Origin of the sequence: Microcoleus sp. MON1_C5, assembly GCF_036701875.1 — a bacterium.
Taxonomy (GTDB): domain Bacteria; phylum Cyanobacteriota; class Cyanobacteriia; order Cyanobacteriales; family Microcoleaceae; genus Microcoleus.
Genome location: NZ_JAUBRN010000008.1, coordinates 57,672 through 115,030, shown reverse-complemented (window position 1 = coordinate 115,030; position 57,359 = coordinate 57,672). Strand labels below are relative to the sequence as shown.

At 46.0% G+C, this 57,359-nt stretch carries 54 protein-coding genes and 2 riboswitches (2 of these 56 cut by a window edge); of the genes, 32 read left to right on the top strand and 22 right to left on the bottom strand.

All coding sequences use genetic code 11. The annotated features are described in order from the left end of the window. From QUA71_RS06270 to QUA71_RS06260, 3 genes are all read right to left on the bottom strand, one after another. Positions 1–853, bottom strand: partial view of a dihydrolipoamide acetyltransferase family protein gene (locus tag QUA71_RS06270; RefSeq protein WP_333283362.1) — the 5' portion only. Its footprint begins 449 nt before the window's first position; only the first 853 of its 1,302 coding nucleotides appear in the window; the start codon lies at positions 851–853; the stop codon falls past the left edge of the window. Positions 854–1,026: 173 nt separating this feature from the next. After that, complete coding sequence (locus QUA71_RS06265; protein ID WP_006631983.1) at positions 1,027–1,467, bottom strand: YlqD family protein; 441 nt, start codon at positions 1,465–1,467, stop codon at positions 1,027–1,029. A gap of 144 nt (positions 1,468–1,611) precedes the next feature. Then, positions 1,612–3,561 carry a long-chain fatty acid--CoA ligase gene (locus tag QUA71_RS06260; protein WP_333283360.1) on the bottom strand — a complete coding sequence of 650 codons (1,950 nt, stop codon included), beginning with the start codon at positions 3,559–3,561 and terminating at the stop codon, positions 1,612–1,614. A gap of 135 nt (positions 3,562–3,696) precedes the next feature. Between QUA71_RS06260 and QUA71_RS06255 the strand changes: the two genes are divergently transcribed. After that, entirely contained in the window at positions 3,697–4,701 is a 1,005-nt protein-coding gene (locus tag QUA71_RS06255; protein WP_333283358.1) for a leucine-rich repeat protein, read from the top strand. A 44-nt stretch (positions 4,702–4,745) separates the two neighbouring features. Here the strand turns inward: QUA71_RS06255 and QUA71_RS06250 are convergent, their stop codons facing one another. The 3 genes from QUA71_RS06250 to recQ all read right to left on the bottom strand — a co-directional run bounded on the left by QUA71_RS06250 (position 4,746) and on the right by recQ (position 8,623). Next, positions 4,746–5,054 carry a UPF0175 family protein gene (locus QUA71_RS06250; RefSeq protein WP_333218729.1) on the bottom strand — a complete coding sequence of 103 codons (309 nt, stop codon included), beginning with the start codon at positions 5,052–5,054 and terminating at the stop codon, positions 4,746–4,748. A gap of 172 nt (positions 5,055–5,226) precedes the next feature. Further along, positions 5,227–6,384 carry a hypothetical protein gene (locus QUA71_RS06245; RefSeq protein WP_333283356.1) on the bottom strand — a complete coding sequence of 386 codons (1,158 nt, stop codon included), beginning with the start codon at positions 6,382–6,384 and terminating at the stop codon, positions 5,227–5,229. Positions 6,385–6,427: 43 nt separating this feature from the next. After that, the gene (recQ, locus tag QUA71_RS06240) at positions 6,428–8,623 is read right to left on the bottom strand and encodes a DNA helicase RecQ (RefSeq protein WP_333283354.1); all 2,196 of its coding nucleotides are present in this window, start codon (positions 8,621–8,623) and stop codon (positions 6,428–6,430) included. 97 nt (positions 8,624–8,720) lie between these two features. On the opposite strand from recQ, the gene QUA71_RS06235 reads away from it, so the two are divergent. Further along, entirely contained in the window at positions 8,721–9,005 is a 285-nt protein-coding gene (locus QUA71_RS06235) for a DUF427 domain-containing protein (protein WP_190738299.1), read from the top strand. Between the two features lie 69 nt (positions 9,006–9,074). Here QUA71_RS06235 and QUA71_RS06230 read toward each other — a convergent pair whose 3' ends face one another. Next, positions 9,075–9,740, bottom strand: a complete 666-nt coding sequence (locus QUA71_RS06230) for an L-threonylcarbamoyladenylate synthase (protein WP_333283352.1) — start codon at positions 9,738–9,740, stop codon at positions 9,075–9,077. Positions 9,741–9,815: 75 nt separating this feature from the next. On the opposite strand from QUA71_RS06230, the gene larC reads away from it, so the two are divergent. The 3 genes from larC (at position 9,816) to QUA71_RS06215 (ending at position 15,049) form a co-directional block, all read left to right on the top strand. Next, a complete protein-coding gene (gene larC / locus QUA71_RS06225) occupies positions 9,816–11,252 on the top strand; it encodes a nickel pincer cofactor biosynthesis protein LarC (protein ID WP_333283350.1) in 1,437 nt (478 codons plus the stop codon). A 925-nt stretch (positions 11,253–12,177) separates the two neighbouring features. Continuing rightward, positions 12,178–13,593, top strand: coding sequence for a serine/threonine-protein kinase (locus QUA71_RS06220; RefSeq protein WP_333283348.1), 1,416 nt, complete (start codon positions 12,178–12,180; stop codon positions 13,591–13,593). A 34-nt stretch (positions 13,594–13,627) separates the two neighbouring features. Next, positions 13,628–15,049, top strand: coding sequence for a serine/threonine-protein kinase (locus QUA71_RS06215; RefSeq protein ID WP_333283346.1), 1,422 nt, complete (start codon positions 13,628–13,630; stop codon positions 15,047–15,049). A gap of 21 nt (positions 15,050–15,070) precedes the next feature. On the opposite strand, the gene QUA71_RS06210 is transcribed toward QUA71_RS06215, so the two are convergent. After that, positions 15,071–15,217 (bottom strand): hypothetical protein, encoded by a 147-nt coding sequence (locus tag QUA71_RS06210; protein WP_333283345.1) that lies wholly within the window; start codon positions 15,215–15,217, stop codon positions 15,071–15,073. 13 nt (positions 15,218–15,230) lie between these two features. Here QUA71_RS06210 and QUA71_RS06205 point away from each other — a divergent pair, with 13 nt between their 5' ends. After that, a complete protein-coding gene (locus QUA71_RS06205) occupies positions 15,231–15,794 on the top strand; it encodes a Uma2 family endonuclease (RefSeq protein WP_333283343.1) in 564 nt (187 codons plus the stop codon). A gap of 336 nt (positions 15,795–16,130) precedes the next feature. Here the strand turns inward: QUA71_RS06205 and QUA71_RS06200 are convergent, their stop codons facing one another. Then, positions 16,131–18,479 (bottom strand): PhoX family protein, encoded by a 2,349-nt coding sequence (locus tag QUA71_RS06200; protein ID WP_190656104.1) that lies wholly within the window; start codon positions 18,477–18,479, stop codon positions 16,131–16,133. 410 nt (positions 18,480–18,889) lie between these two features. Continuing rightward, positions 18,890–19,357 (bottom strand): hypothetical protein, encoded by a 468-nt coding sequence (locus QUA71_RS06195; protein ID WP_333283341.1) that lies wholly within the window; start codon positions 19,355–19,357, stop codon positions 18,890–18,892. A 275-nt stretch (positions 19,358–19,632) separates the two neighbouring features. On the opposite strand from QUA71_RS06195, the gene folK reads away from it, so the two are divergent. From folK to QUA71_RS06180, 3 genes are all read left to right on the top strand, one after another. Then, positions 19,633–20,121, top strand: coding sequence for a 2-amino-4-hydroxy-6-hydroxymethyldihydropteridine diphosphokinase (gene folK, locus QUA71_RS06190; RefSeq protein WP_333283339.1), 489 nt, complete (start codon positions 19,633–19,635; stop codon positions 20,119–20,121). Between the two features lie 178 nt (positions 20,122–20,299). Continuing rightward, complete coding sequence (locus QUA71_RS06185; protein ID WP_006635393.1) at positions 20,300–20,848, top strand: NUDIX hydrolase; 549 nt, start codon at positions 20,300–20,302, stop codon at positions 20,846–20,848. A gap of 134 nt (positions 20,849–20,982) precedes the next feature. Continuing rightward, a complete protein-coding gene (locus QUA71_RS06180) occupies positions 20,983–22,497 on the top strand; it encodes an FAD-binding domain-containing protein (protein ID WP_333283337.1) in 1,515 nt (504 codons plus the stop codon). 408 nt (positions 22,498–22,905) lie between these two features. Here the strand turns inward: QUA71_RS06180 and QUA71_RS06175 are convergent, their stop codons facing one another. Then, complete coding sequence (locus tag QUA71_RS06175; RefSeq protein ID WP_333283335.1) at positions 22,906–23,355, bottom strand: hypothetical protein; 450 nt, start codon at positions 23,353–23,355, stop codon at positions 22,906–22,908. 97 nt (positions 23,356–23,452) lie between these two features. Here QUA71_RS06175 and QUA71_RS06170 point away from each other — a divergent pair, with 97 nt between their 5' ends. From QUA71_RS06170 to QUA71_RS06160, 3 genes are read left to right on the top strand one after another with little or no spacing between them, the layout of a single operon-like run. Next, positions 23,453–23,779 (top strand): hypothetical protein, encoded by a 327-nt coding sequence (locus QUA71_RS06170; protein ID WP_333283333.1) that lies wholly within the window; start codon positions 23,453–23,455, stop codon positions 23,777–23,779. Between the two features lie 15 nt (positions 23,780–23,794). Beyond that, positions 23,795–25,927: a pentapeptide repeat-containing protein gene (locus QUA71_RS06165; protein WP_333283331.1), complete on the top strand. Its 2,133-nt coding sequence runs from the start codon at positions 23,795–23,797 to the stop codon at positions 25,925–25,927. Positions 25,928–25,983: 56 nt separating this feature from the next. Next, positions 25,984–26,316, top strand: coding sequence for a DUF2834 domain-containing protein (locus QUA71_RS06160; protein ID WP_333283329.1), 333 nt, complete (start codon positions 25,984–25,986; stop codon positions 26,314–26,316). A gap of 426 nt (positions 26,317–26,742) precedes the next feature. Here the strand turns inward: QUA71_RS06160 and QUA71_RS06155 are convergent, their stop codons facing one another. The 3 genes from QUA71_RS06155 to QUA71_RS06145 are packed head-to-tail and all read right to left on the bottom strand — an operon-like array spanning position 26,743 to position 29,351. Further along, a complete protein-coding gene (locus tag QUA71_RS06155; protein ID WP_333283327.1) occupies positions 26,743–28,317 on the bottom strand; it encodes an FAD-dependent oxidoreductase in 1,575 nt (524 codons plus the stop codon). Between the two features lie 42 nt (positions 28,318–28,359). After that, on the bottom strand, positions 28,360–28,569 hold the full coding sequence (locus QUA71_RS06150) for a hypothetical protein (RefSeq protein ID WP_333283325.1): 210 nt from the start codon (positions 28,567–28,569) through the stop codon (positions 28,360–28,362). Then, the gene (locus QUA71_RS06145; RefSeq protein ID WP_333283324.1) at positions 28,569–29,351 is read right to left on the bottom strand and encodes a Uma2 family endonuclease; all 783 of its coding nucleotides are present in this window, start codon (positions 29,349–29,351) and stop codon (positions 28,569–28,571) included. Before QUA71_RS06145 ends, QUA71_RS06150 begins: the two co-directional genes overlap by 1 nt. 174 nt (positions 29,352–29,525) lie before the next feature. Further along, a riboswitch (cobalamin riboswitch) is annotated at positions 29,526–29,672 on the top strand. Between the two features lie 61 nt (positions 29,673–29,733). Here QUA71_RS06145 and QUA71_RS06140 point away from each other — a divergent pair. The 13 genes from QUA71_RS06140 (at position 29,734) to QUA71_RS06080 (ending at position 44,362) form a co-directional block, all read left to right on the top strand. After that, positions 29,734–30,453 (top strand): energy-coupling factor ABC transporter permease, encoded by a 720-nt coding sequence (locus QUA71_RS06140; protein ID WP_333283408.1) that lies wholly within the window; start codon positions 29,734–29,736, stop codon positions 30,451–30,453. Between the two features lie 3 nt (positions 30,454–30,456). Then, positions 30,457–30,789, top strand: coding sequence for an energy-coupling factor ABC transporter substrate-binding protein (locus QUA71_RS06135; protein WP_333283322.1), 333 nt, complete (start codon positions 30,457–30,459; stop codon positions 30,787–30,789). Beyond that, positions 30,786–31,586 carry a cobalt ECF transporter T component CbiQ gene (cbiQ, locus tag QUA71_RS06130; protein ID WP_333283320.1) on the top strand — a complete coding sequence of 267 codons (801 nt, stop codon included), beginning with the start codon at positions 30,786–30,788 and terminating at the stop codon, positions 31,584–31,586. Before QUA71_RS06135 ends, cbiQ begins: the two co-directional genes overlap by 4 nt. A gap of 374 nt (positions 31,587–31,960) precedes the next feature. After that, the gene (locus QUA71_RS06125; protein ID WP_333283318.1) at positions 31,961–33,355 is read left to right on the top strand and encodes an ABC transporter substrate-binding protein; all 1,395 of its coding nucleotides are present in this window, start codon (positions 31,961–31,963) and stop codon (positions 33,353–33,355) included. A 609-nt stretch (positions 33,356–33,964) separates the two neighbouring features. Then, positions 33,965–36,064, top strand: coding sequence for an SPFH domain-containing protein (locus QUA71_RS06120; protein WP_333283316.1), 2,100 nt, complete (start codon positions 33,965–33,967; stop codon positions 36,062–36,064). A 102-nt stretch (positions 36,065–36,166) separates the two neighbouring features. After that, a complete protein-coding gene (locus tag QUA71_RS06115) occupies positions 36,167–37,036 on the top strand; it encodes a leucine-rich repeat domain-containing protein (protein ID WP_333283314.1) in 870 nt (289 codons plus the stop codon). 371 nt (positions 37,037–37,407) lie between these two features. Then, a complete protein-coding gene (locus QUA71_RS06110) occupies positions 37,408–38,214 on the top strand; it encodes a PspA/IM30 family protein (RefSeq protein WP_333283312.1) in 807 nt (268 codons plus the stop codon). A 103-nt stretch (positions 38,215–38,317) separates the two neighbouring features. Then, positions 38,318–39,715 (top strand): ABC transporter substrate-binding protein, encoded by a 1,398-nt coding sequence (locus QUA71_RS06105; protein ID WP_333283310.1) that lies wholly within the window; start codon positions 38,318–38,320, stop codon positions 39,713–39,715. A gap of 108 nt (positions 39,716–39,823) precedes the next feature. Then, complete coding sequence (locus QUA71_RS06100; protein WP_333283307.1) at positions 39,824–41,239, top strand: ABC transporter substrate-binding protein; 1,416 nt, start codon at positions 39,824–39,826, stop codon at positions 41,237–41,239. Positions 41,240–41,510: 271 nt separating this feature from the next. Further along, the gene (locus tag QUA71_RS06095; protein ID WP_333283305.1) at positions 41,511–41,642 is read left to right on the top strand and encodes a hypothetical protein; all 132 of its coding nucleotides are present in this window, start codon (positions 41,511–41,513) and stop codon (positions 41,640–41,642) included. Positions 41,643–41,648: 6 nt separating this feature from the next. Continuing rightward, positions 41,649–41,793: riboswitch (cobalamin riboswitch) on the top strand. A gap of 156 nt (positions 41,794–41,949) precedes the next feature. Further along, positions 41,950–42,390 (top strand): hypothetical protein, encoded by a 441-nt coding sequence (locus QUA71_RS06090; protein WP_333283303.1) that lies wholly within the window; start codon positions 41,950–41,952, stop codon positions 42,388–42,390. Between the two features lie 19 nt (positions 42,391–42,409). Beyond that, positions 42,410–43,276, top strand: a complete 867-nt coding sequence (locus QUA71_RS06085) for a methyltransferase domain-containing protein (protein WP_333283301.1) — start codon at positions 42,410–42,412, stop codon at positions 43,274–43,276. A gap of 237 nt (positions 43,277–43,513) precedes the next feature. Then, positions 43,514–44,362, top strand: a complete 849-nt coding sequence (locus QUA71_RS06080; protein WP_333283299.1) for an ABC transporter ATP-binding protein — start codon at positions 43,514–43,516, stop codon at positions 44,360–44,362. Positions 44,363–44,570: 208 nt separating this feature from the next. Here the strand turns inward: QUA71_RS06080 and QUA71_RS06075 are convergent, their stop codons facing one another. Next, positions 44,571–45,272, bottom strand: a complete 702-nt coding sequence (locus QUA71_RS06075; RefSeq protein ID WP_445243755.1) for a diacylglycerol/polyprenol kinase family protein — start codon at positions 45,270–45,272, stop codon at positions 44,571–44,573. Between the two features lie 174 nt (positions 45,273–45,446). Between QUA71_RS06075 and QUA71_RS06070 the strand changes: the two genes are divergently transcribed. Genes QUA71_RS06070 through QUA71_RS06055 form a run of 4 tightly spaced genes read left to right on the top strand, consistent with a single transcriptional unit; the run spans position 45,447 to position 46,861 of the window. Next, positions 45,447–45,638, top strand: a complete 192-nt coding sequence (locus QUA71_RS06070) for a hypothetical protein (protein WP_333283297.1) — start codon at positions 45,447–45,449, stop codon at positions 45,636–45,638. After that, positions 45,631–45,975 carry a type II toxin-antitoxin system PemK/MazF family toxin gene (locus QUA71_RS06065; protein WP_333283296.1) on the top strand — a complete coding sequence of 115 codons (345 nt, stop codon included), beginning with the start codon at positions 45,631–45,633 and terminating at the stop codon, positions 45,973–45,975. The genes QUA71_RS06070 and QUA71_RS06065 overlap by 8 nt, the downstream gene beginning before the upstream one ends. A gap of 44 nt (positions 45,976–46,019) precedes the next feature. Further along, positions 46,020–46,301: an antibiotic biosynthesis monooxygenase gene (locus QUA71_RS06060; RefSeq protein WP_190733824.1), complete on the top strand. Its 282-nt coding sequence runs from the start codon at positions 46,020–46,022 to the stop codon at positions 46,299–46,301. 53 nt (positions 46,302–46,354) lie between these two features. Further along, entirely contained in the window at positions 46,355–46,861 is a 507-nt protein-coding gene (locus QUA71_RS06055; protein ID WP_333084019.1) for a DinB family protein, read from the top strand. 232 nt (positions 46,862–47,093) lie between these two features. Here the strand turns inward: QUA71_RS06055 and QUA71_RS06050 are convergent, their stop codons facing one another. Both QUA71_RS06050 and QUA71_RS06045 read right to left on the bottom strand, forming a co-directional pair. Further along, entirely contained in the window at positions 47,094–48,050 is a 957-nt protein-coding gene (locus QUA71_RS06050) for a glycosyltransferase (protein ID WP_333283404.1), read from the bottom strand. Positions 48,051–48,236: 186 nt separating this feature from the next. Further along, positions 48,237–48,707 (bottom strand): tetratricopeptide repeat protein, encoded by a 471-nt coding sequence (locus QUA71_RS06045; RefSeq protein ID WP_190656060.1) that lies wholly within the window; start codon positions 48,705–48,707, stop codon positions 48,237–48,239. Positions 48,708–48,784: 77 nt separating this feature from the next. On the opposite strand from QUA71_RS06045, the gene QUA71_RS06040 reads away from it, so the two are divergent. Together QUA71_RS06040 and QUA71_RS06035 are read left to right on the top strand one after the other, a co-directional pair. Further along, positions 48,785–50,128: a glycosyltransferase family 4 protein gene (locus QUA71_RS06040; protein ID WP_333283293.1), complete on the top strand. Its 1,344-nt coding sequence runs from the start codon at positions 48,785–48,787 to the stop codon at positions 50,126–50,128. Between the two features lie 34 nt (positions 50,129–50,162). Further along, positions 50,163–52,085 (top strand): hypothetical protein, encoded by a 1,923-nt coding sequence (locus QUA71_RS06035; RefSeq protein WP_333283291.1) that lies wholly within the window; start codon positions 50,163–50,165, stop codon positions 52,083–52,085. Positions 52,086–52,389: 304 nt separating this feature from the next. On the opposite strand, the gene QUA71_RS06030 is transcribed toward QUA71_RS06035, so the two are convergent. Continuing rightward, entirely contained in the window at positions 52,390–52,536 is a 147-nt protein-coding gene (locus tag QUA71_RS06030; protein WP_006635359.1) for a hypothetical protein, read from the bottom strand. Between the two features lie 320 nt (positions 52,537–52,856). After that, positions 52,857–53,492, bottom strand: coding sequence for a uracil phosphoribosyltransferase (gene upp / locus QUA71_RS06025; protein WP_333283289.1), 636 nt, complete (start codon positions 53,490–53,492; stop codon positions 52,857–52,859). 600 nt (positions 53,493–54,092) lie between these two features. On the opposite strand from upp, the gene QUA71_RS06020 reads away from it, so the two are divergent. Further along, positions 54,093–54,665, top strand: coding sequence for a DUF4360 domain-containing protein (locus QUA71_RS06020; protein ID WP_333283287.1), 573 nt, complete (start codon positions 54,093–54,095; stop codon positions 54,663–54,665). A gap of 220 nt (positions 54,666–54,885) precedes the next feature. Here QUA71_RS06020 and QUA71_RS06015 read toward each other — a convergent pair whose 3' ends face one another. The 3 genes from QUA71_RS06015 to QUA71_RS06005 form a co-directional block, all read right to left on the bottom strand. Then, positions 54,886–56,133 carry a URC4/urg3 family protein gene (locus QUA71_RS06015; protein ID WP_333283285.1) on the bottom strand — a complete coding sequence of 416 codons (1,248 nt, stop codon included), beginning with the start codon at positions 56,131–56,133 and terminating at the stop codon, positions 54,886–54,888. After that, the gene (locus QUA71_RS06010; RefSeq protein WP_006635355.1) at positions 56,130–57,212 is read right to left on the bottom strand and encodes an adenylate/guanylate cyclase domain-containing protein; all 1,083 of its coding nucleotides are present in this window, start codon (positions 57,210–57,212) and stop codon (positions 56,130–56,132) included. The genes QUA71_RS06015 and QUA71_RS06010 overlap by 4 nt, the downstream gene beginning before the upstream one ends. Positions 57,213–57,301: 89 nt before the next feature. Further along, a protein-coding gene (locus QUA71_RS06005) for a GTP cyclohydrolase II (RefSeq protein WP_333283284.1) crosses the window boundary here: on the bottom strand, positions 57,302–57,359 show its 3' end. 1,190 nt of this gene lie beyond the right edge of the window; the window shows 58 of its 1,248 coding nt (coding positions 1,191–1,248); the start codon falls outside the window, past its right edge; the stop codon is at positions 57,302–57,304.

Sequence of the window (57,359 nt, the reverse complement as noted above, 5' to 3'; positions counted from 1 at the left end):
CCACATAAGAAGCATTCAGCAGAGGATGTTTTTGTAAAGTTACTGCTACAGCCTTCGCCAGCATAGCCGTCATCGTGACGCCCTTCGACTTAATTTGTTTGTAGAGTTTGTCCAGATTATCAGTAGTAATTGTGTAACCAACGCGGAAAGACGGCACGCTCAAACTTGCTTCCATATTCCGCACCACTGCATTTTGCAGCGCGTTCATTGGTACTGTTTGACCAGAAAGTGCCACCGCTGGGACTGGTGCGGGGGCGGGTTTGGCTGCTGCGGGGGCTGGTGCTGCGGGGGCTGGTGCGGGTGCGGGTGCTGCGGGGACTGTTACGGGTTGCTGAACCGGAGCGGGTTGGGCTTTGCCGGCTGCTGCTTCCACATCCTCTGCGACAATTCGGCCGTTGGGCCCGCTGCCTTTGATAGAATTCAAATCTACTTTAAATTCTTTGGCTAACTTGCGAGCGCGGGGAGAAACGACGCTGCGGCCGTTTTGGCGGCTGACATTTTGCTGCAAACCTACTGATGCTGTAGGTGCGCTGGCAGGAGCGGGGCTGGGAGCGGGGGCTGCTGCTGCGCTTGGGGCCCCGGCTCCTTGCTGCTGAGCTGTGGCGATTTCGGCTTCCGTTTCTGCTACTAGGGCGATTGCTGCTCCCACCGGAGCAACTTCGCCCGCAGGTACGATAATTATTGCTAAATAGCCTTCGTAGAAAGACTCCACGTCCATGTCGGCTTTGTCGGATTCAACGACTACCACCGTTTCGCCTTTTTCTACTTTGTCTCCGGCGGATTTGACCCAGGAAACAATTTTGCCCTCTGTCATTGTCGAACTCAGGGCTGGCATGAAAACTTCGCGAATCATCTGTAAAAAGTCCTTGTGTGTTGGTAATAGGTAATCGGTATTTGGCAATTGATCATTGGCGATCGGCCACGGGCAATACTTATTATTATGCCAGTCTCTCGCATTCTTGATGTGTGACAGTTGACTCAAAATCAATTGCCAATTACCGATCGCCAATTACCACTTACCAATTTCTAAATATCACCTCGAATTTCTTCGACTATGCCGTCTCGGAGGAGAATTTCTACTTGCATTTTTTGAATCAAGTTTTCTCCCAGCCCGACAGTGAATGTGCCGTCAATTTGACCTTGACTCACTTCTTGTTCCAGGTCTAGCACCTGCACTTGCTGAAGCTGTTGCAGGTTTTGGTTTTTCTGTTCTAGCAGTTCGCTTTTTCTTTGATTCACCTGCACTTGAATGTTTTCTATTTGCTGCATTACTTGCGGGCCTGGGGGCTGCAGATTTTGCTTTTGGATTTCTGAAACCATCCGCTGCCCTTGCATTTCGAGCTGTTGTAGCTGAGAGTCTATTTGGTTGATTTGGGCTTGGAGTTGCTGTTGAGCTTCTTCTTTCCAGCGGGGAGTAACGACGACTTTAACGTTAATCGAGCGCTTCAAGAGTAATTGTGGTTCCATAAAGTTGTTGCTTGTCAATTAGGAATTAGGCATTAGTCATTAGTTGGTAAACATGAACTAATGGCCCAGGACTGAGGACTCGGACTCGGGACTTGGGTATTGGGATAATTTTTTCTTTTCCATTCCCCAAGTCCTGCGAATATTTCAAAACATCCCGTCAATCATATCGCGGTAGTGTTCCGTCACAACCGGGCGCTTAATTTTAAGGGTCTGGGTCAACATTCCATTTTCCATCGAAAATGGCTCCTGAATCAACCGAAACGGGCCGATGCGATCGTCCGCGCGGTATCCGGGGCGATTTTGCACCTCTCGGTTCAATTCTTTGCGGAATAAGTCTTGAATTGTCTTGCTATTCCAGTCAATTTCGTGTAAAGGGGGATTCTGAGTTTCTGCCCATTTCTGCACGGCTTCTGCATTGGGGACAATTAAGGCGCCGACGGATCTCTGGTCTTGACCTACTAGCATAATTTGGTCGATGTATGGGCTGCGGAGGCAGGCGTCTTCTATGGGTTGGGGTTCGATGTTTTCGCCGTTGCTGAGGACGATCGTATCTTTGGCCCGCCCGGTCAAGATTAAGTCGTTTCCCGGTGTCAGCCAGCCCAAATCGCCGGTGTCGAACCAGCCTTCGGGGTCGATCGCCTTGGCAGTCGCTTGGGGATTGAGATAGTAGCCCTGCATAATTTGCGGCCCCCGCGCCAATACTAAACCGCGCTGGCCTGTTGGCAGTTGCTGTCTGGTTTCTGGGTCTACTATTTTAATTTCCGTATGGGCTAGAGGCTGTCCTGCGGAACCTTTAAGATTGTGCCAAGGGCGGCGGACGGTTAAAACCGGGGACGTTTCGGTTAAACCATATCCCACTAATAAACCGATATTCGCTATTTCAAAGAAATTGTCTATATGCGCGGCCAAAGAACCGCCGCCGCTAATCGCCCATTTTAAGCGTCCCCCTGTAGCTTCCCTGACTTTTTGGTAAACCAGTTTTTCGGCGAGGGCGTGTACGGGCGACAACAGAATGCTTTTGGTGCGGGCGATTAGTTTTTCGGAAGCAGAAGCCGGTTTCAAACTGAGAGTTAATCCTTGAAAAATGCGGCGGGCCTCGATGTATTGCTGGCTGGCAGATAACAGGAAATCCACCAATTTTTGTTTGTTAGGTGGCTGTTCCCGAAATTGCTTTTGGACGGCCTCGTAAATCGATTCCCAGATGCGCGGAACGCTGACCATGTACTGGGGTTTGTAAGTTTTAAAGTCTTGTTTGAAATAGCGAATATTGGTGTAAATTTGCGTGCATCCTTGGGAAAGCAGGAAGTATTCGACGCTGCGTTCGTAGGCGTGCCAACTGGGCAGAATGCTGAGGGCAGATTCGCCGGCTTCGGGCTGGAGAACTGTACCCAAGGTGGTGAGTTGGTGCAGCAGGTTCCCGTGAGTCAGCATGACGCCTTTGGGTTTGCCGGTGGTGCCGCTGGTGTAGAGGAGGGTGGCGAGGGTTTGAGGCTTGTGGTTGGTGGGTTTGAGGGGGCGGTTTGCCCCTGTGGTCATGACTTGGGAAAATTTGACTGTGCTTAGGGTTTGGCTGGTTTCCGGTTCTTCGTCGGAGAGGAGGACGATGAGTTGGATGGGTAAATCCGGGAGGCGGTGTTGCAGTTTTTTGAGTAATGCCCGGTTTTCGACTACCAAGGCGATGCTGCCGCTGTCTTGGATGATGTACAAAAGTTCTTCGGGGTCGGCGGTGGCGCCTCGAACCGCGTTGGCTGCCCCGGCCATCATGATACCTTGGTCGGCTATCAGCCAGCGGGGGCTGTTGTCGGCGAAGAGGGCGACGCGGGGAGGGATGGGTTCTCCTGGATTTGGTTCGATGCCGAGGGCTTGGAGGCCTGCGGCGAATTGCTGGATTTGCTGGTAGAGGTCGGTGTAGGTGAGTTTGATTTCTGGCTGGCTGTGGGGGTCGTGGAGGGCGACGGTTTGACCGAATTGTTGTTTGACGATCGCCCAAAATTCGGGTATCGATTGAATGGAACTGTAATCGATCAGGCGGCTGAGGTTAGCGCGATCGCGATCGGTGATTTGAGATGATGTGTAAGATGCTGGGCCGTTCATAGGGTATTTTCCTGAGTTTTCGGAGATAAAATTATTCAGTATAAGTTTAATATCACAGGTATTTTACAACTTTGTGGCATTGTCGTGACAGTTTGTCAACCTGCCGTTGTCTATTTAGATAATTAGAGATACAAAATGATGACAGTTATAGTTGCACAGAAATACATGAATTTATCAAGGTTGATAGTAATTGCTTTAAGTGCGATCGTCCTAGCATCATGTGGAAATCTACTTGCCGCCGAAGTTGCACAGACGCAACCAGAAGATAGTAGACGAACATTTGCGGATTGGTGCCGCCAAAAAGCTGATTTGAGTCCTCAAACCAAACATACTGTTGACGTGTTGTTGGAGCAAGCAGAGACTAATGATTGCGATGCAGCCGATCGGAAACTTTCTAGTCTCACGGAACTCAGCCTCTACGACAATGCGATCAGCGATATCAAACCGCTAGCATCCTTGACTAACCTGACTAAGCTCGTCCTCAGCGCCAATAAGATCGGGGACATCAAACCGCTAGCATCCTTGACTAACCTGACTTGGCTCTCCGTCGACGGCAATGCGATCGGCGATATCAAACCGCTAGCATCCTTGACTAACCTGAGTGATCTCAACCTCGACGGCAATGCGATCGGCGACATCACACCGCTAGCATCCTTGACTAACCTAAGTTCGCTCTCCCTCAGCGGCAATGTGATCGGCGACATCACACCGCTAGCATCCTTGACTAACCTGCGTTGGCTCCACCTCAGCCGCAATAAAATCGGCGACATTAAACCGCTAGTATCCTTGACTAAACTAAGTTCGCTCGACCTCAGCGGTAATAAAATCGGCGACATCACACCGCTAGCATCCTTGACTAATCTGAAGGGGCTCGTCCTCAGCAGCAATAAAATCGGGGACCTCAAACCGCTAGCATCCTTGACTAACCTGAGTGAGCTCTCCCTCGACGGCAATGTGATCGCCGATATCAAACCGCTAGCATCCTTGACTAACCTGACTGAGCTCTACCTCGGTGGCAATGTGATCGGCGACATCAAACCGCTAGCATCCTTGACTAACCTGACTTTGCTGTGGCTCGGCGAAAATCCGATCGCGCTCAAAACCTGCCCGCTCAAGCCAGAGTCTATCTGTGAGTGGTAACTCTGAAATTAAATGCTCAAACTTTTAGGAATTTGGTTACTTTTTCAAACGCGATCGATAATCCCCTCCCACAGTGCGGCAATAGGATGTAATTTACCTTCTTTAACTTGCTGCATAGAGTTGCGGAGGCTCGCTAGTATGAGTTCTGTCGGTTCGTCATCGGGAGCGGCAGGCGGGGTGACGATATTGCGATCGATTAATATTTGGTAGAAATCGTCCGCTGAAATTTTAGCCAGTTGAGCGGCTTTATCTAAACTGAGGCTGTGTTGCTGATAAAGTCCGATCGCCAATTCTATCCGTACCTCGGCTTCTGTCAGGGGGAGATTGTCGGGAAGGTCGATCGTAATTTGCATGATTTATACTACCTTTTAATTTGGATAGTCTCTGAAGTGCGATCGTTTAATTTGGCAATTCGGGTTTGATTTTGTTAACAGGACTTACCCACAGACACTATCTGTAGGGCGAAGCACACCGCACCTTATCCCCACAAATAGTGTAAAAATTGCTCCCTTGCATAAGTCCTATTTAAGCGACCTTGCGCGGTGCATCCACCATCGGTGCTGTGCCAAACAAATGTCTGAGATAACTGCGACTGAGTTCGCGGTTCCAGCGCCGCAGCCGCACCATCACTCGCGTGAATGTAAAAGTCAATTCCAACACCAAAGAAATCTGTTTGAGACTGAGTGAAGTATTAAACACATCATTGCCGTGCGTGCGTTCAATCTGATGGTGTTTCAGCAAAGCAATCAGGTTTTTGGTAGAGCCTTTTAGTTGATTGAAATAACTCTGGGAGAATGCCCAACGGCTGAAACCCCAAAACTTAGCCAAATGATTGATTTCATCCTGTAAAGGCTGGGAAATTGCCTGTTGCAACGCTCCTGTTGAGTGTACCATCAACCATAAATAAACAGAAGTAGCTCCCCACTCGGTACTCAGGCGACTAATCACGTGTTTGTAGGTATCTTGCCAAGCGTCACCTGTGGATTGACAGCCATTCACAGAATTGGGTTTAACTTGCAGTTTTTCTGCTGTAAGTTGCTGGTAAATTTTCCTAAATGTCGGGCAATGTTGGCGTTCTTCTTTTTCCCAGACACCTATCTCTAGAATGTTGCCGTTATCATCAAACATTCCTCCCATAAAGCGCGCCATTTGCGGGTAAATATGCTGTAAGTAGCACCAACTTTCTCTACCGTAGCTGCGGATGGGAGCTTCAATTTCTGCCGCACTTGCCAAAATTTGTAAAAATATTTCTGGCTTGACACCAATAATTTGGTCGCGATTGATTCCTTGCCAATCTATGGGCTCCCAAGGGCGGGGATGCGGGGCAGAAAATTGCTGGGGCAGATCGGAAAGTCGATCGCTCAAAACTTCCAATGACATATAATGGTCGATGAGCGAGTTAATCCTGGCCCGACTTTGCAAGTAGCGAGGGCTTTGATACTGATTTCCAGCCAAATCAATTGTATACACCTTACCAGTAGCTTTCATTGTTTCTGCCTGTTCGTGACTTTTACAGCTATTGTGCAAAAGGCATTTGGGAAGTCGCAATGAGTAACGTGCAGGCTGCTCAATTACTACGAGTTGGTTGGAGTTAGCCGAACTCAGGTGAAGCGGCATGAAGTAGGGTGAACTAAACAACACATGATAGCCGTAATGTGCGCCGAAGAGTAGCCTTCCTCCCATCACTTATCTGTGTTCATCTGCGTTCATTTGCATACATCTGCGGTTAAAAACTTACATAATTTTGCCGCCACCAAGCGCGCACAAACTTAATCTCCTCAAACGTATAACGTTCTTCCAAAAAATCATAAATGGCTCTCAGTTTCTCATCCCCCATAACTTCAATTGCGTACACTATCGCCTGCTGGCGTTCCGATTCTACCAACAAATTTATATCAACTTCCCTGCCCATTTCCATCAATTCTATCAGATGCCCAGAAATAGTATTAGGACTCATACCCCGCGCATTGGCTATTCCTTGAACTGTCAAACCTTGTCGGTATAATTCCCAGGTTTGCATCTGCGAATAAGACGCAACGTTAGCAAGATTGGGAAGATTAGCGACCTCAGAAGATGCAGCACCACTTGGCAATCCTTGTTCTTGGCAAAAAGTGCGTATTGCCTCCAAGAAAACTTTGCCGTACTTATCTCGCTTGTTGCTACCAACGCCGTAAACTTCCTCGAATTCACTGAGATTTTGCGGGCGTTTTTCTGCCATATCTCGCAAGCTTTTATCGGCAAAAACTACGTAAGGTGGCACAAATTGTTCGTCGGCTATTTGCTTGCGTAGCGTCCGCAGTTTGGCAAATAAACCTTCTACTTCTACGGCCAAAGACCGAACTTTTCCCTGTACTTCCCGCTGCGGTTCAATAGCAATTTCAACTGTGCGCTGACGTTTCATGATTTCCCAACTTTTTTCATTCAGTTTCAAAATGGGAAAGCCGTCTGTTCTTTCGTCTAAGAAACCTTGATTCAACAGGGAGCGACTCAACTTTTTCCACTCTTCTGCACTTCTATCTTTGCCAATTCCGTAGGTGGAAAGTTGGTGGTGCTGGTATTGCAATACTTTTTGACTTTTTGAGCCGCGCAGCACGTCAATAATATGATTCATGCCGAATTTTTCTTGGCAGCGGGCGACACAAGAAAGAAATTTCATTGCCTCAATCGTCCAATCTTCTACGGGTTTTTGGTTGCAACAGTTATCGCAAGTACCGCAGTTTCCGGGGAATGAATCGCCAAAATAACTTAACTGGATTGTGCGACGGCACTCGGTTGATTCTGCATAGTTGATTACTCGACGCAACTGTTGGCGGGCAATTCGTTGTTCTTGCGGATCGGGTTTTTGATCGATGATGTAGTCGATCATTTTGACATCGCCGTAGCCGAAAAATAAACTGCAATGGGCGGGTTCGTTGTCTCGGCCTGCGCGGCCGGATTCTTGATAGTATCCTTCGAGATTCTTGGGCAAGTCGTAGTGAATTACAAACCGCACGTCGGGTTTGTTAATGCCCATACCGAAGGCAATTGTGGCTACCATTACTTGCACGTCGTCGCGAATGAAGCGGGTTTGATTGGTTGCGCGATCGACATCGTTCATGCCGGCGTGGTAGGGTAAGGCTTGGATGCCGCTTTGTTGCAATTTATAGGCAACTTCGTCAACTTTTTTGCGGCTGAGGCAATAGATAATTCCCGAACCGCCTTTTTTTTGGATAATTTGCAAAACTTCGGCAAAACTGTGTTTGGTTTTGGGGCGAACTTCGTAGTATAAATTGGGGCGGTTGAAGCTGGCGACGTGGATGTATGGATTTCGCAGAGTTAGCTGCTGGATAATGTCTTGGCGGACGCGCTCGGTGGCGGTGGCTGTTAGTGCCATAATGGGAATGTCGGGATATCGATCGCGCACTCGTTGCATTTGCCTGTATTCGGGTCGAAAGTCGTGCCCCCATTCCGAAACGCAGTGGGCTTCGTCGATCGCAAATGCCGAAATTCCTAACTTATTTGCTACTATATCTAAAAATGGTAAAAATCTCTCACCCAGCAAGCGTTCGGGTGCAACATAAAGCAATTTAATCTTACCTTCGAGAATCGCAGTTTCGCGCGATCGGGTTTCCTGACTGCTCAAAGTGCTGTTGAGAAAAGTCGCCCCAATTCCATTATCCTGCAAAGCTTCCACCTGGTCTTGCATCAGAGCAATTAACGGCGAAACAACCACAGTCAATCCCGGTTTCAACAGTGCCGGTAATTGAAAACACAAAGACTTGCCACCGCCCGTCGGCATGACAATCATCATATCCCGTTTTTGTAAAGCAGCTTCGACAATTTCCTGCTGCCCCGGGCGGAAAGAGTCATAGCCAAAAAAATGTTTGAGTGCTTGTTCCAGGGGCAGCGGCACAGAAGATATTGGCGGATTAGACGCTGACATTTGCAGTAGTTGGTTGTTGGCTTCTAAACTATTCTATGCCTTTTGAGCACAAATACAGTTACAATAATTGAGAATCTCAATTTAAGCAGAAAAACTGATGCCGAAAGCAATTTGGAATGGTGCCGTTTTGGCCGAGAGCGACAAGTGCGAAATTGTAGACAACAACTATTATTTCCCCGCCGATGCCATCAACCGCGAGTATTTCAAGGACAGCAGCACTCACACTACTTGCGGTTGGAAAGGTGTTGCTAGTTACTACAGTGTCGAAGTCGGCGGACAAGTTAATAAAGATGCTGCTTGGTACTATCCTACCCCGAAAGATGCTGCTAAAAATATTGCCGGATATATTGCTTTTTGGAAAGGAGTTAAGGTAGAGGCTTAAAGCAGTTTAGGACTAAAAAAAGGGGGCGGGTTGTGGGCGAATTTAGCGCTTAACCGGCCCCTTAAAATTTTAATTTTTTTCCCAAACGGCGACAGCTTCCGAACCCAAACCACGGCGAACAACAATCGGTTCGCTTTGTGTCAAATCAAGAATGGTAGAAACTTGATATCCCGGATCGGAACCGTCATCGACAATGACATCCACTAACTTAGAAAAACAGTCAAACAGCTCAGCTTTGCCAAAGCTTTCTGCTTTAGATGCAGCGACTGGTGCTGCACCTTCATCATCCGTGGTAATGTGAGCGGATGTTGAAATAATTGGATTTCCCAAGGCTTCCAACAGTGTAAAACAAAGCCGCTGGTCGGGAACGCGAATTCCAGTGGTTTTCCGTTTTGGGTTCATTACCAACCGTGGCACTAACTTGGTAGCTGGTAGCAGAAATGTATAAGGCCCCGGTATTAACCGCTTGATAATTCTGTATGCTTCATCGCTGACTGCCGCATAGTCGGTGATATTTGACAGAGAGGAACACAAGAACGTTAAAGGCTTATCATTGGATAGTTGCTTGATCTGCCTGACTCGTTCTACTGCAGACTTGGAGTTGATATCGCAGCCGATCGCGTAAACTGTATCTGTCGGATAAAGCATCACGGCCCCATCTTTTAGAGCTTTTGTAATCTTCTCGATCCGGTCTCTTTGGGGTGCAACTGGATGCACTTCATAAATAGTTGCCATGTTAAGATATTGCAGGCTAAGTGGGCGATCGAAATATCCAGTGAAACAATCAATGTTGAAAATTAATTGTTAACAATGAATAAAATAGCTTATTTTGACTGTCCAACTGGCATTGCTGGCGATATGTGCATCGGAGCTCTCATCCACGCTGGCGTTCCTTTAGACTACCTAATCGAAAAACTCAATTTGCTCGGCATTTCGACAGAGTACCAGTTGCGGACGGAATTAGTCCACCGGAATACTCAACAAGCAACTAAATTTTATGTAGATTTAGCTGCGGATTTGTGGTTAAAACCCAAAAATTCCGCTACCGAACTCGATCCCTCGGAAACGGAATCTTCGACTTTTGACGCCCGCCACCACCATCATCACGGGGAAGAACATTCTCACAGTCACGGCGAACCAGATGCCGAAATTAGCCACACTCATCACCGCCACTTGCCACAAATTGAGCAAATCATCGTCTCTGCAAAATTGCCTCCGCGAGTGGAAGCTTGGAGTTTGGCCGTATTTCGCAAATTAGCAGAGGCAGAAGCGGCCGTACACGGTATCCCCCCAAGCGAGGTTCACTTTCACGAGGTGGGGGCGGCGGATGCAATTATTGATATTGTCGGTACTTGTTTGGGTTTGGATTGGTTGGATATTCAGGAGTTTTACTTTTCGGCGATGCCGACTGGTGCAGGTACGGTGAAGGCGGCCCACGGTAAGTTAGCGGTGCCGACGCCGGCGGTGATGCGGTTGTGGGAAACGCACCGAGTGCCGGTTTATAGCAATGGGATCGATCGCGAATTGTGCACTCCTACGGGAACTGCGATCGCCTGTACTCTAGCCTCTGCTTTCGGCCCGCCACCGCCGATGGAAATTCAGGCGATCGGTTTGGGTGCAGGTTCTCGAATGCTGGCAATTCCTAATATTTTGCGCCTCTGGATTGGGGAGAAGTCACAAGCAAGTTCGGCAACGAGCACTGTACAGGATGTAACGGATGTCAGAAAGAGGGAAGAAGGAAGAGGGAAGTTTTTAAACAATTCCCCATTCCCGATGCCCAATGCCCAATTCCCAATGCCCAATTCCATAGAAACTATTACGGTATTGGAAACGCAAATTGATGATTTGAGTCCGCAGGCGATCGGCTATGTTTTTGATGCTTTGTTTGCCGCCGGAGCTCTGGATGTTTTCACTGCCCCAATTGTGATGAAAAAGTCGCGGCTGGGGGTTTTGTTAACTGCGATTTGTCATCCCGAATTTCAGGATGATTGCGAAGCAGTTATCTTTCGCGAAACTACTACTCTGGGAATTAGGCGATCGACTCAACAAAGAACGATTTTACCCCGAGAAATCCAGACAGTTAAAACAGAATACGGCGAAGTCAAGATAAAAGTTGCGAAGTCGGGAGAAACGATTGTTAATGTACAGCCGGAATACGAAGATTGCGCGGAAATTGCCAGAATTAAAAATATTAGCTGGCGGGAAGTTCACCGCTTGGCGCTGCAAAGTTGGTACGATCGCACTTAATCAATTACAGTGACTTACAAGAGGGTATAGAAGCCTGTCAATGCCGCAAAGCATTGATTCAAAGGAATCATATTGCTTGTGCAATTTTAGCGTATAAATTCCTAAAAAAAACAGCGCGAATGGTTGAAAAAACCGTAGACCACTTAAAGCAGGAATTACTGTCAGACTACCTCAAACACGAACTGAAAGACCCAACTATACGTTGCGTACTTGTTTAACAGGAAAGTCGGTGATTCTTTAGGCAGTTCAATTTGAATCTTACGACGATCGCTCACTTTTCTTGAACGGGCGATCGTAACTTGTGTCAGGCTATATATAGCGTACCTGCGTAAGTCCTGTGTACGATAATTAACCCCCGCAAGGTTCTAACCAGCAGTAGATTTTTCAGCTAACAAAAAGACCAGCTTGCAGCCAATCTTCCGACGGGGGAATGACCCGAACTTTTGGCTAGGTATCGCCCGCAACTACAAGCTGGCCGTGTCCCCGGCGTATCGAGTACAGCCTGGGTTCAACAAACCTCGATCGAATTTAAATAGTCCTGGACGCAAAAAACCCGGTTCCCCTCAAAATCGTGGATATATCCCTTGAGATATTGGCGCAGAAACCGGGTTGAAAGGCCCCCCGTGCGTCCAGGACTGTTAAAGTTTATTCTTCGACAAGCTATGTCGATCGCATCATAACGATCGAATATCAGCAGCGCGCTTAATTCCGTGCGATCGCCCCTTCCATCTCGATCAGCCTTTTTTTGTAAGACTCTTGGGCCAGCACTTTCTCAACAGCTTGGCTTACTTTAGCAACGCTTGTGCCATTGCTTGAATTCATAATAGTCCTATCATAATAATCATAATTAATGTTTGTAACAAATCCAGCACACCTCCCTAAGGCTGAAGTATAGTAAAAGCTGCCAATAATTATAGTAAACAATATGGTAGAGCGATTGTTAAAAGAACGTTATGCCATTCAGCACTGCCTGGGTAAAAATGCGGGACGACAAACTTTGCTGGCGCGCGACTTACAAACTCAGGAGTTAGTCGTCATCAAAATCCTTACTTTTAGTGCAGATTTCCAATGGGACGATTTAAAACTATTTGAACGAGAAGCCACAACCTTACAGTCACTTTCCCATCCGGCAATTCCTCGTTACTTAGATTATTTTGAATTCCAGACACCAAAGACTAAAGGGCTGGCACTGGTACAAACCTATATTGAAGCGAAATCTTTGGCAGAATGGGTTGAATCGGGACGGAATTTTAACGAAAAAGAAATAAAGCAAATCGCTAATAAGCTGCTGGAGATTTTGATATATTTGCAACACCAAAACCCGCCAGTAATTCATCGAGATATTAAACCGAGTAATATTCTGTTAGCAGATCTATCGCCCCTCAAACAAAAACACTCCGCCCTTAATAAAGGTGGTTGGTTGGGTGAAGTTTACTTAGTAGATTTTGGTTCAGTTCAAACCTTAGCAGCGAGAGAAGGTAGCACGGTTACTGTAGTCGGAACTTACGGATATATGCCGCCCGAACAATTTGGCGGGCGCGCGGTTCCGGCTTCCGATCTTTATGGCTTGGGTGCAACGTTAATTTACTTAGTAACGGGAGTCCATCCAGCCGACTTGCCGCAGAAAGATTTGCGTATTAATTTTGAGCCAAAAATCGCTATTAGTTCGGATTTTGTGGACTGGCTGCAGTGGATGACCGAACCAGATTTAAACAGCCGCTTAACCGCAGCCGATCGGGCATTAAAAGCACTGAAAAAACCAGAAAAAGGGGGGCGTTCGGTCTTGGGAATACCTGCTAAAAGCAGGGTAAAACTGAAGAAAACCCGGAATAGTTTGGAAATTGTGATACCTCCTTCTCAACAATTATTTGTTAGGTGTTTGTTATTTTTTCTTTCATGGGCAGTTTTGTTTCCGCTATGGATATTCTTTACTTTCTTGGGGTGGAATAGCATTTTTCATGGCTCTGTATTCTGGAAAATCGTGGCTATTTTAGGCGTGATTTTTGTTATATTTTTACTTGAATTAACTCTCAAAAACACGGCTAAATTCATCCGGCTGCGGATCGATCACGAACAAATTTCTTTCACTTCCAAGCACTTGGGATTGGTGCGTTACAATCTACTGCCCCCAAGTCCGAGGGAGGCTATCTGTAAATTACAACTTATAGATAGTTTCAATACATACTCGCGCAGACCTCGCGACATTCAGATTTGGGCGGGAACGCAGGAATACAAACTGATTACCAGGCATCTCAGCGATGCCGAGATTGATTGGATAGCAGGAGAACTCAGCGAATGGTTAGATTTGCCTATTAGTCAATCGAATATGGACGTTCGCTAAAATTAACAAGCACTTTTCTCTCTTAGGATTACAAATGGCAAGTAAAATTTTAAAAGAGCGTTATGTCATCCAGAAACAGCTAAGTAAAAATGCGGGAAGGCGCACTTTGCTGGCGCGTGACTTGCAAACCCAAGAGTTAGTAGCGATTAAGTTACTGATTTTTGGGGAAGATGTTTGCTGGGATGACTTGAAACTATTTGAAAGAGAAGCGCAAACTTTACAACTGCTTTCTCATCCGGCAATTCCCCGCTATTTGGATTACTTTGATGTGGATGTGCCAACGGGTAAAGGATTTGCCTTGGTACAAAACTATATCCCAGCCAAATCGTTAGAGGAATGGTTAAAAAGCGGGCGAACTTTTAGCGAAGCAGAAATCAAGCAACTGGCTAAAGCATTACTGAAAATTTTGCGTTACCTCCACGGGCAACAGCCGCCAGTCATTCACCGAGATATCAAGCCGAGTAATATTTTACTGGCAAACAGATCTGGCAATAGTGTCGGTGATGTTTATTTAGTTGATTTTGGTTCCGTACAGACACTAGCAGCTAGAAAAGGCGGTACGATTACTGTTGTCGGCACTTACGGATATATGCCGCCCGAACAATTTGGAGGGCGAAATGTTCCCGCTTCCGATATTTACAGTTTGGGTGCGACGTTAATTTATTTAGTAACGGGCAGGCATCCAGCCGAGTTATCCCAAGGTAATTTGCAAATTCAATTTGAGTCAACAGTCAATCTCAATCCAGATTTAGTTGCTTGGCTGAAGTGGATGACACAACCGAGTTTGAACCGCCGCCTCGCATCTGCAAAAGAGGCACTGGAAGCTTTGGCAAATCCCCGCCAGCCAACTGATATCTCGATGGTTAGACAAAAACCTTTTGGGAGTAGGATTGAACTGAAAAAAAATGGGGAGAATCTAGAGGTTGTAATTCCGCCCAAAAAGTTGACTTTTTGGAACTTATACTGGATATTAATAGGAACGTTGTTTGTCTTGGGGGTTTTTTTATATCCTTTTACCTTGCTAACAGCCGTTAGTCATGATGCTTTTTTATTCATTTTTGTATTTCTGCTGTGTTTACCAACTTCTTGGATTATTGGCTTAATCATTGGTTGGTTTTTATTTTGGGAAGGTTTCGCAACTTTTTGCAGAGGGACTAGAATCAAGATCGATGGCCGACAGATTTCTGTAACTCACCTGTTGCCTTGGTATCACTATCAGGTTGCTCCTACCCAGAAAAAATCTATGATGGAAGGGAGTATGTATATTCGGGATTCAAGGTTAACTTACGTGTATAATGAAAAATATTATGAGATTATGAGTATTTCTCACGCAACCCCTCCAGAAATAGAATGGTTGACCCATGAAATAAGTGCTATATCTAACGGGAAATTTACTTTTGCCTGCAAAAAAGTGGCGAATAGGTCGGTAAACAGCAAAATTACTCAACCAAAATAGGTCGCTCGCCCTGCATTTTTGCTAATCGCATACTGCGATCTGCTTGCCATTTTCTGTAATTGCGATCGACAAATCATCAGCTTGTTTTAGATAATTACTCAAAAGTACATTTACAGTTTGTTGTTGTTTAAACGGGTAGGTTCGAGCTATCCTAGAAACATACTTCATTCTCGATCGCATTATGGTTGCCTTACCCGATCGCCCATCGATGAGTGCAGAAGAATACCTGGCTTGGGAACCCACCCAAGAGGAACGCTACGAGTATTGGGATGGCGAAGTCGTCGCCATGAGTGGCAGCACCCGCAATCACAATCGAATTTCAGGAAATTTCTTCAGAATCCTAGATGATGCCCTTGTAGATCGCCCTTGCGAGGTGTACATCGCGGATGTAAAAGTCCAAGTGGAACCAGGACAAAAGTATTTTTATCCTGATGTTGTAGTAACTTGTGATGAGCATGATAACGATCCGCAATTAGTGCAATTTCCTTCCTTAATTATCGAAGTTTTATCGCCTTCCACAGAAGCAGCAGATCGCGGCATTAAATTTGCTAAATACCGCCAATTTTCAACACTGCAAGAGTATGTCTTGGTGCAAGTTGAACAGCCAGGAGTAGAGATATTTAGGCGCAATCAACAGGGGCAATGGGTTCTCTCCGAGTATGGTTTGGGCGATTCCTTGCAACTTGAATCGGTGAATCTAGAAATTGCGATCGCCGATTTGTATCGCCAAGTACAATTTTCTTAAAAATTCCGCTATTAAGGGATTTGATATTAATTATCTTAGGGATTTTTTTAATTATTTGAACGAACCGCGAAGGCGCTAGAGCGCGAATAAAGAACAGTATCTTCTTCTTTCTCTTTCTTCGCGTCCTTAGCGCCTTCGCGGTTCATTTAATCTTACTCCAGATTCGTAAAAAACCCAGTTTCTGGGCCCCGATGGGTCAGTCAAATTTAAACTTAGATGTTGCACTATTCTCAATAAGCTTTTTAAGAACAGGCAAGATGCCTGTTCCACAAGAAAATTCACTCTTTGTGGAACAGGCATCTTGCCTGTTCTTGAGAATGGTGCAAAATGTAAAATTTAAACAAACTGACCCGTTGGAGTCGATCGCACGCGGCGAATCCCAACCACCGACGGCATCGGCGATCGGCGCGAATCATTCGAGATATTACTCGGCCACAAACTGCCGCGAGAAACACTACGAGTCTGATTAAAAACAGCACCGTTCAAATCCAACATTTCAATTGGCCGACTGAGTACAGTACCGTCATCGATGGGGCAATCTTCCCCCGGATGCTGCACCGAAAGCAACAGCGTATCTCCCAAAAAAGTCGGCCCTGTCAATTCGCATCGGTTCGGGCCGTAAGCAAACGGAATTACTGTTCCTGCATTCGGGCCGGAAGTCGGAATGTAAAACAGAAAATTGTTGCCGAAAACACCAGTAATATCTGACACATTTCCAGTCTTTTTATGGTCGATCGTCGTTGGCTCTCCACTCGCACCGACATCAAAACCGTTGTGCGTACTCGTAGACATATCAGTCACGCCCCAAACATTGCCTTGAGGGTCAAAAGCCAAATTGTCTACATTAGCAAATCCCGCCCCATCTGCCGCACCGGCTTCTCCACCTTGAGCCAAACGCTGCCAGCGGAACGTCAAACCCGCACCATCAGGACTGTCTTCAATTATTTTGTAAATTGCTCCCGACTGCTGATTGCTGTTGACTGCGCTACCGTATTTAGCAACATTAAAAATGCGAGAATCTGGATAGCCGTCGCTTCCCGGTGCGCCGTCAGTATAGGCAATAAAAACTTCCTTAGTAGTAGGATTAACTTCCAAATCTTCCGGCCGCGCCGTCGGAGTGCCACCAATCAAATTAGCAGCTAAAAAAGCATCAACTAAAACCGCGCCTTGGCTGCTGTAGAAATTAGCCAGAGTTTTATTTTGGTAGCCCGGAAGTGCTGTTGCTTCATTGGTTGTATCTACTACAAAAGAACCGCCGTCTTCGGTTTGACCAGCAATTCCTGCGCGTTTGGGGAAGCGAGTAGCGGCATCTCTTTGAGCTTTGCCAAAACTTGCTAATTCCGCCTCGCCAACTTGAGAAGGACGCACTGGATTTGTCTGGCTATTTATAGTTAGTGGCAGCCATCTTCCAGTACCGTTGCGGTTGTATTGGGCGACGTACAAAATGCCGTCTTCAAACAAGCGGCTGTTGGTTTTATCTGCGGGATTTGTGACACTACCGTTGCTGACAAATTTCCAGGTGTGTCCGCCGCGCCGATCGTCTCCCATGTACACTACTAATCTGCGACCGGCTTCGGCACGAATCGCGACGTTTTCGTGGCGGAAGCGGCCCAACCAAGTGTGTTTGCGCGGGCGGAAACTCGGATCTAGGGGATCGACTTCTACCATCCAGCCGTATTTTTCGCCGACTAAGCCGAATTCCTCGCCGATAGTACCCTTGGGGTAGCCCGTTTGGCCGCCGTTGGGTTTGATGTTTTCCTGAACTCCCACGAAAAAATCTTCGCTACCTTGGAAATTTTCTTCGGCTGAGAGGATTGTGCCCCAAGGGCTTGTGCCACCGGAACAGTTGTAGGCTGTACCGATTATCCGGTTGCCGAGTCCGTCGGTGTTGACTTGCGCGAAGACTTGGGTAGCTGCAGGACCCGTGCCGATGAGGTAGTTGTCGTCGCCTTGTCTGCTTCCCCAGGAGGTGACATCTTTGTATGTGTCGGAACGCTGGCTGTTGATTCCGAGGCCGGACAGTCCGTGGATACGGCGGTTGAGGGAGTCGCCGGCGATCGCCCCAAATCTGCCGTTGGCTTGTTTGGTGATGCGGACGATGGAACCACCCATATTGTACAAAAATTCGCCGAGGGTCGCGCGATTTTTTACAGATAAGTCTAGACCGAGGACGGCGCGATCCGTTGCTGGGAATGATGCCAAATCTGACGGGGTATCGGGTGCCTGTTTCGACATCGGGAAGGATACGTACTCGTGGTTAACCCAGAGATAACCGTCGTCATTGCTGCCACGAAGGCCTACAAAGCCTGTGTAGTCGTTGTTGTAGCCGAAATAGTCGGCAGGATTGGGGAAAACTCGATCGCCCCAGCGGAGAATCACGTAACGTTCGTATTCCGGCGGCACAACCACATCGTCAACAACGCTGTAACTCGTTAATCTAGTATCCTGCGAGGCAGCCATAACCGTTCCCTGTCCCCCCGGCGCCATCGCCATGAAGCTGGGCAGTTCTCGATAAATCGGCAGCGGGTGGGGAAGTCTTAACGGAGTGAAAGATGTCGGAACTACAGCTTCAGCAGCGCTGGAATTGATGCTGAACAGTTTTTGAGTTAATTGAGGGGCAAGCACAGTGGTAGCTGCACTGCTGCCGAAGAAAATTAGCAGTTGTCGGCGAGTTATTTTAGACATAAATTCCTTTTCAAACCAACATCCCTAATCTGATGATTCCGTATGAAAGTTTATCACTTTTAAATTAAGGAAAGTTAACCTGAAGGTTAATTAAAATTGCCAGATATTTAGGTTAACAAAAAGTTAAAATTTGCTAATTATAGTAATCCTAAATCCTTTGTGAATTTCTTACTCCCTCCCCTTGATAAGGGGAGGGTTGGGGTGGGGTAAAAAAAATACGAGTGCTGCAAGGATTGCTATAGTATGAGAGAGATATTTAGGAAAAAATAGCCATCCGTGTATCCGTGATTTCCGTGTCGTGCGGTTGGTTATTGGTTGTTTGTTACTAATTCCCAATGCCCAATGCTTTGGCTACTTCGGCTTTGCCAGCGTACAAGTAGGCTCAGCAAAAGTTCCTTATTACCAATATTTTAATCATCTCGAAAACCCGGATCATTTTCTCGGGATGTCGATCGACTGGGCGCAGGTACATTAATCACTTGCGAAAACCCAGAATTTGCGGGCGAGATATTGCCATCTCTGAATCCCAAGAGCAATTTAGCATCCGCAAAATATCTAGTCCACTGTTCGATTCTCGCATCTTTCTGCCAGTCGGGGCGCGATACTCTCGATCGCAAAACAGGAACCCTTTGTCGGCTGCGATCGGCTGTAATGATGATTGTAACTTCTGTTAATGCCGGATTTTCTTGAAACTCGCGGGCGATCGACTCTTTTGCTAAATCTTCCGCCTGCTGCACTAAATTCGCAAAAGATTGACTGCCGTCCGAATCTAAGGTAAGGTAGCGCTCTTTGGTTTCAGCCAAAGCTATCGATATACTTGCTGTTAAACTGATAATTGCTAGAATGACGGCCGACAATAAGCGTAGGTACAAATTCATTAGGTTTGAAACTCAATACTAACACTTGTCAATAATAATTAATAAAAATTAACAGAAGATTAAGCTTAAATTAAAATAATATTTTGTGTTATTAGAATGCGCCAAAAATGCAGGCTTTAGGGGGGGATTTTTGCAAAAATACAACTTGTATGGCCGGGCTTAACCCGAAATCTTTTTAGCTATCCAAGGATATGGATAAACGCGCCCCGCCTTAGTCTTCCCTTTTGCCTCTTCCCTCTTCCTTCTTCCCTCTTCCCTCTTCCTTCTTCTTATTTATGAAATCAACAAAATGTGCGATCGCCCTCGGTAGCAACTTAGGCGACTCCCTCGCCACGCTCAAAAGCGCGATCGTAACCCTCAATAACACCCCAGGAATAGCCGTAAAATCTCATTCAAGCTGGTATCAAACCGCCCCCGTAGGGCCGCCGCAACCCGATTATATCAACGCCTGCGCCATCTTAGAAGTTGCACTAGAACCCGAACAATTGCTAGCAAAATTATTAGAAATCGAGATAAAATTTAATCGAATTCGCCGAGAAAAATGGGGGCCAAGAACCCTCGACCTAGATTTGCTGCTGTATGACGATTTAATCTTAGAAACTCCGACACTGACTCTACCTCATCCCCGGATGACCGAAAGAGCTTTTGTATTAGTACCTTTAGCAGAAATTGCCCCGGATTGGGTGCATCCGGTGACGAAAAGTGCGATCGTCCAACTCCTGCAAACCGCAGAATGTTCCGGAGTGCAAAAATTGCCATTGTAAAAATGGAGCAAAATTCACGCATCGTACCAGTAAAAAAAAATGCAACCGTAGGTAAGCCCAAACTGTGATAGTTATCAGTCATTCCCAACCTAAAATCTCAAATCTAAAATCTAAAATCGTATGAGATCGCCTATGATGTCTTAAATCGGTGCACTCAAACATTATTCGCTTCTCGCTTATGTCGATCGGTCAAGAACTACCCCAACTCCTCAAACAACGCCTATTTTACCAGGGGCGCAAATTTAACTTTGACGTAGCCACCCTCCGTCTTCCCAACGGTTCCGAAGGCGAGTGGGAATGTATTCGCCACCCGGGCGGAGCACTTGCAGTTCCCGTCACACCCGAAGGTAAACTCGTCTTGGTGCGACAATACCGCTTTGCCACAAAAGGGCGAATTTTAGAATTTCCCGCAGGTACAGTCGAAATCAATGAAAGCCCCGCCGAAACTATTAAGCGCGAAATCGAAGAAGAAACCGGATATCGGGCCGGAAAATGGCAGAAATTAGGGCAATTTTTTCTCGCCCCCGGTTATTCCGACGAAATCATTTATGCTTTTTTAGCCCAAGATTTGGAAAAACTGGAAAAGCCGCCCGCACAAGACGATGATGAAGACCTTGAAACAGTTTTATTCACCCCTGAAGAATTAGAAAAGGCTATTTTAGCTGGGGAACCAATTGACGCGAAATCAATTTCTAGCTTTTTCTTAGCCCGTCCATTTTTGACTTAAATAGAACTGACGAAAAAAACCCGGTTTCTTATAAAAATCGTGCATCAAAGCGATAAATCTTAACTTAGAAACCGGGTTTTTGACCCCGCGTGTGTCCAGGACTGGAAAATCTAAAATCTAAAATCTAAAATCGAATGTCCGATCTAATTTTATTTTGGCACCGCCGCGACTTGCGTATTTCTGACAATATCGGACTGGCAGCAGCGCGCCAGCAAAGCCCGAAAGTAGTCGGGATTTTTTGTCTGGATCGCAATATCCTAAATCGGGATGACGTAGCCCCAGCAAGAGTCACATACATGATCGGCTGCTTGCAAAAACTCTCCTCGCGTTACAGGGAAGTAGGCAGCCAATTGCTGATAATTCAAGATGACCCGAGTCTAGGAATACCGAAACTAGCAATAGCGATAAATGCCAAAGCAGTATTTTGGAACTGGGATGTAGAACCCTACGCGAAACAGCGCGATCGGTCTGTATTAAACGCCCTCCAACAAGCAGGAATTAAAGTTCAAAATTTCTGGGATCAAGTCCTGCACGCCCCAGATGAAATTCGCAGCGGTACAAAGACTCCCTACACAATTTATACACCATTTTGGAAAAAATGGAACAGTAAACCGAAAGCCCAACCAGTAGAGACACTGCCGATAACTTATCTGGAATTAATGACCGGATTAACGGCAGAAGAACAAGAACTCGCAAACGAAGCAGGTGCAATGGAAACAGTGCCAACTGCTTCTAGTTTGGGGTTTATTTGGGAAAATCCATTAGTAATAGAACCCGGAGAAGATGCAGCGCAACAAAAATTAGAAGAATTTTGCGATCGGGCAATTTACCAATATCAAGGACAGCGCAATTCCCCCGCAATTAACGGTACATCCCAACTCAGCGCCGCCCTCAAATTTGGTGCCATTGGCATCCGCACGGTTTGGCAAGCTACCCAGATAGTAATGGACGCTTGCCACAGCGAAGAAGCGTACACAAGCATCCGGACTTGGCAACAGGAAATAGCGTGGCGGGAATTTTACCAACACGCCATGTATAACTTCCCAGAATTAGCAGACGGCCCCTACCGTCCAGCCTTCAAAGACTTTCCTTGGGACAACGATGAAAAGCTTTTTCAAGCTTGGTGTCGAGGCAAAACTGGCTATCCGATTATTGATGCGGCAATGCGGCAGTTAAATCAGACAGGTTGGATGCACAATCGCTGCCGCATGATAGTCGCCAGTTTCCTCACCAAAGATTTAATTATTAACTGGCAGTGGGGTGAAAAATACTTCATGCAAAAATTGATAGACGGCGATCTTTGTGCTAATAACGGCGGCTGGCAGTGGAGCGCATCGAGCGGTATGGACCCGAAACCTTTGCGAATATTCAATCCGGCGACTCAAGCTCAAAAATTCGACCCGGAAGGGGAATATATTCGGCACTGGGTTCCAGAATTGCGCCGCGTTGATACTAAAGTTTTGCTAACAGGAAATCTTTCGTCTTTAGAACGCCGACTTCTTCATTATCCCTCTCCGATCGTAGATCACAACGAGCAGCAGCGCAAGTTTAGGGAACTTTACACGCAGCAAAAAATTAAAACATCAGACTCAGAACCCCCCCTTGTTCAAGAACTCGGGGTTATAGCTGACCTTATTACACCTACCTAATTAATATGTGATATCATGTTCTGTTAATTACTATTAAAAACTTTGTTTGTAGTAATAAAAAATTGAGTTTTTATTGACTCTATTCGAGGACTAAAGTCTTCGCTCCGAACTATTGAGGGTTATATGAATGGATAATTTTTCAAGAGTCAAACCCTAGTCAAATAGATAACATTTGAAGAGTTTGTAGAAGGGTATCCAGGAGATGAAAAAAGACCTTCCGAGCTACGCAATGGAGTAATAGTTGAGAGGAACCCAAATGGCGCTTATGAGGAAGTTACGGTTTTTATTCTCCGCAAAATTAACGTAGAAATAGACCGCTTCCCCGCACTTGCTGTCAGAACTCCGGCTTATTTACGATCGCAAAAAAGCCAATTTTGTGACAGCCAGCCTCCTAATTCCGTTGTATTTTTAATTTCGCTTTTGGGAAATAGAGAGAGAGTAAGGGTGTTGACCTTGAGATCGATCGCCCACAAAAATAACATAAGTCCCCTTGTCCCCATAACCGGAAAATTCTACATTCCCCGCAGCAGCATTCGGCGGCAGGACGCAGAAACGCCCCCTCGGCCCCTGAATCATCAAACTTGGAGCTCCAGCGGTTTGTACTGCAATCCGCCAGTAAGGCAAATCCTGCGTTACTTCGATGACGTGGTTCGGTCCTTGGGAGACAAAACCGCAGTCGCCGCTATTGTTCGGGCCGCCGGAAACTCCAGAAACTCCCAGCGGTTCGGGAAATCCCGGAGCAATTTGTAGCGGTTGGCTCCGAAGGGCACCGGCATCCGCTAAAATCATTGCCAAGGCTACGGTCACGATCGGGCTAAACCACAGTTTGCCGCGATCGCCCGGATAATTGATCTTCATGTTTCCTCACACAATGACATTTGGTTCTAGTTCTTTGACGGTAGGGGATAACGGCTGTTCCAAACACATTAATCTAAAATAACTTCGGAATTTTTTTATGAATCCTCAAAATAACTTCAATTGGCAGCAAGCGTTCGGAGAACTAAAAGCTAAAGTAGAACGATCGCCGCTCATCACACAAAATTCAGACAGCTATCAAGCCGTCGGAACCTTCTACAATCAATTATTGGACAAGTTTCAAAGACTCCCCAAACCCGGGCAGGTGGCAGCCTTTGCCGTCGGAGCGATAATTGTCCTGACAGTCTTCAATAGCGTCGTACAGCTAATTTCATCGCTGATGACTCTTGCCGTTCTGGGAGTGCTAATCTACATAGCGTATAAATTGGCAATTTCCCCCGAGTCCTCAAATACTAACGACAAATAATAGGAATTTCTAAATATGGCTAACCCCACCGCGCCCACCGGCATCAATCAACCCGATCCGTCTTGGCAAACACAATCCAAGCAAATGCCACTGCTGGTTCGCAGGTGCGGCGCTTGGGCAGTGGAAATTTCGTTAATTGCGGCCAGCGCCCTCGTTCCCTTCAGTATCGGGGCATTGGTCAACAGGGAATCTCAAACCGTGCCGCTCAATTCCTCAGTAGCAGCAGCATCCGAAACCGTCGCCCGTACCTTGGGCATACCCGTGCGCGATCGCAGCCCCAGAGTCGCACCCCTAACTAATCTATTCTGGTCAGGGGCGCTGCTGGCACCGGCAGTTTTAGCGGGGTGGCAACTGTTTTTGCTAGCCAGAACCGGTCAAACTATCCCCAAACGCTGGTTCGGGGTCAAAGTTGTCACAGCGTCGGGTACTCCTCCGGGTTTTGGGCCAGTGCTAATTCGCGAAAGTTTGGGGCGCTGGGGAGTGCCTCTGGGCGTCGCTTACGGCATTTGGCGCTTGAGCGGTGCGTTTCCAGATTTGCTGATTTTAGGGGGGCTCAGCGGCTTGGCAGTGCTCGCAGACGGGGCTTTTGCATGGCGCTACAAACGGCAAGCGGGACACGATCGCCTCGCGAATACTTTGGTGGTCAATGCTCGATCGAATCAAGTGTCTGCCGATCCTGTCCCGACTCAAGATTGGACTGAGGAAGACGCGCAGATTGCGGCTTTGGTTGTGACTCCGCAAAGCAGCCTGAAAACAAATGCCAGTTTGTGGAATTGGATGCGCCAACACCCAGGCACAACTTTAGTAATAGTTACCGTCGGCAGCGCGGGATTGATTTTAACTTTGTTTGTCGGCACTCTCATCTACACTCAAAGTCAAGCAAATATGCGGGATTCCCGGCAGCGGAACGACGAATTATTTGTAGCTTTAGTTAGCAAATTGTCTCCCACATCGGCTAGCGGGGCATCGGGCAGGCGATCGGCCATTTTGGCTTTGGGGGCGGTGGAAGACTCCCGCGCCGTACCCCTGCTAGCGGATTTGCTAGCTCAAGAAGACAACCGCGCCATGTTGGACGCGATCCAGCAAGCTTTAGTCAGTAGCGGGCCGAAAGCTTTGCCTGAGTTGCAGCGGTTGAATCAAGCCCTCAGCAACGATCTCGATTCCCTGCGCTTTGGCGGCAAGGCCCCGGAACGCGAGTTAGCGGCCGCCCGCCAGCGAACAGTACAAAGGGCGATCGGCAAAATTCTCACAGTGTATAGCAGCCAGCTCAACAGTGTCGATCTCAGTCGCACGGATTTAGCTCAAAGTCCTGCCGGCCCGTCTCAGTTTACTTTAGTTTTAAACAAAGTTGACTTGTCGGGAATTAAGTTGAGAAATGCCAATTTAACCAATGCCAGCTTGCAGGGAGCTCGCTTTTACGGCACCGGCGAAGACAGGCGTCCGGGTACATTTGACGATTGGATTTCTGACTTGAGCGGCGCTAATTTGGAAGGAGTAAATTTGACCGGGGCGTCTTTGAACAGTGCTGTCATGAACCGGACTACTTTTGTGCGCGCTGTCATGAACAAAGCTAATTTGTCAAACGGCAATTTGAATTCAGCTAATTTCAGCAGTGCTATTTTAATAGGAGCAAATTTACAGGAAGCGCAGTTAAAAAATGCCAGTTTTACCGGGGCAGATATAGGAAGCGCGAATTTGTCGGGAGCAGATTTGTCTGGTTCGCGTTTGGCCAAAGTGAAGGCTCAAGGCGCTCAGTTGTCCTTGACAAATTTGTCTAAATCGGAATGGCAAGGTGCTGATTTGTCCGGTGCTGATTTGGGCGGCGCAAACTTACAAAAAGCAGATTTGACTTCGACTAAACTCGCCAACGTCAATTTAAAAGATGCTCGGTTGCAAGATGCCAATTTTCGGAATGCGGAGGTGAGTTCGGTTGATTTTAGGGGCGCGAATTTAGCTGGAGCGAATTTTAAAGGCGCTGTGTTTCTGGGGAAAACAGCGTCGGATCAATTTATTCAAAATCCGACTGGTAGTAAATCCGGTCGATTCCTAGGAGTTGATTTTGCGGAGGCTAAGAATTTAGATAAAAGTCAAATTGCTTACATTTGTTTGCAGGGGGGCATTCATCCGAACTGCCCGAAGAAGAAGTAAGGATTGGTTGTTAACGAGTAGGCTAATACAGTTGATGACGAACAGGTAGGGTAATTATGAGCGTTAAGCGAATCATTTATCTCATCCTAGCCATTCTGGGGCTTGTGCTGCCTTGGTACTATAACCTGCAGTTTTTTAGCAATGCGGGCTTGCTCGACTTTATAAACGAGAGTTCGGCTAATCTTGCTGCGAAATCGGTAAGTTTAGATTTGTTTATCGCAACTGTAGCAGGAAGCACTTGGATGTACGCTGAGTCGAAACGATTGGATATAAGTTTTGTAGGGCTGTACATAATTCTGGGTGTGCTTGTTTCGTTTTCATGTGCTTTCCCGCTTTTCTTGTTTGTGCGGGAAACCAAGCTGGAAAAATCTAGTGAAGTCTCAAGTTAAACAGTTGTTTAACCGATTAGTGCCGCGCAGCACAATAATTCGGTGCAGGCGATCGAGGTATTATATAATTTCCGGTAAAATCACCGTTATAGGTTTGTAGTGACGGCGGAAGTGATCAGAATTTTATGAGGATTAAATTCCTCACTACAAACCAACGTGATTGTTGTCGTTCGAGGGGACATAATGTTATATCGTTTCCGGTTGCACGAGCGAGATAATATAGAGGACAGGGCAGTGCAGTTTCCCTACCCGGATTAATTGTAGGGAAACCGCACGGCGCCGTCTCGAAAGCTGTGGGTAATATTAATTACGATGCTACCGGATTTGATACTAATACCAATTTCATTCATTTCTGGCTAAAAACTTTTGTGTAGGGTTTCGTTCCACTGGCCAAACCTACTATTGCATTGCTTATTGAAATGAATATTACGCAATAGCATCCGAACTGGCAAGAGTCTCGAATTGCGCTAATAGCATTGCCTCACCATTATTTGGAGTTCCAAAAATTTTAGGTAACTGACCTGTTTGGGCGAGAACTTGTCTCACTTCTCGGTTAGATACATCGGCTAGATTTTTGTTATTTAGAATGGCATTAACCGCAGCGATACCCACACCTTGACCAACTGCAGCGTTGAATTCCACAATTCTGCCGACAGAACAAGCAAACCCTTCAAATCCAGAACAGGGACTGACCACTGCCAGGTTAGGAACGTTTTTAATCAATGCGTGGCGGATGCCAATATTAAAGATAGGGTGTTTAAAACTCAGACTTTTAAACCATCCTAGACTGTTTGCTTTCTCGCCAATACCCGGGATGCCTCCGCGTACATCAAAATGATAGCTAAATGTTGCCAGGGCTTCATTAGCAGGTACGCCACCTAACAGCATTTGTGCGCCGGTTAAAGGTTCTACAACTCCCGTCACATTGCCGGCGTGTCTGATATAAAGTTCTGAGGCATAAGTAACAGAAGTAGCGCCCAAACTCCTCAGCCAAGTTGTAACAAATAACATCTCTCTTTGCATATTAGCCGTAGGTTTGCTCCCGCTTCTAGCTAAGGCTTCCGCTTCGCTGGCGGTGACGGCAAATAAAAGCGCATTCCACGAAAGTCTATCATTTGGAAGTACGGCTATATTTCCCTCATCTAAAATTGTGCCGCTTTCAGAAAAAGATAGTTTTATTCCTCTAAAGGAGTGGTAAGCTACAGACAGAGCCGGCGAGCGTACATCGATGTAATCGTTACCCGCCCACAGAGTTTTGAGATTGCCTTGAGTATCTTTCATTTCCCGCCGGAGTTCTTCTGCTAGTTTGGCATCCTTGTCGGCAGCGTACAGCAAAAATTTTTGACTCTCTGCATCGGCCAGGTTGGTGAAGCGTTTTAGATAAATATAATCGAATTCTTTCAGGGCTCTTGCACTGAGTCCTTGGGTTTCAAAAACGAGGGTGACTGGAAGTTCTGAGTTAGGCAGACCGAATGTTTCAAATCCCTTCAGCTTTCTCACACCGGCAGCTTGAGCTAATTCGGCATTGACAGTGGCATCAATAAATTGCTTGCCGGCATAAACTACGCCTTGAGAGGTGGTTATACTGGCAATTTTTTGGCCTTCTTTACTGACTGATTTAATTTCTACTTTGCTGAGGAGATCTGCCCCAGCTTGTACCAGCATTTCTTTCAGCGCTGCACTGGCTTTGCGGGGGTCAAGTGCAATTGCCTTAACGCCGGATTTTTGTAAAAATTCTTTATAGATTGTCGCCGGTGAACCAAAGGTATCTAACTTTAAAGATTGTTGAAGTTGTTCACTAATCTGACTTCTATCTAAATAAGCAAGGCCACCTCTTACCAAATGCCCGCCAATTCCTTCTTGCAAGCTTCCTTTAGACATCAGCAGAATTCGCGGATAACGCTTTGTGCGGCGAAGATATTCTCTGGAGGCAGAGACAACAGCTAGAACTCCTGGAACTTCATCACCAAAACAGATGACATCGTAAGAACGCACATCCATGACCATTATTTAATAACCTCTCCTGATTTTCATGTTTTCGAGCTAAATCTCAATGTTTGCCGTCAAACTCTCTGTTTTTCCCAAATCTAGCCCCATTTTTCCTGATTTTTGCGATAAATAATATTCACACATTCCTGGATGCAGAAACCGGGTTTTTTCCTGAAAATCTTTCGTTGAGGACGATCGATCTCGGTTGAAAAACCCGGTTTCTGAGCGTCCAGAGTCCGTCAGTCTGGTACTCTTGATTGTCATCAGCTCAAATTATCAGGATCTATCCCCAACTCCCGCAATCGCTGAGCTAGTCGATCGGAACGTTCAGCTAATCGATCGGCGCGCTGGGCTTCCTGTTGGGCGCGCTGGGCTTCTTGTTGGGCGCGCTGCGATTCCTGTTGGGCGCGCTGCGATTCCTGTTGGGCGCGCTGCGTGGATTCTTTCACCTGTTCTTCAGGAGTCAGATAACGTTTTCCATCGGCATCATACCAATACAACCACTCCCTTGTCACCCCAGAATAACTTCCCCTTTCACAACCAATCCCCAAACTAATCTCTGGCATCCAAACTGGATTTCCTGACTGTAACTCGTACTTCCCATTGACTAACTTGTGTACTTCCAAATGAGGTTTACGACGGCGGCGGGAAGAATAAATGACGTAATAAAGTACGCCTAAAGCTTGATAAGTCTCCAACTTGGTGCTGTATTCCTTGCGATAAGTTGGGGAAACAACTTCTAGCACGAAAAGTGGCATGACATTTTCATCCCACAGCACGTAACTGGGGCGCAATTCTTCGTCGTAAAATCGTTCTACTCCTAAACTTAAGAAAGCATCGGGGACAATGGGTGGTTCGTCAGGGTGATGATAAATACCCATATCTATGCCAAAAAACCAGTCCATGCGTTCTGACCAAAGTAGGAGCAATATTGCTTTTAACAACCCTGGTATTAGCTCTTGCAGTTCGTTATCCACAGGCGTTTCATCCGAGTCTGGTAGTTCATCGGCGGAGGGCAAGTTCCTCGGCAAGTTGTACTGTAACATTGCGGCTTTCCTCAAAACTCACTAATATTATACCGTTGATTTGTTGAGCGATAGTATTTATTGAACGAACCGCGAAGAAGCGAAGGAAGAGAAGAGAAGATGATAGGTAATTTTGACTTAGTTAATCTGAAGTAATTTTTGTAAAAGATTTGCTGAGACTTACACGATCGACTAAACTATGTCTAACGAGTCGGTTCTAATGGGGAGCAGCCGTTAGAGGAAACGGGGAAAGTTCGGTGCAAGTCCGGCGCTGTCCCGCAACTGTAATGAGAGTCATGTCGCTTTCTGAGTCAGGATGCCCGCCGATGTGTTAGTTTACATAGTCTCATCTGCGAGGTTCAGCGTGAAGACCAGAAATCGGAAATTGGTCAGCTTGGGATTGATGGCTGGCTTGAGTTGTTATATTGTCCTGGGATCGGCAACGCCCGCCGCAGCTATGCACATTTCGGAAGGTTTTTTGCCGGTGCAATGGGCTGCATTTTGGTGGATGGTGGCGTTGCCTTTTTTTGCAGTAGGTTTGCGTTCAATTACTCGCATTACAAAAGAACACCCGGAACTTAAACTATTGCTTGCTTTGGCGGGTGCGTTTACTTTTGTGCTTTCTGCTTTAAAAATTCCCTCGGTAACGGGGAGTTGTTCTCACCCGACGGGTACGGGTTTGGGTGCAATTTTGTTCGGCCCTTCGGTGATGGCGGTACTGGGGGCTTTAGTTCTGTTTTTTCAAACGTTACTGTTAGCGCATGGTGGGTTGACAACGCTGGGAGCGAATATGTTTTCGATGGCAATTGTCGGCCCTTTCGCTGCGTATTTTATCTATCAATTGCTGTTGCGAACTGGCAGCCAGCGGGCGGCAATTTTTGGTGCTGCGGCTTTGGCAGATTTGCTAACTTATGTAACGACTTCGATTCAATTAGCATTAGCTTTTCCGGCAGCCAGTGGCGGTTTTATGGCTTCGTTTCTCAAGTTTGCTGGCATCTTTGCTATCACTCAAGTACCCCTAGCCATTAGTGAGGGATTGCTGACTCTATTGGTCTGGAATTGGCTGCATTCTTACGGGAAGCCGGAGTTGGAAACTTTGAAATTATTGAGACAGGAGTCATAAGCCGTGAATCAAAAACCTACAAAAAATTACCAATCTACTTCGCGGCAAAATTGGCTTTTGGCTGGCGCTGTGATTGTTATGGCAGCGTTTCCTCTCGTTTTTGTGCGGGGTGAATATGGCGGTTCCGATGACCAAGCTAAGAAAGCAATTACGGAAATTCAACCGGGTTATAAACCTTGGGTCAATCACTTGTTTGAGCCGGCTAGCGGAGAAATTTCAAGTCTATTGTTTGCGTCTCAAGCGGCGATGGGGGCTGGCGTAGTTGGGTACGTCATTGGGTTGTATAAAGGCCGATCGCAATCTCGGCAGCAGTCTGATAATAAATCGTCGGAATGAACCATCAGATTGATAGTCTGGCTTATACAAATCGCTTGCGCGGGTTGCCGCCATCTCACAAGTTATCATTTGCGATCGCCCTTTTAATTCTGTCTCTCGTTTCTGGGGCGATCGTCCAATTGTCGATCGCCCTTTGGTTGGCCGTGTGGATCGTCGTCTATGCGGGTATTCCGGGGAAACTGTATTTGCGGTTGCTGTCGCTACCGTTGATGTTTTTGCTGACAAGTTTGCCTGCTTTGGCGCTGGGTGCGGCTGCGGGCGATCGTATCCCTGCAATCCAGTGGGATATTTGGCAAGGTTGGGGCATTAGCATCGGCAGTTTTTATCTGTATGTGAGCCGCACCGGAATATACCAAGTGAGCTTGCTATTTGCCCGCGCCTTCGCATCGACAAGCTGTATGTATTTCATCCTCTTAACGGTTCCATTTACCGAAATCTTGCAAATTCTCAGACAATTACGCTGTCCAGAGTTAGTCACAGAACTGCTATTACTAATGTATCGGTTTATTTTTAGCTTATTGGCGATCGCCGATGAACTTTGGATAGCACAAAACTCGCGCTGCGGCTACCGCACTTGGAAGCGGGGAATGCAGAGTTTAAGCATTTTAATCGGGCAATTGCTTCAGCGAACTTTGGAAAACTACCGTCAAGTATCGCTGAGTTTAGCGTCGCGCGGCTTTAATGGAGAATTGCGCGTTTGGAATTCTTCCCCTTACAAACCTTCGAGAAGATATACATTTGAAGCCGTGTTTGGTTGCACGGTTTTAACTTTATTAAGTGTGTTATTTCAGAGCTAAATTCATGAAGCCCCAGTGGTTCCCAGGCAGAGGCTGGGAACCAGTAATTTTATCTCTTAGTGTGCGGAGGCCGACTTCGTTTCTGTAGAAGCGGTTTCAACGGCAGAATCAAAAAGGGGGGCAAAAACTGAATATATGACTTTTATGAACATAATGAATGACTTTTATGAATTGACTTTAACAGAAAGCTGTTGAATACTTGTTGTAGTAAACGAATTTTCTGTATATTGCAAGACTAGATTGAAATATACAGCATATTCTAAGTTTATTAAATACAGTAGTAAGTATTGCTAATTCAGCTATATATATCACGCGATTGTGTGTGTGTCAAACACATGAAATATGCTGTTATTCAATCCTAGGAGAAACAACTCATGACATCTGATTCCACCAAGGGAAAATTTTCCCCGCCCCCGATCTTCTACATAATTGCAGCACTACTCTTAATTGGAGGAGTTAGCTTGGGCGGTAAAATCCTTAATTCATTGCCTAGCAACTCGATCAAAATTAATACTGATGCTGTTAAAGATTCCATGAGCCAAGGGGAGACTCTATTCTTTCCAAAAGACGGCACTCCTACTAAACTCCAAGCGGCAGAAGCGTTTACAAGTGGCAACTATGCAAGTGCACAAGCATTATTCGATCTATCGCTGCAACAAAAGCCTAACGATCCCGAAGCTTTGATTTACAGCAACAATGCCAAAGCATTCTCGCGCAACCCACTTAAAATTGCGGTTTCTATTCCAGGGAGTACCGATATCAATGGCTCCCGTGAAATTCTGAGAGGCGTGGCTCAAGCTCAACAGGAAATTAATGCGGCTGGCGGTATCAAGGGTCGGTTACTCATGGTTGAAATTGCCAATGACAACAACGATAATAAAACCGCACAAAAAATTGCTGAATCATTAGTCAATGAGTCAAGTATTCTTGGTGTTGTTGGACACTATGCCAGTAGTGTGACGCTAGCCACTGCCGATATCTATAACCAGGGCAAGCTGGTCGCAATTTCTCCAATTAGTACAGCGGTTCAACTGTCAAATAAAAGCCCCTATGTGTTGCGGACAGTACCAAGCGACTATGTTTCAGCTAGGGCGCTGACTGACTATATGCTGCAAACATTGAAGCTGAAAAAAGCGGTTGTTTATTTCAATTCCCAAAGTGAATACAGTAAATCTCTTAAGGGGGAATTTAGCACTGCGATCGCCCTCCAAGGCGGCCAAGTTGTCGGCGAATACGATCTGTCCGATTCGAGCCTCAGCCTCAAAAAAAGTTTAGAAGAAGCTAAACAGCTCGGAGCAGAAGTGATTATGCTAGCCAGCAATACGGATTCGCTCGATCGCGCTTTCCAGGTTGTCCAGGCCAATAATAATCGCTTACCTGTGCTCGGTGGGGATGATGTTTACAGCCCCAAAACCCTAGATGTGACCCGCGAGCAAGGACGCGGCATGGTCATAGCAGTGCCTTGGCACATTCTGGCTGCGGGGTCGGAGAACTTCGCAAAACGATCGCGCCAACTCTGGGGCGGCGATGTTAACTGGCGCACCGCAACTGCCTATGATGCGACTCAAGCTCTCGGCACAGCTTTGCAACCAAATCCCACTCGTGAAGGTGTTTCGGCAACCTTGCACAGTCCATTGTTTACTGCATCGGGAGCTTCTGGCACGATCTCATTTCTGCCATCGGGCGATCGTAATGCTCCTGTGCAGTTGGTGAAAGTGGTCGAAGGTAGTCGTTCCACCTACGGCTATGATTTCACCCCCATTCCCTAGTTTCTCACTGATATTGATTCGACATTTGGTGAATTACCATCTGACAATGTTTGAGTTAATCTGTGCAATTTATAGAGAGGACGATCGTTCTCTCTTAAAGCTTTTCGTTAATGCTAAAACTTGACATTATAGACAATGGGATGTACAAGATGATGACACTTATACTTGGACAAAAATACATGAATTTACCAAAGTTGAGCGCACTTACTTGTAGTGCACTCATCGCTGTAGCATTATCTGGAAATGGACTTTCAGTTTTAGCAGCAGAAACCCAACCCACAAACAAAACATTTGGTGATTGATGTCGCGAGTATGCTTCTTTGAATCCAGAAGCTAGACATACTGTAGAAGCCCTTTTGGAAAAAGCAGGGACTACTGAATGCGATGTGGCTAATCAGAAAATATCAACGATAGTTACGCATCACAACCTTCATAAACCGGGTTTTTACTGAATCTGTGGATCGCACTCCCTACAAAAATATATTCCAAATATGACTTTTATGAACTTAATTAATGAATTTAATGAATTGACCTTCTAATAAATCTATTGAATACTGATTCTAGTTAACAAGTTTTCAGTACATTTGAGCTTAAAGCAGGTTGAAAACTATGAGTAAATTACGTTGGCTTCGCAAACTTCTACCCCTAGCAGTATCTGTAGCAACTACGATCGCAGCAGCAGGAGCGATCGCGCCACCAACTTCTGCTCAAACCAATCCGCCGCCACCCCAATCCCAAGAAGTTCAACCAGCCCAAGTTGAAGGAATTAGCCTTCCGATTTGGATTTATCCCGTAGGAGGAATTGTACTAATTTTCATCTTCCTACCTAAGATTGGCTGGATTTTGGGACTGATCGCGATCGGCGAACGAGAAGTAGGAATTGTTACCAAGAAATTTTCCCGCAAAAATTTGCCATCCAGTAGATTGATTGCTCTCGATGGCGAAGGAGGTTTGCAAGCAGATACCCTCCCTCCCGGCTGGCATTTTGGTTATTTTCCCTGGCAATATAGCATTCGCAAAGAACCTGTTGTTGTCGTTCCTCAAGATGAAATTGGTTTAATTATTGCCAATGACGGAGCCACCATTCCTCCCGATCGCATTTTAGGCAAAGTCGTCGATTGCGACAATTTTCAAAATGCTCGAAAGTTTCTCACCGACGGTGGAGAAAAAGGACGGCAACTAGCCATCATCACCACTGGTACTTATCGGATTAATACGGCCGTATTTGAGGTGATTACTTCTGCCAATGCCACTGCAAAGGGTATGCAGCCGTCGCAACTTCAACTATACAAACTTGCTCCCGATCGCGTGGGAATTGCGAACGTGCTAGACGGGATTCCGATTGATGAAGGTGAAATTGCCGGGCCGATAATTCCCGGTCACGACAATTTCCAAAAAGCGCAATGTTTCATCAAAGGTAAGGGGCGCAGGGGCTTGCAAGAACAGGTGATTTTATCCGGTTCTTGGAACCTCAATCCCTGGTTTGTGCAAGTTGAACAGGTAAAAATGACGGAAGTGCCGATCGGCTATGTAGGCGTAGTAATTTCCTATGTGGGAAAATCGCACCAAGATGTAAGCGGCGCCGCTTTTACCCACGGCAATCTCGTCAACAAAGGCGATAAAGGTGTGTGGGTCGAACCGCTTTACCCCGGCAAACATCCCATCAATACAAAAGTGATGAAAGTCGAACTTGTCCCCACTACGGATGTAGTTTTAAACTTCACATCCCGGTTCAGCGGAGAACACGGCTACGACTCTAAGTTAAGCGCTCTGAAATTGCTTTCTTTTGACGGATTTACGTTTGAGTTAGAAGTTTTTCAGATCATTCATGTCGGTACTTTGGATGCACCGAGAGTCATTTCGCGCCAAGGTTCGATGCAAAATCTAATCGACCAAGTGCTGCGTCCAATTGTGGGCAATTATTTTCGCAATTCTTCTCAAGAATATACAATACTCGATTTTCTGATCGCGCGCAGCGAACGCCAAGCAGAGGCCGCAGAACACGTTCGTCAAGCGCTGCGGGCCTATGATGTGCAAGCTGTGGACACCCTGATCGGTTTGATTTCGCCGCCAGCAGAGTTAATGCAAACATTGACCGATCGCAAAATTGCTCAGGAACAAGAAAAAACTTACGACGTACAGCGCATTTCAGAGTCGCAGCGTCAAGAATTGGTGCGCGCAACTGCGATCGCAAACATTCAAAATCAGGTGGTGGCGGCGGAACAAGGGGTGAAAATTGCCCAACTGAGCGCAACTGCTGCGATCGAACACGCAAGCGGTGAAGCAGAAGGGATTCGGCTGATGGGACAGGCAAAAGCGGATGCTTATCAAGTTGGTGTCAACGCCCTCGGTACGCAGAGTTACACGCTGCTGCAACTGATGCAGGCTGTCTCAGATGGTAGTGTTCGCGTTGTTCCCGATGTCGCAGTGAATGGTAATGGCGGTAGTGGGGGTTTGTTGGACGGTTTGATGGCAATGTTGCTGCGGAATGAAACCAGTAAAAATGGAGAAAATGGAGCAGCATCACCTGTAATTAATGTCAAGAAATCTAAGTCTGTTGTTGTGGAACCTGTAGCGGAATCACCAGTAGCAAAAGTGCATTCGGTGGAGTCACGGGAGTCTCCTAATCATTCACCAGTTGCTCAATCTGTGGCTGTTGCTGAGACTGATATTGATTGGGCGTTTGGTGAATTGCTTGACGATATTTGAGTTTATTTGTGCAGTTTGTAGAGAGGACGGTTGTCTTCTCTGAAAGCTTTTTGTCTAAGATTTTGCTGTTCAGAGAATTAGAGGTGCAAAATTATGACGTTTATGGTTACACAGAAATACGTGAATTTGTCAAGGTTGATGGTGGTAGTTGCTTTTAGTGCGATCGGTCTAGGATCATGTGGAAATGGACTTTCGGTTTTAGCAGCAGAAACCCAACCCGCAAACAAAACATTTGGTGATTGGTGTCGCGAAAAAGCTTCTCTGAGTCCTGAAGCTAAACATACTGTTGAAGTGTTGTTGCGGAAATCTAAGACTACTGAGTGCGATGCGGCTAATCAGAAACTTTCAAGTCTCACAAAACTCGACCTTGATAACAATGACATCAGCGACATAAAACCCTTGGAATCTTTGACTAAACTGACTGAACTCGACCTCAGCCGAAATGAAATCAACGATATTCAATCCTTGCAATCTTTGACTAACCTGACTGAACTCTCCCTCGACAACAATCAAATTAGTGACATTAAACCATTGCAATCTTTGACTAACCTGAATTTGCTCGTCATTAGGGACAATAAAATCAGTGACATTAAACCCTTGCAGCCCTTAACTAACCTGTTTTATCTCTGCCTCAGCAACAATAAAATCAGCGACATCAAACCCTTACAATCCTTGACTGAACTGGATTATCTCGAACTCATAAACAATCTAATCAGCAACATCCAGCCCTTACAATCCTTGACTAGACTGACTTTTCTCGAACTCAGCACCAATCTAATCAGCGACATTAAACCATTGCAATCCTTGACTTACCTGACTTTACTCAATCTCAGCACCAATAAAATCAGCGACATTAAACCATTGCAATCTTTGACTAAACTTAAGGCTCTCGGACTCAGCGGAAATCCGATCGCCCCCAAAACTTGTCCTCTCAAGCCACATTCTATCTGCAACTGGGAACTCAGCAATTAAATGCTGCAACTTTACAGTTAAGAAAATTAGAGGTACAAGACTATGCCATTTATAGTTGCACAAAAACAGATAAATTTACCATAGCAGTATCGCAACAGCCTGTTGTAGAAGTACAAGGGTTAATAGCAACATTTTTTTTGAATATGACTTTTATGAGATCAATCAATGAATTATATGAATTGACTTTCAGCGTAGCTTGTTTGATTATGTTAACAGTATTCAATTGAAATTGATTCAATTTGGTGTCAGTGTTCTCTGGTTATCACTCCAAACACAAACATGAGGCTGCTGGATAACTATATTTTTCGCCGACATAACTTGCTCGATTCACACCAAAAATTGCCGAGAAAACTCATCAAGGAGAATGCAAAATGACTCAACAAAAACCACAGAAAAATAATCCCAACCCGACGGCTTTTATTGTGTTGGGTATAGCGGCGCTGGCCGCACTCAAATTAATTCACGGGCTGTTGGGCAATCGCGCTAGTTACAAACTTAAAGCCGTGTGGAATTGGATGTGGGGATTGCCCATTGAAGCTGACAACAAAATTGCGGTGCAAGTTGCCCAAGAATCGCTGAAATCCATGCAGCAGTCGGTGCTTCAGTTAACTGAATCTGTTGCCAAAATTTCTGCAAGTTATCAACAAGCAAAACAGAAATATGACAGCAAAAAGCAAGAATTTATGCAACTAGAACAGCAGGCAACTCTAGCTAATTATCACGGCAATGAAGCAGCCGCACGTTTAGCGATGGGAAAAGCGATCGCCCTTGAAAAATTGCTGCCAACATTAGCAGGACAAGTTGCTCAATCCGAACAAATTTTGATAGCAAATAAGGATAAATTGAATCGCGAACGCCAGCGTTTAGAAACTTACAAAATGGAACTGCAAAACCTCAAAGATTTGTCAGAAGTAAATGAGGCATTAGCGGATATTGCCAAAGTGAACGGCAGCATCAGTACCGATTCAGCGCAATCGCAATTTGAAGAGGCACAGTCATCTATCCACAAGCGCTACTTGCAAACCAATGCCTTAGTCGAATTATCGGAAAATCCGGCTGAAAAACTGACCGCAGACCTCGACAACATGATGCTGGACGACGAGATTTCTCGCCGACTGCTAGAACTGAATTTGTACAATCACTCGCACGTTTTACCAGTTGAGGAGAATAGGAATTGATCGAGAGTTGTAGGTTCTTTTTATCGTTCCCAGGCTCTGCCTGGGAATACCCGGAGGCTCTGCATCCAAACACCAAACAATATCGCAATAAGAAGAACAAATTATGTCTCAAGATACTAACAAAACAAAAAGTCCGCCGCCCATTGTATTTATTATCCTCGGCTTAATTGCGTTTGGCGCATACAAGTTCGTTCCCGGTTTATTCAAGGGAAAAAGCTCAGATACATCGGGAGCGATAGCAAATCGCATCAGTTTAGGAAATCAGATATTGCTGGCATCCCAAACAACAGCAGAAAAAAAAGTCGGCGTTGAAGCTTTTGTCAAGGGAGATTACCAAGCAGCCGTCAAAAATTTTCAGGATTCGCTGCAACAAAATCGCAACGATCCCGAAACCATTATTTATTTGAATAATGCCATTATTTATTTGAATAATGCCACAGCCAGCAATGCTTCTTCCTTAAAAATTGCTGTCAGCGTTCCCATTGGTAGCAACCCTAATGTCGCCCAAGAAATTCTCCGGGGTGTCGCCCAAGCTCAGGATGAAATCAATACTATCGGTGGCATCAACGGCGCCAAACTGCAAGTAGAAATTGTCAACGATGACAATAGTCCAGAAGTGGTCAGAGAAGTTGCAAAGACATTGACAAAAGATCAGAATATACTAGCAGTAATTGGACACAATGCTAGCAATGCGTCTCTCGAAGCGGCTCCGATATATCAGCAAGAAAAACTGGTAATGGTGACACCGACGAGCTTTGCCAATAATCTCTCAGGATTTGGCAGCTACATCTTTCGGACAGTCCCCAATATTAGCGTAATGGCAGCTCCCTTAGCAGAATATGTAGTTAAAACAGAACGCCAAACTAATATTGCGGTTTGTTATGACTCCCAAGCACCCGATAACATATCATTTAAAGATGAATTTGTGGCAGCTCTTACTGCTGCTGGAGGCAGATTAGTTCCCACTGTTTGCGACTTTTCGTTACCCTCTTTTAATCCCGACAATGCCCTCGCCGATGCTGTCAGCAAAGGTGCACAAGGATTGATGCTAGCACCCCACATCGATCGCATTGACCGTGCCATCTCTCTGGCTCGCAGCAATCGAGGCAAATTGCCACTCTACGGCAGCACTACGCTCTACACCTTTCAAACTTTAAAAGACGGACAACAAGACGTTAACGGCTTAGTATTGCCCGTTCCCTGGCATCCTGAAACTAATCCCGGTAGCCGTTTCCCAGAAAATGCCCGCCGGCAGTGGGGAGGAATTGTGAATTGGCGAACCGCAACGAGTTTTGATGCGACTCAAGCTGTGATCGCTGGCTTGCGGCAAAGCACTACGCGGGAAGGATTGCAACAAGCACTCAGAAATGCGAGTTTTTCGACACCAGGATCGAGCGAGGATGTGAAGTTTTTGCCCACGGGCGATCGGGCGGGAAAGCCGATTTTAGTACAAGTTAAACAAGGAGGAAGCACTGGCTATAACTTTGTCCCGCTGCGGTAAGTTTGCTTTCGTGCGATCAAACTAATTATTCTTGTTCCCAGGCTCTGCCAGGGAATGCGTACCCGGAGGAAGAGCCTCCAAACAATATCAAAATAAGGAGAACAAATCATGTATCAAGATACTAACAAAAGAAAAAGTCCGCCACCCATTGTTTTTATAATCATTTTCGGCTTAATTGGGTTGGGCGCATACAAGTTACTTCCCGGTTTATTGGCATCCAAAAGTTCAGATACACCTACATCGGGAACGAGTCCATCGGGAACGAGTCCATCGGGTGCGATCGCAACTCGCATGAGTTTAGGAAATCAGATATTGCTGACATCGCAAACCACAGCCGAAAAACAAGCAGGCGTTACAGCTTTTGCCAAAGGAGATTACAAAGAAGCTGTTCTAAAATTTCAGGCTTCGCTGCAACAAAATCGCAACGATCCGGAAACGGTAATCTATTTGAATAATGCGAGAGTAAGCGATCGCACTTCTCTTAAAATTGCCGTCAGCGTGCCGAGCGGCAGCAACCCCAACATTGCCCAAGAAATCCTCCGAGGTGTCGCGCAAGCTCAAGATGAAATCAACGCTAGGGGAGGAATTAACGGTGCCGGTTTGCAAGTTGAAATTGTCAATGACAATAACCGTCCAGAAGTTGCAAAAGAAGTTGCAGCAGCATTAGCAAATGACCAGAAAATTCTAGCGGTAATCGGACACAATGACAGCACTGCGTCTTTAGCTGCCGCTCCACTTTATCAGGAAAAGAAACTGGTGATGATCACACCTACCAGCAGTACGAATAATTTGTCAGGTTTTGGCAGCTATATTTTTCGGACTGTGCTAAATAGTGCCTCGACGACTGCTCCTTTAGCAGAGTATATCGTTAAACAAGTCGGCAAAACCAATATTGCCTTCTGCTACGACTCTCAAGCTGCTGGCAAAGCTTCGTTTAAGGATGAATTTATTGCCTCTCTTTCAGCATCAGGTGGCAGATTAGTTCCTATTGTCTGCGACTTGTCAGCGCCGACATTTAATCCTAACACTGCGATCGCGGATGCTGTTAGCCAAGGTGCACAAGGATTGATGGTAGCATCCCACGTCGATCGCATCGATCGCGCGATCGATCTAGCGCGTGCAAATCAAGGCAAATTAGCGCTTTACAGCAATTCCACTCTTTACACCTTTCAAACGCTAAAAGACGGGCAAAAAGACGTTGACGGGCTTGTTTTGCCTGTTCCGTGGCATCCTGGAACTAATCCCAACAATCCATTTCCTAAAAATGCCCGCCAGCGTTGGGGAGGAGTAGTAAATTGGCGAACCGCAACGAGTTTTGACGCGACTCAAGCTGTCATCGCTGGCTTGGGGCAAAGCAATACGCGGGAAGGGTTGCAACAAGCACTCAGAAATCCGAATTTCTCGGCAGCAGGATCGAGCGAGGATGTGAAGTTTTTGCCCACGGGAGATCGGGCTGGTAAGCCGATTTTAGTGGAAGTTAAACAAGGAGGAAGCACTGGCTATAACTTTGTCCCGCTGCGGTAAGTTTGTTAAGTGCGATCGGGCAGGATGCCCACTTCCCAATCAAATTAACTCTTTGTGGAACAGGTATATTGCCTGTTTTTTAGCATGATTAAACTCAAATTTTATGTTTAATTAACCTGATTCTTAAGAGAAAATGAAACGGGGAAATTAAAGGAGAGCGTTGTATATAATCGCGCCCGTTGAAACCCCAACCTACACGGCAGAAAAATATCTATAAGCTGAAGTAAATTCTCAGGATCGGCATGAATTTATCCAGGGAAAAATTGTTCCGATGACTGGCGACACACCGAATCACAATATAGACTTGAAAAGGAAGTCTTGGGCCGGCAGGATGCCTAACCCCTACTCCCTACAAGAATTGTTGCAGATGTCCGATCGCTTTTTTGTCAAATATCCCAAATAGTGGTAATATCCCCGTATATCGATCGGCTCTGATGGAGAACAGCCATCAGACGCAAGGGGGAAAGTTCGGTGCGAATCCGGCGCTGTCCCGCAACTGTAATGAGATCGTTGGATCTCTGAGTCAGGATGCCCGCCGATTTGTTTACCTGTTGTTTTTCATCTGCGAGGTATGGATGATGGTGAGTTTATTATTTTTTTAATTATTGGATTGGGCTTTTTTGACAGCAGATATCAGCAGATAAACACAGATGAACGCTGATGTAATTCGCTCTGGGTTCTGAAGCGTATATTATTTTAAGGGAAAACAAATGCGAATCGAAGATAGTGTTTGGCAGGGTAGTTTTGGCTACTGGCAAAACTTGTTTATTCACCAGAATATTTTGCCGATCGGACATACTGCTTGGAATGGCTTTTTGAATCGAGGACGGGGCTTGGTTGCTTGCAAAATCAATACTCCCATTAACGGCTATGTGAATTGGAGCGTAGATACTATAAAGTACGATCTGCAATTTATTTCAGACTTGGAGGCAACCGTTTATTTGCAACAACTAGAAATAGAGGAAAACACTGTTTCAAATTTGCTCCAAATCATTGCTGGCTACGAACCCAAGGAAGCAATTATATTTTTGTCGATCGCCAACGGTCAGATTGATATCAATTTGTTGCAAAAATTGGCAATTTCTCCTGTTGAGTGCTATGAACAAGTATGCAAGCGCTGGGAAGAATTTCAACTCTGCCCGAAATCCTAAAACTTACTAAATTTTCCGAATGTCGCAGCCAAAATCCATCGAAATCTCCAAGGTAACTCGCTACCAAAATGCAGCGCTTAATTACTATTTGGGCCTGACAGATTCGCCCTACCTTCACTACGGCTATTGGGAAACCCTACCTGTGCCCGCTGACGAACTAACGATCGCACGATTGCGCCTCGCTCAGCAAGCTTATACTGTAAAACTGTTGGATGCGATCCCCAAAGGCACTCATACGATACTCGATGTGGGCTGTGGGATTGGCGGAAATGCGGCTTATTTGCTCGATCGAGGTTTTGCAGTCGAAGGGCTCGCACCCGATCCGTTTCAACAGCAGCGCTTTCTCCAGTGTACGGGCGATCGGGCAATCTTCCACCTCACGAGGTTTGAAGACTTCAAAGCAACCCATTTCTACGATCTTATTCTCTTTAGCGAAAGTAGCCAGTATATGTCGGCTGTTGATATTGCTAACGGTGCCGCCAAAATCCTCAATCAGGGCGGCTACGTTTTGCTGGCTGATATGCTGCGCTCTGATGCTAATTATAAAGAGGGAATGTTCTCTAATTGTCATGTTGTTACGGAACTTCATGCAGCATTAAAGCTGGCTGGATTCAGTTTAGTAAAAAGTGAGGATATTTCCGCCCATATTTTGCCGACTATCGATTTGTATGTCGATACTTTCCGCCGATATGGACTAAATACAATGATCTATGTTGCCGATTTGATTGCGATCACAGTTCCCCCCGTACACAAATTCCTGCGCTGGATATTTCGCCGCTGGTTCAAGAAGTTGGTGGTTGAAGGATTGGAAGCGGGCAAACTTTTTGAGCAACATCTCTGTTATGAAATGCAACTTTGGCAGTTGTCAAAATCAGATGAAGGCTGACACAAATATAGCAATCCTAAATCATTTGTGAATTTCTTACTCCCTCCCCTTGATAAGGGGAGGGTTGGGGTGGGGTAAAAAGTTTACGACTCCTGCAAGGATTGCTATACAATGGAAATCGGTAATCGGTAATTGGTAATCATTCATCGGTAATCGGTAATTGGAGGCATAGCCTCCGGGTATTTATTCCCCGGCAGAGCCTGGGAACAAGGCTATAAAAAATAAAAAATAACGAATATGTCTGAATGGATTCTCGAATTCGCTGGCACTTCCTACTCCTATCCCTGCGGTTCGCGATCGGCAATTCATGATTTAAACCTCAAAGTCCCCGCCGGGAAACGCTGCGGGCTGATCGGTCAAAACGGCTGCGGCAAAACTACCTTTTTCCTGTTAGCAAATGGCTTGTATCAACCGCAACAGGGAATCATTCGCTGGGAAGGTGAACCCTTTCGCTACGATCGCAAATCTTTGATGCAACTGCGCCAACAAATCGGACTCGTCTTTCAAAATCCCGAACATCAATTAGTAGCTTCGACGGTAGAAGAAGATATTTCCTATGGATTGTACAATTTAGGTTTGACAGAATCCGAAATTGCTCAACAGGTGCAGCAGGCGATCGACCAATTCGATCTAAGCGAACTCGCCCGCGAACCAATTCACAATCTCAGTTTGGGGCAGAAAAAGCGGGTGTCGATCGCCGATATCATGGTTCTCAAGCCCAAACTGCTGCTGTTAGATGAACCTACCGCCTATCTCGATCCGCGTCACACCCGACAACTGATCGGTTTACTTCAACAAATTCACAGCACCGGAACCACCATTCTTTTAGCAAGTCACGACCTCGATTTCATCTACCGCTGGGCTGATTGGGTGTTTGTAATGGATCGGGGAAAACTGATTTTAGAAGGAACACCGGAAACCGTTTTTGCTCAGCGGGATGTCTTGGAACAATTGCAGCTTGGCGTACCGCTGGCGATCGAGCTTATGGAGCAAATAAGGGCGATGTTTCCAACAGACGATCGCTCAAAAATCCCCGCTTTCGAGCAATGGCAACAACAAATTTTACAAGCACGTCGGCTGCTTTAACGAGACTTAGACAATTGATAATTGGCGTTGCTGATTCATGGTATGAATTACCTTTTCGCTTGAAGTTACAAAACTCACCCTCCGAGGGCTTATAGCAATTGGGAAATCTTGAATTCATACCTCTATTCAGCAACGCCGTTTATAGCAATTGCCAAATCTGGAATTCATACCTGTATCCAGCAACGCCGGCCGTGGGGGGAAGTTTAGATTACACATTACCAAGTATCAAAAATTGATTTAGGAAAAAGGCGATCGCCCCACTGCCGATCGGCACAGTCAGATTGTCAATTCCCAGCTTGGAAACCGACTCCAAAGTAGCAGCAGCCAAAGCTACAACAGCAGACACAGCCCAAGTTTGCCAAATATTGCCTTGAACCGTCAGCAAAATCAAACTGCTAACAGCAAAACTCACCAAATACATAGTTGCAGAACCTTCCCAACTCTTCTGGATTCCCCCAACTCGATAAATATGTTTGCCGTATTTCTGGCCGATGACAGCAGCCAATCCGTCGCCCCAAGTCATGACTAAAATGCCCAAAGCAGCGTACTCCTGATGCTGTAGCGGCCAAAACCAAGCCACGAGAACGCTGATACTAACAGCATAGAAAAAAGTCCCCAAACTCTTGCGGTTGATACTGTTAAGACTGGGCAAAATCGGAACTTGGTAAGAAATTAGGGCGATCGCACCTGCTAAAACCCCCGCCGAAATCCCCACCCAACCGGGTATTTCCAGCCACCACGCCAGCAAAATCACATTTCCAGTACCGATGTGCACCACCTTCCGCGATACTTCAGGATCGACAGAAGTAAAGCGATTTAACCCTTCAGCTACCAGTAAAATCAAACCCAACCAGACTCCCACGAGGGAAATTTGCAACCACACAGTCGGAATTTCAGAAAATATAGACACGATATTTAGGAAAAACTTATTTACATCAGGCACTCTTTACTACTTTAGTGGAAAGCGCGATCGAGGTTATAACCCCGCAGGCTTAAAGTGCTGCGGGGAGCTGGGTGTTATGTCTTTTTAGATGGGTCTATTTAAAACCTGTGCTATGCTATAAGCAAGTCTAGGGAAAAAGCTATGACTATTTTAGTAGAAGAACTTTTGAATACCTTTGAGCGATTAACAGACTCAGAGCGGTTAGATTTGGTATTGGAAATTTTGAAACGGACTGTTTATTTAGACTTTCCTCCCCTTTCTGATGAGGATTTAGTTCTGAATGCTGAGGGACTTTTTATCGAGTTAGATGAGGAAGAATCCCTATATGAATAGCCCCGATCGTGGTGAAATCTGGTTAGTCGATCTAGGTTATATTGCGAAAGTCAGACCATGTTTGGTCGTGAGCATTCCTGCTCTAAATCAAGACCGGGCATTAGCGACTCTTGTGCCACATACAACAAGTCTACGCGGCTCAAGATTTGAGGTGAAAGTCAAAAATAAGTTCCTCCGAGAAGGAGTATTTGACGTACAAAATATGATTACAATCCCTCATGCAAAGCTTCTACGCAAATTGGGAAGTCTGACATCCGAGAAAATGCTCGAAGTAGAAGAGGTAATACTCTTGTGGTTGGGATTTAAAGAGGAAAATGCTGAGGAAAAAGAGGAGTAAACCGAACCCTTGAAGTTTTCAAATTATCAGAGAACCTGATTACGATGCAGTATGTCTTAATTATTCATGAAGTAGAAAATTATGAAGCTTGGAAACAGGTATTCGATCGTGCTGAAAGCATCCGAAAAGAAGCTGGCGAGCGCTCCTATCAGGTCTTGAAGTATGACAATGAACCAAACAAAATTGTTCATTTCTCCGCCTGGACATCAATCGCAGATGCTAGGGCGTTTTTTGAGTCGCCTAGACTGGTTAAAATTAGAGAAGAAGCCGGAGTTAAAGCTCCTGAGTTTATTTATCTAGACCAATTAGAGTCAGGAGTATTGTGAAAGACCTATTTGTATAATGTAAGTTGTTCAAACTATGTGATTATGTTTTGAGTATGTACGACGGTAGCTACTACCAGCTAATGGCTGAGTACAATTGCTGGATGAACCAAAATCTATATTCGGTCTGCTCGGCAATTCCTGATGAACAGCGCAAACAGGATATGGGTGCCTTTTTTAAGTCTATTCATGGCACTTTGAATCACTTACTGTATGGTGACAAAGCATGGATGGGTCGTTTCACTCTTCACCCATTTTCTGGTACCGTTATCGGTCAAGAACTGTATGCTGAATTTGAGGTTTTGAGAGCAGAACGGGAGACAACGGATCGGCAAATTATAGAATGGTCTAGACACCTTAATTCTGACTGGTTGAGTCAACCGTTTGAGTACACAAGCAATGTAGATGGTAAATGCCGCGTGCTACCGACTTGGGTTCTGGTGACACATATGTTCAATCATCAAACTCACCATAGAGGGCAAATTACCACACTACTCAAACAACTTGGCTACGACCCAGGCGTTACAGATATTCCGTGGCTACCCGCTATATCAATCGGATAATTTCTGGTTGTAAACCGAGACGCCAGAAGACTCGGCGGTTAAAACCTCGTCTACACTTGCCTCTCGTCCCAGTAGAGGGGGACTCAAGAAAATCAAGAATTTAAACTTGTTTCGATGGGTTTTGTCTGTATAAACGTGATTTTAACCCCCGACTTTTCAACCCTTGCCTTGTGAGTTTTGTGTGTATAGACGCGGTTTCAACAGCCGGTTATTCTGTCGAAATCCTACGCCTTCACAACTCCCCTTTTACCAACTCCCGCACCGCAGCAAAAGCCCTCCTCCGCCACTCGACGGGCAGCAGCGACAATCCCAAACCAGCCCACATTTTCGCCTCAGAAACAGACTTTCCAGCCCGCACCATCAGGCGCCCTTTTGCAGTTTCACCCACCTCAATCAGCCGCAAACCTAGCGCTAATTGAGTTTCGGCAATCCTTTTGAGCCTGACTGTTTCCAGCTTGTCGGAATCAAACTCGTAGCCAGTCAAATAGCGCAATTTATCACTTAAATACGGAATTGCCCGATCGACTCCTTGCTGTCCTGTATGAACTCGATACTCCATCAACAGCTCCGGCAAGTAATAGCACTTTTTGCCAGCAATCGCAAGTCTCACAAACAAATCGTTATCTTCGCAATTTTGCAAATTCGGCCGCAGAAATCCTACTTCTTCTAGGGCGCGGCGGCGAAACAAAGTTGCCCCTATTTGCAAACTTTGTCTCAGAAAAACTGTGGAAAGCAAATCTTCAATAATTCCAGCCGACAACTCGGTGCGGCCCCACCGCTGCGAATTGAGTTTCGTCTGGTTTTCATTAATATAATTGTTAATGTCGATCACCCAGTGATCGGTACTGACAAAATCGATGCTGGGGTCTTTATCTAAAATAGCAGATGTCCGCTCTAGAAATTGCGCGCTCAGGCGATCGTCATCGTCAAACTTGATAAAATACTCACCCCTTGCTGCCGCAAAGCCCGATCGCATATTATTACTCTTGCCGATATTCTGCAGGTGGCGAATGTAGCGAATCCCGCGATCGACAAATTCCGACATCAACAGTGGAGTGCTGTCAGTGGAACCGTCATCACAGATAATTAATTCAAAATCTGTATAAGTTTGATCTAGCACGCTGGCGATCGCACAAGCCAGTAGATGCACTCGATTGCAAGTAGGAATGCAAACGCTAATTTTCGGCACTAACTTAGACAATTTGAGATTTGAGATTTAAGATTGCAAAAAAATCCTGAAACCATTGATTTTCTTCCTTCTTCCTTCTTCCTAAATTTTCTTCCTTCTTCCTTCTTCCTGACATCGGTTACATCCGTTACATCCCGTACATTGCTCGTTGCCGAACTTCCTTCTTCCTTCACTCCACAGTTGATTTTAACTCAAACGAGCAGTACATTCGAGAATTAACTTTTGATTCACCAAAGCAAACGGTTGAATTTCCAAAGCGCGACGAAAAGCTTGAATAGCATTTATGTATTCTCCCAAGGCAGCGTAGCACAAACCTAGACCGTGCAGCGCCCCAAAATGCACCGGGTTCAGTTTGAGGACGATTTCGCAGTCGTCGATCGACTTTTTATAATTTCCTTGGGTATAGTGAAGTACGGCGCGCCGGTTCCAAGCTTCAGCAAAATCCGGCGCTTCCGCAATCAGTTTCGTCAGCAAATCCAAAGCGTGGTGAACATCGCCTGCATCCAGCGAAACTTGCGATCGCCTGAGAATTTGCATCCCATACTCACCCTTCTGGTTAAACCAAGTGCGCCAGAGTTCTGTAGTTGCCCGATCGCGCACGCTTTCGTCGGACTTTTTCAAGTCTTCGAGCAGGGCCTTAACAGATAATTCGTCCATAGGTGCGAAGATTGTTAAAAAGATTTAATCAATCAATTTTATCGCGCAAGCGGCAACTTTAATTTATTCCACATCCCATGAAGATTTTGATGCTTTCCTCGACTTTTCCCTATCCGCCAAGCCGCGGAGGAACTCAGGTGAGGACGTTTAATTTATTACAATACTTGAGCCAGCGGCATGAGGTAATTCTCGGCACTGTGCGATCGCCCGATGTCACCGACGCACAAATCGACACATTGCGCCAGCAAGTCACAGAATTAGCAGTTTTTCCCAACCCGCAAGCACCCCCCCAACCCCCCCTTGCCAAGGGGGGGCTAAGACTCGATCCAGAACCCGATGGCGATTTTTTGCCTCCCCCCCTTAATAAGGGGGGGACTGAGGGGGAGTTCTCTAAAATAATAGGAAAATTCCACAGATTTGGTCGATTTTTGCAGTCGGGTACACCTCCCAACGTACTCTCAAGCTACTCCCAAGCAATGCAGAATTGGGCAGACGAATTGGTGACAGCAGGCAAATGCGATGCTGTCACCTGCGAGCACAGCGTTAATGAGATTTACGTGCGTCCAGAATGGCGGCAAAAACTGCTGACAGTGGCAAACATTCACAGTTCCGTTTGGGGAACTTGCAGGGAAATGTTAGCAACCGGCACGTCGGAAAAACCCCTGCGCGATCGACTGAATTTACCGCTACTCGCCCGCTACGAAAAACGCTACTGTTCCAAATTCTCCCGCATTGTTGCGACAACATCCACAGACAGAGAGCAACTCCTAGAATTACTGTTGCCTCCGGTTCAGGTGCGAGGAAAACAAGATTTTTTTGTACCTTCCATAGATGTAATTCCTAACGGCGTGGATGTGGCCGAATTTCCGTACCGGTCGATCGATCCGGGAGGACACACCTTAATTTTTGCAGGCGCAATGAACAATTTGCCCAATATTGACGCGGCGCGGTTTCTCAGTTTGCAAATACTGCCGCCTTTGCAGCAGCGGTATCCTGATGTCACCCTCACCCTAGTCGGGGCTTCGCCAGTCCCGGAAGTGCTCGCCTTGGGGAAACTCCCCGGAATTCAAGTAGTAGGTCGGGTGCAAAGGGTGGCAGAATATTTGCATCAAGCTGCTGTTTGTGTGGTGCCGATGCGGATAGGTTTTGGGATTAAAAATAAAACTTTGGAGGCGATGGCTGCGGGAACCCCCGTCGTTGCGAGCGCTCGAGGTTTGGAGGGTTTAGCCGTCGATGGCGGCCCACAACCGAGAAGGGCCTTGCGGGCGAACAAAGTTCACGAGTATGTTGAGGCGATTACCAGTTTGTTTGAAAATCAGCAGCTAAGACAGGATCTTTCTGTCAGCGCGCGATCGCTCGTTGAAAGCCAATACACTTGGGATATCATAGGTCGGCAGTACGATCGGCTATTGCAATTTTAAACCCTAAATTCTAAAATCTAAATTCTAAAATGGGATGATGGAACACAAAATTAACCCCTCAAAAAATCGAGCCTTACCCCCAGAAAATCGAAAAGTTGCTCCTCCTCCGACAAGGCGCCGTCGCCAAACCCGACGCCCCAAAAATCTTCAAGAGTCCCAGCTTCCAATACCTACTCCCCGAACTCGCGCGAGATATCCCTGGAAAAGACTGGTAGCTAATTTGACAGCCCTCAGCGTCTTGGCTGGCTGTGCAGCTTTGATGGGAGGCGGCGCTTGGCTGAGTTATCAGCTAATTGTCGATCCCAATGGCAACAAGTTGATCTCTCAGTTTGTGCCGGAATGGTCGCGCCTGCCTACAGGTAGCAGAGATTCGATCCAAACTCTCGATCAAATCAAAGCCAGCATCCGCAAATTGGGATTCGTAACCGGAGAACCCCTGCCGCTTCCCGTCGATCAATCCCGCGATAATTCTATTTCCGATTTGCTATTGCCGGTGATGGTAGAAAGAACTGTTAAGGCTTCTACTGTTTGCAAAAATCCTTGCCGTCAAATTGTCGAACTTCGGGTGTACAAGCGAGTACAGTTGCCCGATCGCAGTTCCGATAAAGAGCAGTATTTTCAGTTAGCAAGTTCTGTGAACGTAGAAGGCCCGGCGGAATCTTTTGTCATTGCTTCTTTACCTGACTCTACATCTGACAATCAAGCCTCGAATCAGTCGCTACCCCTAACAGAACTGCGCCGCTTTGACGGAAAGCCCCCCGCCTCAGGCATTTGGTTTAATGTCAGCGGTCAACTAAAGCGGGGCGACAGGAAAATTCCCTACGGACAAGTCGTTCGCTACAACCCCAGCCAAAATCATTTAATGCCGCTGTTGGAGTGGGCGAGTGCGGCCGGACAACCGCCGAATTGGCAGCAAATTGTTAAGGGGGAAAACCCGCAGTTGGCGATCGACCAAACAGTTGGTTTAGAGCCGCAATTTACCCTTTATCAAATTGGCCCGCGCAAATTTTTGCCGAACCCCGTTCAGTTAACGGCGATTTCTTTAGAAGAAATTGCTTTCAATGACGAGACTTACAAAAATGGGCTGCGACTTGCCAAAAGCGGGCTGTGGTCTCCAGCATTAAATGTCATGCGTGTGGCGAAGGGGAAAGCTGGCAAAAATTGGCCTGCTGTCGCGCAAGCTCAGCTAGAAACGATCGAATTTCACGCTAAAATTACTCGGGCGCAGGCGATCGCATCTTGGGCCAGTCCCGGTCAACAAGTTCTCGCAGAATTGATCGACGGCCGCTGGGCCGAAGCTTTGCAAGTATTTGAAGCCGATCCGAGCAACAGTAACGAAATAGCCACAACCCTCAAAAATGACAGCGGGCGGATCTGGAACCGCATAGACGCCGCCTTGAGAGTGAATGCCGCTGACGCCGATGTCAAGGCTTGGGGTGCTCTGATTGTAGCTTCTCAAGACGGATCTCGCGAGGCGATGAATTGGCTCGACCAGCAATCAGATACTGACAGCGAAACAAGAAGTCGAATTCGGAATTTAGTCAACAAACTTCAGGAAGCAGTTTCTCAGGCTGAAAGTTTAGAAGCTCACAAAAGTCAAATTATGGGTTCTGCTACTTTAATTAACAGTGTCAATCCCGCTGAGTGGCTGGAACCCGAACCGAACAACGACTTAAAATTGGCGGGAGAACAAGTTTGGTATCAGGTGCAAGTAGCGAGTTTTTACGACGGTAGCCGCTGGGTTAATTCGCCTTTTTCAGATGTAGAAGTGCGCTCTTTTCCTGCTACTCAAGTTAAGTGGCTCTGGGGGCGGCTGGGATTACTGGCTGACCCCAAGATTAAGATTGAGGTAGCGATGGCTAACGGTCAACAAAGAGTTGCTGTGGGAACGGTGAAAGCAGTGCAGGTTCAAGACGGAAGTCTGCGCTTGCTGGCGGCGGTTGACAAGCGATCGTAATCTGGCAGAAAGCATTCGGCAGATAGAACAGTCCCGGAGGCACTCTTGACACAAAGAAACCGGGTTTTTTTACCATTTCTGCCGATTGCAACAGAAGTATTTTCGTAAAAAAAACCGGTTTCCTGCGACCCATGCGTCCAAAACTAGGAAAAAGGAAAATGCTCTCTTCTCCCCCTCCCGCAACTCCGAAAGAGGCGCAATCTCAAAACTCTTCCCCTAGCCACTTATCGCTCTTGGACAACCATGCAGACAAAAATTTTGTTAATTAAATTAACACAAGTTGCACACAAAAAACCCAGAGATGTCAAATCGCGCCCTTTTTAGAGAGTGCTGCAATCATCTGCCGTTTCACCGCTTTAGCCCAAAGCTCAAACTCCAAACTGTTGATATTGTTGATTTTCACTTCCTCAACAGGCTGAGTTGGGGCTTCTTTCTGTGCTGTAGTCTCCATTGTTTTTTTCCTCGTCCAAAAAATGTTAGTAGTCGATCGCAAACGGTTAGCATCATACATCTATCTTATGAAGTAATTCCTCCGATTAATTACACTAAAGGCAGAGATTTTCCCCATAAGATGCAGTAAATACATCTAGATAATGCAATTTACGAATTTAATGTAAGAAAATCCTACAACCCTTGCTCTATATAGGCTTTTCCTGACATTAAAATCTTACAATTTACATTGTATGGCACTATCAAACCACTACTTATGTTAGTAAAATTATTTTTTAATGAATGTATTGGCATATACAGCCCAAAATCATTTTATTGAATTCAGAGAGTGCCGTAAAGCCGATCGCCCGCATCTCCGAGGCCGGGTACAATATAGCCGTGCTCGTCCAAACACTCGTCAACTGCCGCCGTATAAATCTGCACATCAGGGTGTTGTTCGTGAAAGTGCTTAAGTCCCTCCGGTGCCGCCAGCAAGCACAAAAATTTAATAGACTTCGGATTAACTTCTTTAAGCCTATCCACTGCCGCCACCGCTGAATTACCAGTAGCGAGCATCGGATCGACAATTAAAACATCTCGCTGTTCGATATCCTGGGGAACTTTGAAATAATATTCGATCGCCATCCGAGTTGTCGGATCGCGGTACAAACCAATATGTCCCACCCTCGCAGACGGAATCAGCTCTAAAATACTATCTAACAGTCCCTGACCGGCGCGCATAATCGAAATAATAACAATTTTCTTTTCTGCAGCCAGCACAGGTGCATTCATTTGGGCGATCGGCGTTTCTATTAGTTCGTATTTGAGCGGCAAATCTCGCGTCACTTCATAGGCTAGCAGCATTCCAATCTCTTTCAACAGTTGGCGAAATTTCGCCGTGCTCGTTTGAGTTTGCCGCATTAGAGTTAACTTGTGCTGTATCAAAGGATGGTCGATGACAGTAACTTTAGCACTCATTTTTTTGAAGAATTAATTTGCTTTATTCTAACTTATCAGCCATCAAGGCATTCTTGACGCAAAAAAACCAGGTTTCTGCCGCCCCGGCGTCCTGAACTACTTATATCAAACCCCTATTGAAAACACAAATACCGCGCGAATAAAATTACTTCTACACTTGCCTTTCATCCGCCCAGCGCGACACTAAGTATGCGAGGTTGGAAAATAGACAAATATGTCATTATGTCGTTTCTCTCCTTCCCGCACTCTTCCTAAGAACGCAGATCCGGGCCCAAAAGCCTCCCCACTGGTTTCGCTGTCTCGCGCTCCATCCAAGCCCAATAACACAGAGCCGGAGTTTCGCCCCGAAATCTTCCGGAACTTTTACCAACAGATATGAATCTTAAGAAGTATCAACAGAAAACCTATTTTTTCGATTAATTCACTAATCGAAAAAACCTGAATAGGAACTGCCCATGAGGTCATAAGCTTGGCGTGACTGGCTTTTCATCTTTCAACATGAAGGCGGCAATATCCAACTTTAAAACGCATTACCGAAATTCAGTTCCATTTTTTTAGGGTGCTCCTAACACACAACTGAACTTATTAAGGAGAACATCCATGAAGTTTGTAAAACTATTGCTAGCTACGGCATTAATGACTGCTTCTATCAGCCCCGCCTTGGCTAATCCGCTGGTTCAAATTTTAGGTGCAAGCTACGGTGGTAGCGGTTGCCCCGATCGCTCCGCCAGCGTCAGCGTCAGCCCCGACGGTCAAGAACTCACCATCCTATTTGATAAGTTTGCAGCCCAGGGAAATGTCTCAACAGAAAGCCGGAAAAGCTGCAATCTGAGCATTCCCATCAAAGTACCCCAAGGCTACCAAATTTCTATCTACGATGCTGATTACCGCGGCTACGTGGCTCCCAAAACCACAGCCAACCTGCGAGCAGAATACTTTTTCGCGGGAGCCCGCGGCCCAGTTTTTAATCGGAATCTCAGCGGCGAAACTAACTACAATGTTCGAGATAGCTTAGCCACTGTAGCTAATGTTTGGTCTCGCTGCGGCGACAGTGTAAATATGAGAGTAAATGCTGCAATGACAGCCCGCGGTGCCGGCATGGCCACCGTTGACTCCTTCGATTTGGCTCATCGCGGTTTAGTTTATCACGTCAAATATCGCACTTGTCGCTAAGCAGCTTGTTGGGAGTGTAGTGTGAGGTATAGTTTTCAGGTTTGAATTTTGAATTTTAAGTTGGAAGAGGGGATAATTTTCCCTCTTCCTTCTTGCTTCTTCCCTCTTCCTTCTTCCCTCTTCCCTTTTCCTTCTTCCTGGCATCCGTGACATCCGTTACATCCGTTATAGAATCCGTTGCCGAACTTCCCTCTTCCCTCTTCCTTCTTCCTTCTTCCTTCTAAAACACAGTGCCGTCACTTTCAATCTGAATTGGCGGCCCTCCACCAGCCCTCAATTCGCCCGCAATTTTCCGCCCCGCCGCCCAAGTTCCTCCTTGCAAAATTTTCACCAGGGGCAATTCTGTCGCACTCAAATGCAGCTTTTCTCGAATAGCTGCGGCAATTTTATCTAAAAGATTCACAGTCAGCGATCGCCATTCCACTATAACTTCCGAACCAGGCAAGTAACTCTGTCCAAAAATAGCAGAATCTTTTGCCTGCAGCAGCCCGATATCCAAACACAAACCGCCGTTGCGGTACTCCGGCAATCCCGTTAACTCATCCAATCCCGCGACTTCTAAACCAAGTTCTTGCAGCGGTTCCAACAGCGAATAAGTCAACCACTGCGATAGTTTGTGAAACGGCACGAATTCATCTCCCAAATTTTCTCCTGTTAAAGCCGGATGCCACCACACATCGCCTAAATTAACCCCACCAATTGCATATCTTCCCGGCCAAATTTCCCCAAAACCTGTCAAAACAGCGTTCAATACTTCAGCAGCATTCACAGTTTTGACTCCAGAAACCCGATTGTCTAGCAAGTATTTTGCCAAATTGCCGGGACGCGGGTTTTCGCTGCCAAATAATAATGGAGGTTGGCAAATCGCCTTCCCCAAACGCTGCAATAATTCTAATCTGCCTGTTAAACCAACTAGCGGATTGTCTCGACTTACCTGAAATCCCGCAGCTAAGGTTTCGAGTTTTAATTGAGAAAGTCCGCGAGAATCCGCTTGCCAAGGAAAATCGGGATTGCTGGAAAAAACACCTTGACAAAACATCCGCAAGCTGGCTATTGCTAACCCTTCAGAACGGCGGTAAACCTGTCCGGTTTCAGGTTCGCAATACTGCCAATCTGCACCAGCACCGGCATCGAGCAAAACGCTGATAATTGCTAAATCAAATTTGATCTTAGCTTTTTCAACCGGCGCAAATTCTGCTAAAGCTGCATCCAATTCGGCGAGTCGCGGCAGGTTGCCGGCTTCAAAATGTCGCCAGCGACTGTGAAAGGGAATGTTAAAATCGGGATACTGTTGGCGCGTTGTGTCAATTACATAATTTGCTGCGTTGTCGAGTTGGGATAAATCGACGCGGAAGTAGCGGAGTTTGTCTAGGCGGGCTAAATCAAAAAGCCGATCGCACTTTTGGCGAATAGCAACCGGTGTTCTCAGATATTCTACAGTCTCAAGTTCAATATTTTTCAACTTCATACCACCAAACAACGGTAAACATCGTTTTCTTGAAAAAAGTCAAACTGACTGTAATCTAAAAGATTATCTAAAATCACATTTTTATCTAGTTTGATCAGCTTATATTCCCACTTCGAGCCGCTGACTTCGCGTTTTATTTGATCGGAAACTATCACCGAGTTTTTTTCGACCCTCGGAGATACTATTTTACTTAAATCTTCCAGTCTGTCGGCTATGTTAATATCTTTTCCGTAAGTGCAAGACCTAAATATATATAAATTTCCCTTAGCAACTCCCACGGACAAGCCGCAAGGTATTTGATTGGCGTGAATAAAAAGTTTCCAATTCTCGCACAAACTTTCCATTGCCGCTAAGGCTGAGTGAGCTTCCGGGAAAGTCAACAAATGCGAATCCCCAACAATACTGCGAATTGTGCCACCGTATTCTTCGCAAATTGTTTTTTCAAAAGTATCAAAGTTGGTGAGCAAATATTCAACATCTTTGATAGAATTAGATTCTTGATAAGCTATAAAACCTCTCAAATCAGCTTTAATTATTGCTTGATTCTTGATGATTCGCGTTTTATAACTTTGGTCAACTTTGTATACTTTTTCAGGTTCGCTCATTCCTTTCAAAGAAAACTCGTTGACAAAAGACGTTTGCACTTCTGCTTTGTTGAGCGCCAGCCATGCTGCTTGGGACAAATATATTTCATCCGGCGGAGTTACTGATTCTATGCGCGCTGTTAAATTCACAGTATCGCCAAAGATATCTTTATCTTGATGCAAGACATCTCCTAATGTAATCGACACGCGAATAGCCAATCGTTCGTCGTTCGCCTTGCTAGATTGTTGCGCTCTCAATTCTTGCTGCATTTCTATGGCTGCTACTGCCGCGGCTGTGACGCTGGGAAAAATTATCCAAAATGAATCACCTTCCCCTTTAATTACGCTGCCTTCATTTCTGGCGCTAATATCTGAAACAAAATTTTTATGCTCGTTTAACAAACTACTCAAGTCCGACTGAGATAATTTTTTGACTCTGGCGGTATATCCGCAAATATCTGTTTTTACGATCACACTAGAACGCAAATTAGCCATAACCTACCCTGACTGATCAAAAACCAGCAATAAATTTTGTTTAGCAAAGACGCGATTGTTCGCGTCCCATCGGTCGCGTCTTTGCCCTCTTAATCTCCTAAATCGCGTCCGATCGCTTCTGCAAGAATTGTAGCATCTGGCACCGGG

What these genes read in the sequence shown, in the direction of transcription:
- QUA71_RS06115 (WP_333283314.1), top strand. Translation starts at nt 36,167, where the DNA reads ATGGTTACACAGAAATACGTGAATTTGTCAAGGTTGATGGTGGTAGTT.
- QUA71_RS06095 (WP_333283305.1), top strand. Translation starts at nt 41,511, where the DNA reads ATGACTGGCGACACACCGAATCACAATATAGACTTGAAAAGGAAGTCT.
- QUA71_RS06030 (WP_006635359.1), bottom strand. Translation starts at nt 52,536, where the DNA reads ATGGAGACTACAGCACAGAAAGAAGCCCCAACTCAGCCTGTTGAGGAA.
- QUA71_RS06200 (WP_190656104.1), bottom strand. Translation starts at nt 18,479, where the DNA reads ATGTCTAAAATAACTCGCCGACAACTGCTAATTTTCTTCGGCAGCAGT.
- QUA71_RS06145 (WP_333283324.1), bottom strand. Translation starts at nt 29,351, where the DNA reads ATGTTACAGTACAACTTGCCGAGGAACTTGCCCTCCGCCGATGAACTA.
- QUA71_RS06245 (WP_333283356.1), bottom strand. Translation starts at nt 6,384, where the DNA reads ATGGGAGGAAGGCTACTCTTCGGCGCACATTACGGCTATCATGTGTTG.
- recQ (WP_333283354.1), bottom strand. Translation starts at nt 8,623, where the DNA reads ATGTCAGCGTCTAATCCGCCAATATCTTCTGTGCCGCTGCCCCTGGAA.
- QUA71_RS06170 (WP_333283333.1), top strand. Translation starts at nt 23,453, where the DNA reads ATGAATCCTCAAAATAACTTCAATTGGCAGCAAGCGTTCGGAGAACTA.
- QUA71_RS06160 (WP_333283329.1), top strand. Translation starts at nt 25,984, where the DNA reads ATGAGCGTTAAGCGAATCATTTATCTCATCCTAGCCATTCTGGGGCTT.
- QUA71_RS06150 (WP_333283325.1), bottom strand. Translation starts at nt 28,569, where the DNA reads ATGACAATCAAGAGTACCAGACTGACGGACTCTGGACGCTCAGAAACC.
- QUA71_RS06100 (WP_333283307.1), top strand. Translation starts at nt 39,824, where the DNA reads ATGTATCAAGATACTAACAAAAGAAAAAGTCCGCCACCCATTGTTTTT.
- QUA71_RS06215 (WP_333283346.1), top strand. Translation starts at nt 13,628, where the DNA reads ATGGCAAGTAAAATTTTAAAAGAGCGTTATGTCATCCAGAAACAGCTA.
- cbiQ (WP_333283320.1), top strand. Translation starts at nt 30,786, where the DNA reads ATGAACCATCAGATTGATAGTCTGGCTTATACAAATCGCTTGCGCGGG.
- folK (WP_333283339.1), top strand. Translation starts at nt 19,633, where the DNA reads ATGAAATCAACAAAATGTGCGATCGCCCTCGGTAGCAACTTAGGCGAC.
- QUA71_RS06055 (WP_333084019.1), top strand. Translation starts at nt 46,355, where the DNA reads ATGTACGACGGTAGCTACTACCAGCTAATGGCTGAGTACAATTGCTGG.
- QUA71_RS06020 (WP_333283287.1), top strand. Translation starts at nt 54,093, where the DNA reads ATGAAGTTTGTAAAACTATTGCTAGCTACGGCATTAATGACTGCTTCT.
- QUA71_RS06015 (WP_333283285.1), bottom strand. Translation starts at nt 56,133, where the DNA reads ATGAAGTTGAAAAATATTGAACTTGAGACTGTAGAATATCTGAGAACA.
- QUA71_RS06010 (WP_006635355.1), bottom strand. Translation starts at nt 57,212, where the DNA reads ATGGCTAATTTGCGTTCTAGTGTGATCGTAAAAACAGATATTTGCGGA.
- QUA71_RS06035 (WP_333283291.1), top strand. Translation starts at nt 50,163, where the DNA reads ATGATGGAACACAAAATTAACCCCTCAAAAAATCGAGCCTTACCCCCA.
- QUA71_RS06260 (WP_333283360.1), bottom strand. Translation starts at nt 3,561, where the DNA reads ATGAACGGCCCAGCATCTTACACATCATCTCAAATCACCGATCGCGAT.
- QUA71_RS06235 (WP_190738299.1), top strand. Translation starts at nt 8,721, where the DNA reads ATGCCGAAAGCAATTTGGAATGGTGCCGTTTTGGCCGAGAGCGACAAG.
- QUA71_RS06185 (WP_006635393.1), top strand. Translation starts at nt 20,300, where the DNA reads ATGTCGATCGGTCAAGAACTACCCCAACTCCTCAAACAACGCCTATTT.
- QUA71_RS06155 (WP_333283327.1), bottom strand. Translation starts at nt 28,317, where the DNA reads ATGGATGTGCGTTCTTACGATGTCATCTGTTTTGGTGATGAAGTTCCA.
- QUA71_RS06165 (WP_333283331.1), top strand. Translation starts at nt 23,795, where the DNA reads ATGGCTAACCCCACCGCGCCCACCGGCATCAATCAACCCGATCCGTCT.
- larC (WP_333283350.1), top strand. Translation starts at nt 9,816, where the DNA reads ATGAATAAAATAGCTTATTTTGACTGTCCAACTGGCATTGCTGGCGAT.
- QUA71_RS06125 (WP_333283318.1), top strand. Translation starts at nt 31,961, where the DNA reads ATGACATCTGATTCCACCAAGGGAAAATTTTCCCCGCCCCCGATCTTC.
- QUA71_RS06070 (WP_333283297.1), top strand. Translation starts at nt 45,447, where the DNA reads ATGACTATTTTAGTAGAAGAACTTTTGAATACCTTTGAGCGATTAACA.
- QUA71_RS06250 (WP_333218729.1), bottom strand. Translation starts at nt 5,054, where the DNA reads ATGCAAATTACGATCGACCTTCCCGACAATCTCCCCCTGACAGAAGCC.
- QUA71_RS06180 (WP_333283337.1), top strand. Translation starts at nt 20,983, where the DNA reads ATGTCCGATCTAATTTTATTTTGGCACCGCCGCGACTTGCGTATTTCT.
- QUA71_RS06175 (WP_333283335.1), bottom strand. Translation starts at nt 23,355, where the DNA reads ATGAAGATCAATTATCCGGGCGATCGCGGCAAACTGTGGTTTAGCCCG.
- QUA71_RS06195 (WP_333283341.1), bottom strand. Translation starts at nt 19,357, where the DNA reads ATGAATTTGTACCTACGCTTATTGTCGGCCGTCATTCTAGCAATTATC.
- QUA71_RS06045 (WP_190656060.1), bottom strand. Translation starts at nt 48,707, where the DNA reads ATGGACGAATTATCTGTTAAGGCCCTGCTCGAAGACTTGAAAAAGTCC.
- QUA71_RS06205 (WP_333283343.1), top strand. Translation starts at nt 15,231, where the DNA reads ATGGTTGCCTTACCCGATCGCCCATCGATGAGTGCAGAAGAATACCTG.
- QUA71_RS06040 (WP_333283293.1), top strand. Translation starts at nt 48,785, where the DNA reads ATGAAGATTTTGATGCTTTCCTCGACTTTTCCCTATCCGCCAAGCCGC.
- QUA71_RS06255 (WP_333283358.1), top strand. Translation starts at nt 3,697, where the DNA reads ATGATGACAGTTATAGTTGCACAGAAATACATGAATTTATCAAGGTTG.
- QUA71_RS06220 (WP_333283348.1), top strand. Translation starts at nt 12,178, where the DNA reads ATGGTAGAGCGATTGTTAAAAGAACGTTATGCCATTCAGCACTGCCTG.
- QUA71_RS06085 (WP_333283301.1), top strand. Translation starts at nt 42,410, where the DNA reads ATGTCGCAGCCAAAATCCATCGAAATCTCCAAGGTAACTCGCTACCAA.
- QUA71_RS06110 (WP_333283312.1), top strand. Translation starts at nt 37,408, where the DNA reads ATGACTCAACAAAAACCACAGAAAAATAATCCCAACCCGACGGCTTTT.
- QUA71_RS06230 (WP_333283352.1), bottom strand. Translation starts at nt 9,740, where the DNA reads ATGGCAACTATTTATGAAGTGCATCCAGTTGCACCCCAAAGAGACCGG.
- QUA71_RS06105 (WP_333283310.1), top strand. Translation starts at nt 38,318, where the DNA reads ATGTCTCAAGATACTAACAAAACAAAAAGTCCGCCGCCCATTGTATTT.
- QUA71_RS06090 (WP_333283303.1), top strand. Translation starts at nt 41,950, where the DNA reads ATGCGAATCGAAGATAGTGTTTGGCAGGGTAGTTTTGGCTACTGGCAA.
- QUA71_RS06140 (WP_333283408.1), top strand. Translation starts at nt 29,734, where the DNA reads ATGGCTGGCTTGAGTTGTTATATTGTCCTGGGATCGGCAACGCCCGCC.
- QUA71_RS06065 (WP_333283296.1), top strand. Translation starts at nt 45,631, where the DNA reads ATGAATAGCCCCGATCGTGGTGAAATCTGGTTAGTCGATCTAGGTTAT.
- QUA71_RS06080 (WP_333283299.1), top strand. Translation starts at nt 43,514, where the DNA reads ATGTCTGAATGGATTCTCGAATTCGCTGGCACTTCCTACTCCTATCCC.
- QUA71_RS06210 (WP_333283345.1), bottom strand. Translation starts at nt 15,217, where the DNA reads ATGAAGTATGTTTCTAGGATAGCTCGAACCTACCCGTTTAAACAACAA.
- QUA71_RS06060 (WP_190733824.1), top strand. Translation starts at nt 46,020, where the DNA reads ATGCAGTATGTCTTAATTATTCATGAAGTAGAAAATTATGAAGCTTGG.
- QUA71_RS06120 (WP_333283316.1), top strand. Translation starts at nt 33,965, where the DNA reads ATGAGTAAATTACGTTGGCTTCGCAAACTTCTACCCCTAGCAGTATCT.
- upp (WP_333283289.1), bottom strand. Translation starts at nt 53,492, where the DNA reads ATGAGTGCTAAAGTTACTGTCATCGACCATCCTTTGATACAGCACAAG.
- QUA71_RS06265 (WP_006631983.1), bottom strand. Translation starts at nt 1,467, where the DNA reads ATGGAACCACAATTACTCTTGAAGCGCTCGATTAACGTTAAAGTCGTC.